Source organism: Pseudactinotalea sp. Z1732, assembly GCF_049724975.1.
Taxonomy (GTDB): Bacteria; Actinomycetota; Actinomycetes; order Actinomycetales; family Beutenbergiaceae; genus CALKWS01.
The window spans coordinates 56,152-112,426 of the sequence record NZ_JBMPQC010000006.1 but is presented as its reverse complement, the minus strand read 5'-3'; the positions used below and the strand labels follow the sequence as shown (position 1 = coordinate 112,426).

Here is a 56,275-nt window from a genome sequence, read left to right as displayed (position 1 = left end):
GATCCGGCCCACCGGGAACAAACAAGATGCGCCCGGGCGTTGAAGCAAGTAATGATCACACGTATGCACCCTCCGCGCTCCAGGCGCCCGGCCGGCCGTCCGTCCACTCCCCGGACGGTGCCACGGGCGATCTCGGGGTACGGTAATACTGCAACACCGGCACACACATCCAAGAGTTCGATGCAGGCGAGAGAGGAGGGACGCACCATGGTGGTTCTTCGCAGAGAAATCGGTGATGTCCTTCGCGACATCCGCCAGCGCCAGGGCCGCACCCTTCGCGAGGTCTCCTCGGCCGCCCAGGTGTCCCTCGGTTACCTCTCCGAGGTCGAGCGCGGACAGAAGGAAGCCTCCTCGGAGCTGCTCAACTCCATCGCCTCGGCATTGAGCGTGCCGTTGTCGGTGGTGCTGCGGGAAGTCTCCGACCGCATCGCGCTGGTCGAGGGGATCGCCGTTCCGGACACGGTCCCGGTCAGTTTCGCCGAGCAGATGGCCATGGCCGAGCAGTTCGGCCAGGAAGATCTCGCCGGCGTCTGAGCCCGGGCTCAGCCCTCGTCCCGGACCGGTTCCCCGCCCATCGCATGGGTGGGAAACCGCCGGGGCGCGAGGAGCAGAGCCACCACGGCCAGCACGCCTACCACCAGTAGCGCCACGAACACCGCATGGGTCGCCGCATGCATCGCGACGTCGGCGGCTGCTCCCTCCCGGCGCCGCAGCACCGTGTTCGCGACCGCACCGAACCCGGCCGCCCCGATGCTCTGTCCCAGGAAACGGGCGTACAGCAACCCCCCGGTGACGGTTCCGCGCTGGTCCCAGCCGACCGTGTTCTGCAGGCCCACCATCAACGGGGTGGACAACAGACCCATCCCGACGCCCATCAGGGCGCTGCACGCCACCGGCTGCCACACTCCGGCGTCCGGTCCGAGCAGGCTCAACCCCACCCCGGCCAGCACCGTGACCAGGGCGGTGTCCCGGAACCCGATTCGCAGGTAGGCCTTCGCGGACAGGCTTGAGGTGATCGGCCAGGTGATACTCATCGTGGCCAGCACGAACCCCGCGGCGATCGGTGACAGCCCGAGCACACTCTGCCCCCAGTTCGGCAGGTAGACCGATAGGCCGATCACCGCCATCCCCGCGGCCCCCGAGGCGATGTAGGCCGAGAGGGTGATGCGCTGCGCCCACAGGTGTGGTGGCAGGATCGGCTCGGCTGCACGACGTTCCACCAGCACCAGTGCGGCTGCGGCCATGACGGCCACGCTCACCATCACCACACTGGTGAGCGACCACCACGGGAAGGTGGCTCCGCCCTGAAGCAGCCAGAAGATGAGCAGCCCGGCCGAGATCAGGATCAGCGTTGCGCCGGGGTAATCGATCCTGTGGCGCCGCCGCGCGATGTCCTCGTGCAGGCCCCGCAGGATCAGCACCAGGGCGAAGATCCCGATCGGGATGTTCACCAGGAAGATCCATCGCCAGGACAGGTACTGGGCGAACAAGCCGCCCAGGGTAGGGGCGAGCACCGCCGAGATGCCCCACACGCTGGCCAGGTACCCCTGTACCCGGCCGCGTTCGCGCACGCTGTACAGATCCCCGGCTACGGTCTGCACGGTCCCCGCGATCGCCCCCGCGCCCAGTCCCTGCAGCGCGCGGAAGGCGATCAGCGCGACCATGTCCCAGGCTGCCGCGGACAGGGCCGAGGCCGCCAGGAATACCGACACCCCGAACACGAGCACCGGTCTGCGGCCGTGGACGTCGGTGAGTTTGCCGTAGATCGGGATCGTCACGGTCTGGGTGAGGAGGTACACCGAGAACACCCAGCCGACCTGATCGAACCCCCCGAGGTCACCGACCACCTGCGGTACGGCGGTGGCGATGATCGTGGTGTCCATCGCCACCATGGCCATCGTCAGGACCAGCGCGGACAGCACCGGTGTCCGTGGATCTCCCCGCAACCTCAATACCCGGCCCCCGCTCGCCTGCCTTCCTGACAACCCGGACAGTAGAACGCCGGCCGTGCCAACGGTGGCGCAGCAACCTCGGCAACGGCAATCATCTCACCACAGCGCCGGCAGGGCTTCCCGGCCCGGTCGTGCACGTGGGTGCGCAGCCCCGCTCCCAGGTGCCCGGTGGCGGTCAGTTCGGGTGCGTCGGCGCTGCGGCGCATGAGGAACGACGCCGTGGCGTACAGCGCGCGGGGATCTGGCACCCGGTCGGCGGGTAACCACGGGCTGAGCCGGTGTTCCCACAGTGTCTCGGCCATGTAGATGGTGCCCATCCCGGCCGCCACCCGTTGGTCCAGCAACGACTCACCGACCCCACGGGAGCCTTGGGCATGCAGATTCCGCGCGGCCCCATCCAGGTCCGGGTGCTTCGCCATCAGGTCCGGTCCCAGGTGCGCGATGAGCCGGCGCTCGTCACGAGCACGCACCAAGTCCATCATGCCCAGGTGTGAACCCACACAGGTCCATCGCGCAGTGGCGAGCACCGCACGGATCCAACGACCTCGGAGCGCTTCGGGCGGGGCGGCGGTGCGCCGCACCCGCCAGGTGCCATCCATGCGCAGGTGGGTGTGCAGGCTCCAGCCGTTCCCGGTGCGGATGAACAGGTGCTTGCCGTAGCCGAGGCACTCGCTCACCTGCTGACCCGTCAGGTCGGCATCGCCCAGGCCCGGCCAGCGCAGTTCGGCACGCACCAACGGTCCCGTCGTCAGTGCTCGGGTGAGGTGGCGCGCCACTCGGGCCACGACGTCACCCTCGGGCACCCGAGCTCCCCGACAGTCCCGAGCCCGCGCGCAGCCGGAGCCCACGTGGGGTGGCGATGAACCCCGCCTCGGTCAGGGCCGCGACCAGCGGGCTCCGTTCGGTGAGGGCGTCGGCGCCGTCTGCGCGCTGCACCGTGAACCTGCCCAGCGCTCCGTCGCCGGCCCATCGGGCCAGTTCAGTCGCCGCGGCCCGCAGCGCCGCCGGAGCGGAGGTGAAGGAGAGCAGGCTCCTGGCTCCGCGTTCCAGGTACAGCACCAACCGGCCGTCCACCAGCACCACGCTGGCCCCCACCTTCCGGCCCGGCCGGTGTCCGGTAGCCGTGGTGGTGACCGTCTCCGGCCACGCCAGCGCACCGCCGTAGGGCTGCGCAGGATCGGTGGCAGCCAGCAGCACTGCCTGCCCACGATCACGCTCCACCTCGGCCGCATCGGCACGCAGCCGCTCCACGCACTCAGCCAGGGCGAACTGGGCAGCCCCCAGGCCCTCCACGAAGTACCCCCGACGCACCTGACCGCCCTGCTCCGCCTCGGCTAGCACCCGGTAGGCCGCGGAGAACCCGCCCGGCACCCGGGTCCCGACCGAGCCACGGGTCAGTACGCCGTCCCGATCCACCAGCGACAGCACCGCGGCGACGGCCCGCTCGGGCGCTGGAGCCCGTTCCGGTACCGCCGACCACCGTCCGATCGCGGAAGGAGGCGTGGGCACCGCGCTGCCGGTGCGCCGGCCGCCTGCCCCGAAGCCTGCTGCACGCAACGCCCCGGCCCGCAGCGACCGCGGCCGGGCGGGCCGCCGGCCGGCCACATGGGTGCCGGGCCGGGCGCCGCCCGCCGACATCCACACGCGCAGCGGCGCCAGGGAGTCATTCGTCAGATGGCCGGCCCAGGCCAGGTCCCATAGGGCCCGTACCACCTCCTCGGTGCTGACCTGCGCGAGCTCCTGGTCGTCACCGTCCTCCTCCGGTGCGGGCGAGGCCGAACGCACACCGGCGACCAGATCCCGGAAGAACACTCCGCCCCCACCTGCCAGCGCCTCCAGGACGGCCCGATGCACCCGGCCGTGGGCGGCGTCGTCATCGGGCGGGGGCGCCAGTTCCGCAACAGCCTCGGCCGGCAGCAGGGCGAGCAGGCCATCGCTGCCCGGACCGGCGCCGGCCCCCACCCAGACCACCTCCCCGGAGGCGGTGAGTTCATCGAGCATCGCCGGGCGGTAGTCGCTCACCCGGGCCGGCAGCACCAGGGACTCCCATGCCGAGGCGGCGATCGGGCTGCCGGCCAGTTGCTCCACCGTGCTGAGCACCCCCTCCACCCCGCGCAACCGTCCGATCTGGTGCCAGCGCGGGGAGAAGATTCCCAGCGCCGCGGCGGGCACCGGCTCTACCTCGGCGCGCAGCGCCGCCAGCGACCGGCGCCGGATCCTGCGCAGCACCTGGGCGTCGCAATAGTCCGGCCCGGCCATCGCCGCACTGGCCGCGGTGTGGGCCTGCACCGGACGCAGCGTTCCGGCAGCGAGCACCCCCTGGTCGGTCAGTGCGGTCAACGCGGGGGTGAGCGTGGCCACGCCCAGGCCGAACCGCTGCGCCACCTCGCCGGCCCGGAACGGACCGTGGGTGCGAGCGTGCCGGCGCACCAGATCCAGGAGAGCATCGGGCGCCGGGGCGGTGAAGTCCTCGGGCAGCCCAGGGGGAAGCGCCACCCCCAACGCGTCGCGGACACGGCCGGCGTCCTCGGCGATCACCCACTGGTCCTGCCCGGCTACGCGCACCGGCAGCACCCGCCGGGCGGCGGCCAGGTCCGCCAGCCAGCCGGGTACGTCCTGCGGCGTGGCACTGCGCGCGGTGAGTTCGTGCTGCGGCACCGGCCCCAGTCGCCTGATCAGGTCCACCAGGGCCTCGAGGTCGCGGGCCCGGGTCGTCTCGGTGCGTAGACCCACCTCGGCCTCCACCGAACTCAGCGCGTCGACGTCGAGCAGTTCGGCCACCTCGGCACCCTCGCCGAGCAGTTCCGTCAGCAGCCGGGCATCGAGGGTCAGCGCGGCGGCACGGCGCTCAGCCAGTGGCGCGTCACCCTCGTACAGGAACTGCGCGATATACCCGAACACCAGGGACTGGGCGAAGGGGGAGGGCTGGGGGGTCTGCACCTCCACCAGGCGCACCTCCCGCCGGTCCAGGGCGCGCATCAGGTCCGTCAGGGCGGTGATATCGAAGTCGTCCTGCAAGCACTCCCGCACCGCTTCCAGGACCACCGGGAAATCGGTGAACCGGCCCGCCACCGAGAGCAACTGGGCACTGCGCTGACGCTGCTGCCACAACGGCTGGCGCCGGTCCGGGCGGCGGCGGGGCAGGAGCAGTGAGCGAGCCGCCGCCTCCCGGAACCGAGCGGCGAAGTGCGCCGAGGAGGTCAGGGCGCTGAGCACATCGGCGTGCACATCCTCCGGCGCCAACACCAGCTCGCCTACGTCCAGCGGACCGCGTGCCTCATCCTCGGCCCAGGTGGTCTCGGGCAATCGCAGCACGATCCCGTCATCGGCGTGCATCACCTGGGCGTCCAGGCCGAACCGCTCCCGCAGCCGGGCGCTGAGCACCAGCGCCCAGGGCGCGTGCACCGCCGCGCCGTAGGGGGAGTGGATCGCGATTCTCCAGTCACCCAACTCGTCGCGGAAGTGCTCGGCCACGATCGTGCGGTCGGTCGGTAACGCCCCGGTGGACTGCTCCTGCTCACCGATGTAGGTCAGCAGGTTCTGCCGCGCCCAGTCGTCCAGGCCGGCCAGCCCCGCCCGGGCGTGGGCGCCGTCGGGGTCGGTGGCGAGGTGGCGGATCATCTCGCCGTGGGCTCGGCCCAGCTCGGCCGGGCGGGGCGGGGCGTCACCCTTCCAGAAGGGCAGTCGGCCCGGCAGGCCCGGGGCGGGGGAGACCAGGACCCGGTCGGGCGTGATGTCCTCGATGCGCCAGGTGCTCGAGCCGAGGGTGAAGGTGTCCCCGACGCGGGACTCGAACACCATCTCCTCGTCCAGCTCTCCCACCCGCTTGCCGCCGCGGCGCGGGTCCTGTTCCCCCACGAGGTAGACCCCGTACAGCCCACGATCGGGAATGGTGCCCCCGGAGGTCGCCGCCAGGCGGAGCGCGCCCGGGCGGGCGCTCAGGGTCCGACCGCGACGGTCCCACACCAGGCGGGGCCGCAGTTCGGCGAAGTCCTCACTCGGATAGCGCCCGGAGAGCATGTCCAACACCGCACGCCATACCCCGTCGGTGAGACCGGTGAAGGGAGTCGCGCGGCGTACCAACGCCACAAGTTCGGCCTCGTCCCAGTCCTGCACCGCGGTGGCGGCCACCACCTGCTGGGCGAGCACGTCCAGTGGGTTGGCCGGGACGTGCACCTGCTCGATCTGTCCGGACCCGGCCCGCGCGGCCGTGGTCACCGCAGCCAGTAGGTCACCGCGGTGGGTCGGCATGACCACCCCGCGGGAGACCTCCCCGACCTGGTGTCCGGCCCGACCGATGCGCTGCAACGCCGAGGCCACCGACGGCGGGGCCCCGACCTGGACCACCAAGTCGACCGCGCCCATGTCGATCCCCAGTTCCAGTGAACTCGTAGCAACCACCGCCGGAAGCGTCCCGGATTTCAGGGCGGACTCGATCCGGACGCGCTCCTCCCGACTCATCGAGCCGTGGTGAGCCGCGGCGATCACCGCCTCGGGCGGTACGTCGGTGCGGGAGCCGGACTGGCCGGGTGCCTGCGCCGGCTGATCGGCACCGGGGTCGGGATCGTCCAGGCCGAGCCGCCGGGCCTGGCACTCGTTGATCCGGGCTGCCAACCGCTCCGCGCCCCGGCGGGAGTTGGTGAACACGATCGTGGCCCGGTGGGCGTTGATCAGGTCTGTGATCCGCTCGGTCACGTGCGGCCAGATCGAGTTGGCCTGCCCTGCGCCCGGGCGGGTCAGTTCCGGGAGCCGCCCGGCCGCGGACCCGGACAGGTCCAGTTCCTCGTCCCCGCCGGTGGCCGGTGGGTCGGCGCTGCTGGCTGCCCCGCCGATGTCGGACAGGTCCGGCACCGGGACGGTCACGTCGATGTCCAGGACCTTCGCGATGCGCGGAGCCACCACCCGCACCTCGCGCCCACCCTCGGCGATCGGGCGTGCCCCGGCCAGGTACCGCGCGACCACCTCGGGCGGACGGACCGTGGCCGACAGTCCGATCCGCTGCACCGGGCGCTCGGTGAGCACATCGAGCCGCTCCAACGACAACGCGAGGTGCGCACCGCGCTTGTTGCCGGCCAGGGCGTGCACCTCATCGAGGATCACCTGCTGCACACCCCGCAGCCCCTCCCGCGCCGCGGAGGTGAGGATGAGGAACAACGACTCCGGAGTGGTGATCAGGATGTCGGTGGGCCTGGTGGCGAAGGCCCGACGCTGCGCCGCCGGAGTGTCCCCGGTGCGCACGCCAACCTGGACTTCGCGTACCGAGCGGCCGTGGGCCTGGGCGGCCTGGGTGATTCCCACCAGCGGTGAGCGCAGGTTTCGCTCCACGTCGGCGGCCAGTGCCTTGAGCGGGGACACATAGAGCACTTTGCACCGCAGGCCCGGGTCGGCCGGGTCCGGGCCGGTGAGCAACCCGTCCAGCGCGGCCAGGAACGCCGCAAGCGTCTTCCCCGACCCGGTCGGGGCGACGACGAGGGCGTGATCGCCGGAGGCGATCGCCTCCCACGCCTGGGACTGGGCGGCGGTCGGCGCGGCGAATGCGGAGGAGAACCACGCCGTCGTCGGCTCGCTGAACCCGGTCAGGGGCGCCGTGGTCTCCCGCGGGAGGGTGCCCGGGTCCGGTCCGCGCTCAGTGGATCCACTCACCGCCCTATTGTGACGGTAGGTACCGACACCCCGCCCGGAGACCCCGGCCGAGGCTCAGGCGCTCGGCACCGCGAGGTCGGTGATCACCTGGGCCCCGGGCAACTGTTGCGCGAGCGGGCCGGGCATGCGCACTTTGGATCGGCGCACCCCCGAGCCGATCACGATCTGGTCCTGGGCCACCACCCGCTCATCGATCAGTAGCGGCCAGTCCTGCGGGAGTCCGATCGGAGTGATGCCGCCGTACTCCATCCCGGTGGCCTCCACCGCGGCGTCCATCGACATGAAGGAGCACTTGCGCGCCCCGAGCGTCTTGCGGATCGCGGTGTTGATGTCCGCCTTCGTGGTAGCCAGGACCAGGACGGCGGCCAGGGTCTCGGTGCCGGACCGCCGGGCCCGCACCACCAAGCAGTTGGCGCTGGATTCCAGAGTGATGTCGGTCGCGGCGACCAGGGCGGAGGTGTCGGCGATCGCAGGGTCGATCTCGGCCACCTGGACGGCCTCGGCGCCGGGCCAGCCGGCCAATGCAGCGCGGGTGGGTTCGGCGAGTAGGTCGGAGTGCTCGGTGGCGCGCAACCAGGTCAGTTCAGTTGTCATGACACATTCGATACCAGGGCCGGCGGGGCTTGCTCAACCCCGCCGGCAGTGCGCCTCGACGACGGATCAGGCCTCATTTGAAGCCAGCACTCTTGATGGACTCCACGATCTGGCGCTGGAAGAAGAAGAACACCAGCAAAGTCGGGGCCGCCGCCACCGTGGCGGCGGCCAGGATGTAGTTCCAGTCCGCGGTGTACTGCTGTTGGAAGGTTGCGATTCCGAGTTGGACCACCCGCAGGTTGGGATCCGAGGTGATCGTCAGCGGCCAGACGAAGGAGTTCCAGTTCGCCAGGAAGAAGAAGACAGCCAACGCCGCCAGTATCGGGCGTGACAGCGGCAGGATCACGTTCGCGTATATCCGCCAGTAACTGGCTCCGTCCACCAGGGCGGCCTCCTCGAGTTCCTTGGGAAGGGAGATGTAGAACTGGCGCAGCAGGAAGATGCCGAAGGCGTTGAAGATGGCCGGGATGATCAGCCCGGCGTAACTGTCCACCAGACCCAGCGTGCGCACCACCACGAATGTGGGAATCAGTACCACCGGCAGACTCACCAGCAGGGTGGAGAAGATGATCAGGAAGATCGTGTCCCGGCCCTTGAAGTTCAGACGGGCGAGGGCGTAGGCGGCCATCGAGTGGAACCACAGCGCCAGCACCGTGACCGTGCCCGCCACGAACAGGCTGTTGGCCATGTATCGCAGAAATGGCACCTCGGTGAAGACGTACGTGAAGTTCTCCAGGGTGGGACTGGCCGGGATCAGGTCCAGGCTGTAGACGTCGGCTGCGGTCTTGAAGGAGCCAGATACCATCCACACCAGCGGGAAGATGGTCAACGCCCCCAGTACCAGGCCGAGCGCCAGCATCATCGTGCGCCGCTTGGTCCACAAGCTGTCGACCCGCACCCGTCGTCGCGGGGTCGCGGTGTGGTCTTGGTGGTCTGGGTGGGCGACTGTGTCAGTCATTGTCGAACCGTCCTCCGCGGGTGAGGGCGAACATTAGGCCGGACCAGATCATCAGCACCAACACCAGTACCGAGCCGATCGCCGCCGCGTAGCCCAGTTCGCCGAACAGGAACGCCTGCTCGTAGACATAGAAGATCAACAGCGTGGTCGCTCCGGCTGGTCCGCCGCCGGTGAGCACGAAGATCAGGTCCAAGCCGCCGGTGAAGACCGCGACTGTTGCGGTAATGACGACGAAGAAACTGGTGGGGCGCAACAGCGGGGAAGTGATCAGCAGGAACCGCTGCCACGCATTCGCTCCGTCGATGCGGGCAGCCTCGTAGTACTCGCCCGGTATGTCCTGTAGCCCGGCGAGAAAGATCACCATGTAGTAGCCCATCTGGAACCAGACGGTCACCACGATCACCGCGGTCAGGGCCAGGCTGGGTTCACCGAGCAGGGAGACATCGGTGATGCCCAGTCCACTCAGGGCCCGGGAGATGATCCCGGTGCGCTCGGCGAGCATGAACTCCCAGACCATGGCGACGACGACGAGGCTGACCACGTAGGGCACGAACAGCGCACTCCGAACCAGGCCCACGAACGGGAACCGTTGCTGGACCAGCAGCGCCAGAGCCAGCCCGATCACGTAGATCGCCGGTACCACGGCTACGAGGTAGATCAGCGTGATGCGTACGCTGTTCCAGAACTGTGGGTCTCCGGCCATGCGTACGTAGTTGTCCACGCCCACGAACTCGAAGGTGCCGAAGCCGTCCATGTGGAAGAACCCCAGTACCACGGCCAGCACCATCGGGAGCGCCACGAAGACCAGCAGTCCCAGGGAGTCCGGAAGCAGGAACCAGAACGCTGCGCGGCGTTCCCAGCGGGCTTGTGCGGACTTCCCACCGGTCGCCGACGGGGTGGCCGGCGACTCACGGCCGGCCGTGCGCGAGAGCGTCAGTGAACTCATATCAGTGAGCCCCCTTCGTATGTTTCCAGGTAACTTTCGATCGCCGATTGAGTGATCTGCGCCTGCTCGTTCGCCTCGGCGCCGGCGAGCATGGTGTTCTGGATGGCGTTGGAGACGGCCTTGTAGATAACCGGTGGGTAGCGAGGCTCACCCCGGCCGGTGGGGACGATCTCGTCGCGGAACTGCTGCAGAATCGGGTTTTCGAACGATCCGGTGTCGCCGATCGCCCGGGTCACTGAGCGGCGTGCCGGGATATTGCCCTTGGCCAGCCCGTTCCATTCCACCGCTGCGCCGATGGACCTCTCACTCATCGTTCCCATCAACTCGACCGTGAAGCGGGCTGCGGCGTCGGGATCCACCCCACGGCTGTTCACTACGAATGCCCACCCGCCTAGCGCGGTGACCGACTGCCCACCGGGCGGGGACGGGAGTTGGAAGATGCCGTAAGGGTGGTCGGGGGCGTTCTGCCGCATCGCCTCGACCTGCCAGATGCCTGTCTGCCACATAGCCGCGTACCCGTTGGTGAAGGCGCTGACCAGGTCGCCCCCGGCCGGCAATGTGCGCGGTGAGGCACCGGATTGCACGGCCTCCTGGAACAGGCTCAGGGCCTGCACGGCGGCGTCGGAGTCGAAGTGCGGTGTGCCGCTTGCGGGATCGATCACGTCCCCGCCGCCCTGCCATATCCACGGGTAGAAGGTGAAGTTCTGGTAGTAACTCGGGGTGGTATCGAGGACCAGACCGGCACGCTGGCCACCGGTGAGTTCCCGGCCGAGGCCGAGCATGTCATCCCAGGTGCTCGGCAGGTCGCCCTCGGCCAACCCGGCCTCCTCGAACGCGGCGATGTCGTAGAAGATTGCGAGGGGTTCCTGCTCCATCGGTAGGCCGTACACGCGCCCGTCGACCATCCGGGTTGCCAGCGCGTCGGGGTAGAAGTCGTCGATAGCCTCTTGCGTCAGGTATGGCGTCAGGTCCGTGAGCACGCCGCCGTTGTAGTAGCGCAGGAAGTCGCCGGGGGAGATCAGGAAGATGTCCGGGCCCTCGTCGGCGGCAAAGGCGGTGGTGATCCGGGTGTTGGTGGGATCGGTGTACCCGGGGATGTGCACCATGTCCACCGGGCGCTCGCCCGCCTCCGCCCAGCGTCTGGTGGCGTTCAGGAACCAGTCGCTCTGGGCGATCACGTTCGGATCGCCCGCACGCTGGGGGGAATAGTTGTTCCAGAACTGCATCGGCCGTGAGGCCGAGGCGTCAGAGCAACTGCTCAGCGCCCAGGCTGCGCCGAGGCTGCCGAGTGCGCCGGCTCCCAGGCGGAGCGCGTTTCGTCGGCTCATTGTCGTCGTCATCGATCGACTCCAGAAGGAGGTTGCCAGTCGGTCAGTGACATCGCGGTGAAACCGATGCCGTCACACAGCGGCAGGTATCCAGACTGTGCGAGTAATCGATTACACGCTAGAAGCGAGACGTCCGACTGTCAACGCCTTGACCCGGCCTCATAAGGTTGCGCGGGTGAAGCATTCGGAATTCTGGTCCGCCATGACCGACACCTTCGGCAGTTATGCCGCATCGCTGGCCAAGGACATGGTGCTGGGGCCACTGGGTGGGCGGACGGCGCAGGAGGCCCTGGACCAGGGCACGTCCCCGCGCGAGGTCTGGGCGGCGATCTGCGTGGTCAACGACCTGCCCGAGCACGTGCGTTGGCACCACCGCCAACCTCAGGCGCGCAAGCGGTAATCTCACGCGGCGAATCCGCACATCCGGCTTCCGGCGCTGTCCTAGGGTGAACCGGTGTCCACCGTGCTCCCGCCGAATCTTCCCGACGACATCGACCTGGCTCCCGGCACCGAACTGGGTGGCTCTGCTCGCTCCCGGGTGAGCCGGCACCGGGTGAACCAGGCACCGGCGCAGTGGGGGAGCAGCGTGGTCGTCAAGACCTTCCTGGCCCCGGAGGGTGGCTCCCCGGACGAAGCCGATGCCGGCGCGGGCGCCCACACCGAGGGCTTCCTGCGCGAACGCGCCGGGCTGCGCTACCTGCCGGGTACCCCGGCCCTGCTCGCCGAGGACGCCCCGAACACCACCTTGGTGATGGAGGACATCGGCGCGGCCCCCACCCTGGCGGACCTGCTCGTGCGTGACGACCCGGGTGCGGCCTGGGCCGCCTGCCTGCGCTGGGCCCGGGCGCTGGGCGGCCACGTGGTGGCCGATCCCGACGTGCTGGCGCAGTTCCGCGCCGACCTGGGCCCGGCCGAGGAGACCAACCGCCGCCTGATTGCCGCGCTGCCGGGCGCTGGGCTCGATGCGATGGCGGACTGGGGCGTGCGCCACGCCGAGGCGGCGCGGGCCGAGATCTCCGAGGCGCTCACAGCGCTGCTCGGCGACTCCACCCGCGAGGTGATCTCAGCCGGAGACACCTGCCCGGACAACGCGGTGCTGACCGAACCTGCGGTGCGCTTCCTGGATACCGAGGGCACCGCGGTACATCCGGTAGCCATCGACGCCGCCTACGCACTGCAGCCGTTCAGCAGTTGCTGGTGCGTGTTCACTCCGCCGTCGGGGTTGCGCGAGGCGATGCTGGCCGAGTTCACCGCGGGCGCGTCGGGGCAGCTTCCCCAGCTCGCGACCGACCCGCACTGGCCCGCTCAGGTGCGCGGCGCCGTCGTCATCTTCACCGTGGTCTCGGCCGCGTGGCTGCTTCCTTCGGCCCGGACCAAGGTGGCCAGCATCGGACCCGCCGGTGCGCTGGCGCCGAATCATCGCCAACTGCTGGTGAGCCGGTGGCGCCAGGTGATCGCCGAGGCCGCCGATGACTTCCCCGATACCGCCGCGGCGGCCGATGAGGCGATCACCCGGGCACTGCGGGAGTGGGGTGGGAACGGTGCGCTGAACCTGCCCGGATACCCGGCATGGCGATGACGCCCAGGCAAGCAAGGTAGGTTGCTAGCAGTGCCGACGATGTCCTACAGTGCCAGGCATGCCCCTCATCGAAGCCCGCAACCTGGTCAAGACCTTCGGTGACTTCACCGCCGTGGATGGCATCGACGTCACGGTGGAGGCGGGGGAGTCCTTCGGCTTCCTGGGACCGAACGGGGCGGGCAAGACCTCGGCGATGCGGATGATCGGTTGCACCTCGCCGGTGAGCGGCGGCACCCTACGCGTGCTCGGGATGGACCCGGCCGGCGACGGCCCGGACATCCGCGCCCAACTGGGCGTGGTCCCGCAGCAGGACTGGCTGGACACCGAACTCAAGGTCGCCGAGAACCTCCTCGTGTACGGTCGCTACTTCGGGCTGTCCCGCGCCGAAGCCGCCCGCCGGGCCGGCCCGCTGCTGGAGTTCGCCGATCTGACCCACAAGGCCGACGCCGTCGTCGAGAGCCTGTCCGGCGGGATGAAGCGGCGCCTGACCATCGCTCGTGCCCTGATCAACGAACCGCGCCTGCTGCTGCTGGATGAGCCCACCACCGGGTTGGACCCGCAGGCCCGGCACAACCTGTGGCAGCGCCTGTTACAGCTCAAGCGCTCCGGGGTCACCCTGGTGCTGACCACTCACTACATGGACGAGGCCGAACAACTCTGCGACCGACTGGTGGTGATGGACGCCGGACGGATCGTGGCCGAGGGTTCACCGCGCTCCCTGATCGCCCAGCACGCCTCCCGGGAGGTGCTGGAACTGCGGTTCGCCGAACACGACGACGACGTCGTCGGCCAGGTGCGCGATCTCGCCGATCGCGTCGAGGTGCTCGCCGACCGGGTCCTGCTCTACGTCCGCGACGGCGACGCGGCCCTGGAGACGGTGACCGCACGCGGCATCCACCCGGCGGCCACGCTGGTGCGCCGGTCCAGCCTGGAGGACGTCTTCCTGCGGCTGACCGGGCGGAGCCTGATCGAATGACCAGCCCGGAAGACGGCCCCGGTGCCGGCGCGAGCCTCCCTGCCGATCCGACGCGCCCGGTCTCCTCGTCCTCGTTCTCCGGCTGGCGGGCGGTGCTGACGTACTGGTTGATGCGCTACCGGCGGATCTGGCCCTCCACCGTGGTCTCCTCCTTCCTGGCCCCGCTGATGTACCTGGCCGGCCTGGGCTACGGGCTCGGGTCGCTGGTGGACGGCCCCGGCGGTGGCGCGATCAACGGCGTGGCCTACGTCGCGTTCGTGGCCACCGGGCTGGTCGCGGCCCAGACGATGATGACCGGCTCCGGGGAGGCCACCTACAACGTGCTGGCGCCGATCAAGTGGACCTACAACTACTACGCGATGCTGGCCACCCCGATCAGGGTGGTGGACCTGGTGCGCGGGCAACTGGTCTACATCCTGATCCGGATGACGATGGTGGCCGGGGTCTTCACCGCGGTGGCCACGGCGCTGGGGGCGATGAACGGGGTATGGGTGCCCGCCGTCGTCGTGGTGGCCGTGCTGACCGGGATGGGCTTCGCGGCCTGCACCTTCGCCTACTCCGCCGGGATCACCGACTCCGGGCAGGGCTTCAATATCCTGCAGCGCTTCGTCATCATGCCGATGTTCCTGTTCTCCGGGACGTTCTTCCCCCTGGAGCAGTTGCCCACCGGGCTGCAGGCGGTGGCATGGGTGTCGCCGCTGACCCACGCGGTGGCGCTGAACCGGGCGTTCGGGCTGGGGCCGGACTCCCCGCTGTGGTTGGAACCGTGGCGGTTCGCGGTGCATCTGGCGGTGCTGGTGGCGATGATCGCCGTCGGCTATGCCCTCGCGGTGCGCCGACTGACAAAGCGGATGGTGGTGTGATGATCGCGCTGCTGCTGCGGCCGTGGGCACTGGTCGAACGCAACGCGCGGGCGGCCGGCCGGGCGGTGTTCACCTATGTCTCCGGCTTCCTCGAGCCGGTGTTCTACCTGTTCGCCCTGGGGGTGGGCATCGGGACGCTGGTGGGCACCATCGACGTCGACGGGGAGGCGATGTCCTACGCGGTCTTCGTTGCCCCGGCGATGATGGCCACCTCCGCGATGAACGGGGCGGTGATGGACTCCACGTTCAACGTGTTCGGCAAGATCAAGGACGCCAAGCTCTATCACTCGGTGCTCACCACCCCGCTGAGCCCGCGCGATGTCGCGGTGGGGGAGATCGGTTGGGCGCTGTTGCGGGGGTTGGTGTACTCCGTGGCGTTCCTGTTGGTGGCCACGCTGTCGGGGTTCGTGCTCTCGGCCTGGGCGGTACTGGCGATCCCGGTCGCCTCGCTGATCGGGCTGGCGTTCGGCTCGGTTGGCATGGCCGCCACCACCTACATGCGTTCATGGAATGACGCCGACTACGTGCAGCTGGCGATCCTGCCGCTGTTCCTGTTCTCCGCCACGTTCTTCCCGCTGAGTACCTATCCGCCGGCCCTGCAGTGGGTGGTCCAGGCGACCCCGCTCTACCACGGGGTAGAACTGATCCGGAGCCTGACCACCGGAGCAGTGCACGCCGGTATGTGGGCGCACGTGGCCTACCTGGCGGTGATGAGCGCGCTGGGTCTGTGGGCCGCGACCCGGCGGATCGAACGGCTGCTGCTGACCTGAGCGGGGCCCACGATCGTGCTCTGCGTCGTGGTCAATCCGCGCGTTCGGCGTGTCGGACTTACCTCGAACACGCGTTCGTCCTAGGCTGTCCACAGGACGCGGACGGTGCGGCCCTGGATCCACACGCTGGATCCGCAGCGCACCGGATGTCAGTGGTCGGACATAGCCTCGTTCCACGCCCCATCAAGCCACCCGGAGAGGGTGGTGGCGAACAGACCAGCCCTTGCACATCCGGCGGAGAGACCGCCCAGAACCGAAGGTGACACACCATGGCTGTTTCCGCAGCAGATCGCACGAACGCAGATCGCACGAAGGCCCTTGACGCCGCTCTCGGCCAGATCGACCGCGCCTACGGCAAGGGCTCGGTGATGCGGCTGGGTGATGACACCCGTCCGCCGGTAGAGGTCATCCCGACCGGTTCGATCGCCCTGGACGTGGCCCTGGGCATTGGTGGCCTCCCGCGGGGCCGGGTCGTCGAGGTCTACGGTCCGGAGTCCTCCGGTAAGACCACCGTGGCGCTGCACGCGGTGGCCAACGCCCAGAAGAACGGGGGGATCGCCGCATTCATCGACGCCGAGCACGCCCTGGACCCCGAGTACGCCAAGAGTCTGGGGGTGGATACCGATGCGCTGCTGGTCTCCCAGCCGGACACCGGCGAGCAGGCCCTGGAGATCATGGACATGCTGATCCGCTCCGGCGCCCTGGACATCGTGGTGATCGACTCCGTCGCAGCCCTGGTCCCCAAGGCCGAGATCGAGGGCGAGATGGGCGACTCCCACGTGGGCCTGCAGGCCCGGCTGATGTCCCAGGCGCTGCGCAAGATCACCGGCGCGCTGTCCTCCTCGGGGACCACCGCCATCTTCATCAACCAGCTCCGCGAGAAGATCGGGGTGTTCTTCGGCTCACCGGAGACCACCACCGGCGGTAAGGCGCTGAAGTTCTACTCCTCGGTACGCATCGACGTGCGCCGGATCGAGACCCTCAAGGAGGGCACCGATTCGGTGGGTAACCGCACCCGTGCCAAGGTGGTGAAGAACAAGATGGCCCCGCCGTTCAAGCAGGCCGAGTTCGACATCCTCTACGGCATGGGCATCTCCCGCGAGGGCGGGTTGATCGACCTCGGCGTGGAGCACGGGATCGTGCGCAAGTCCGGTGCCTGGTACACCTACGAGGGCGACCAACTGGGTCAGGGCAAGGAGAATGTGCGCCGCTTCATGAAGGACAACCCCGAGTTGGCCGACGAGATCGAGACCAAGATCAAGACCAAACTCGGGGTGGGCATCAAACTCGAGGTGGTGCCGGAGTCCGCCGAGGCGGTCGACTTCTGAGTATCGGATGCCTTCCTCCGAGCGAGCCGACGCCGGTGACCTGATGCGCCGTACGCGTACCTCCCGTGGCCGGGTGAGTGAAACCCCGGCCACGGGCGCGGCGGCGGTTGATTCCGAACCGGAAGCGGAGTCGGTGGCGCGCGCGATCGCGTTGCGCCTGCTGACCCACTCCCCGCGTTCCCGTTCGCAACTGGCCGAGGCGATGGCCAAGAAGGACGTCCCCGAGGCGGTGGCCACCAAGGTCCTGGACCGGTTCACCGAGGTGGGCCTGATCAACGACGCCGAGTACGCGCAGATGCTGGTGCGCAGCCGTCAGTCCGAGCGGGGGCTCGCCCGCAGGGCGCTGGCGCTCGAGCTGCGACGCAAGGGCATCGGCAGTGAGGATGCCGAGGCTGCGTTGAGTTCGATCGAGCCCGAGGACGAGGAGGCCGCGGCGCGGGCCCTGTTGCGCCGCAAGGCCCGGTCTTCCCAGGGCCTGGATCCGACTCGGCGCCGTCGGCGTCTGATGGGCATGCTCGCCCGCAAGGGCTACCCGGCGGGGTTGGCACACCGGCTGATCAGCGAACTGCTCTGGGATGAGCAGGCCGAGGACGGCGTCGACCAGGGCGACTCCGACCCGGACGGCACCGCCGAGAGTTTCCTGGAGAGCCCGTGATCTGCCTAGGGTGAGTCATGGCTGATCCGCAGATCTCACATTCATCCGACCAGCAGCAGTTCGTGGCGACCGCCGGTGGTGAACACCTCGGGCGCCTGGAGTACGAGCGCCGGGCAGACGTGGTGGCCCTTCGCCACACCCTCGTGGAGCCGGCCGCGGAGGGCCGCGGTGTGGGTTCGGCCCTGGCGCGCACGGCGCTGGACTGGATCCGCGCCGAGGGGCGCCGGGTGGACCCGGTGTGCCCGTTCGTGGCGGCCTGGATCGAGCGTCATACCGACTACGCCGACCTGGTGGTCTCCGAGGGCTAGGAGGCGGCAGCCGGTCAGGCGTCCCTGGGATTGAGGGTGGCGGCGATCCCACCGGGCAGCGTGGCGCGCTGGCCACGCTCGCGGAGCCGCTTCTCCACGAAGGTGGCGATGCGGGTGAGGGAGAAGTTCAGCACCAGGTAGATCGCCAGCACCGCCACGAAGAACGGCAGACGGGTTTCGTTGCCGAAGAAGTTCCAGTTGACCTGTCCGGTTCGCAGCAGTTCGGTGTAGCCCACGATGAAACCGATCGAGGTGTCCTTCAGCAACACCACCAGTTGCGCGATCAGGCTGGGCATCATGACCCGGACTGCCTGCGGCAGGGTGATGATGAAGAAGTTCTGGAACCAGCTCAGCCCGATGGCCATCCCGGCCTCGCCCTGACCCTTGGCGATCGAGGCCAGACCGGCCCGCAGGATCTCGGCGAGGATCGCGGCGTTATAGACGATCAGCCCGAATGCCACAGAGACGTAGGCGCTGAAGTTGAAGACGAACAGCCCGAAGAGCATCAGGACCAGCACCGGGAGTCCGCGGGAGACCTCGATGAGGACCTTGGCGGGGACGCTGACGGCCTTCTTGGTCGAGGTGCGTAGCACCACCAGGATCAGCGCGACGAGCCCGGCAATGGGCATGGCCAGCCCAGCCGCGGCCAGCGTCCCCTGGATCAGGCCGGTCATGATGAGTGAGTTCCACCACACATCTGCCGCGGTGCTGTTCAACCCCCGAACGTTCGGTGGATCGATCAGCACCATCCAGCGCTCATCGAAGACCCCGTTGCGGTACATCGCGAACAGGCCCGCACCGAGGACCGCGAAGATCGCCAGCCCGGCGACCACCGACCACCGCCGCTGACGGCGCTTGGTCACCGGTCCGGGAATGTCGTAGAGAACTGAACTGACGTTGCTCATCGCGCGAAGGCCACCTTCCGCTCGATGTAGTTGGCGAGTAGCCCCGAGGGCACGGTCAGCGCTAGGTAGAACACGGCGATCCCCACGAAGATCCACAGGGCCGCCGGACCGGGGTTACCCAGCGCCAGCGTGCGGGCGGTGGAGGTCAGTTCCACCGTGGCGAATCCGGCCGCGATGGAGGTGTTCTTGATCATCGCGATGAGCACGTTGATGATCGGTGGCACCACGGTCCGCAGCGCCTGGGGGAGCACGACCAGATTCAACGACTGCCCGCCGGTCAGGCCGATCGCACGGGCTGCCTCGGCCTGTCCGACGCCCACACTGTTGATCCCGGAGCGCACCGCCTCGCACACGAACGCGGAGGTGTAGACCGAAAGCGCCACGATCGCCTGGGTACGTCCGATCGGGATCAGAATGTCCATCGTCAACAGCACGGCGGAGATGAACACGAAGATCAGCGTCAGCGGGGTGTTCCGCATGACCTCGACCCACGCCGTCGAGACCCAGCGCAAGGTGGACAGGGGGGAGACCCGCATCGCGGCAAGCAGGACTCCCACGACCAGTGAGATGATCCCCGCCGTTACCGACAGGTACAGCGTGGTGAGGAATCCGTTCCAGAACGCCGGCAGGTTGTCCAGGACAACATTCATGCCTCGTCCTCCCGATCCGACCCTTGACGGTCCGGAGCGCAAGCGCGCCCCGGACCGTCAAGGTGTGTCAACGTGGGCAGCGATCAGTACCTGTCGACGGCCGGGGGCTCCGGGAGCTCCAGCACCGTGCCGGCGGTGTTCTCCCACGCGGCCTCCCAGTTGCCGTTCTCATACGATTCCTCGATCACGTCGTTGATGAAATCGCGGAACTCGTCGTCGCCCTTGGCCAGGCCGATGCCGTAGGGCTCTTCGGTGAACAGGTCCCCGACGATCTTGAAGTCGTCCGGGCTCTCGTCCACGTAGCCGGCCAGGATCACGTTGTCGGTGGTGACGGCGTCCACCTGCCCGCTTCGCAGTGGGTCCAGGCAGTCGGTGTAGGCGCCGTAGGTGACCAGCTCGGCCTCCGGGTAGTTCTCGGCGATGTTCTGCGCCGGGGTCGACCCGTCCGCGGAGCAGACGCGCTTGCCGTCGAGGTCGTCGTCGCCGGAGATCTCGTCGTTGTCCATCGTCACCATCAGGGACTGACCGGCGATGTAGTACGGGCCGGCGAAGTCGACGACCTCCTTGCGGGTGTCGTTGATGGTGTAGGTGGCCACGACGATGTCCACCGATCCGTTCTCGATGAGGTTCTCACGCTGCGGGGTCTGTGCCTCCACGAACTCGGCTTCCACGCCCAGGGCGTCGGCGACGAGTTGGCCGATGGAGACGTCGAAGCCCACCGGTGTGCCGTCCGGGCCCTGCAGCCCGAACAAGGGCTGGTCGAACTTGGTGCCGATGGTGATGGAGCCTTGGTCGTGCAGCTGCTGCATCGTGCTGCCTTCGGGGAACTCCGTCGGGTCGACCGGCTCGCCCTCGGGAGCGCCGTCGTCCCCGTTGCAGGCGGTGAGCATCAGCAGCCCGGCTGCCGCCAGGGCGATCAATGACTTACGGGTGTTCTTCATCGTGGGTTTCCTCCTGTGGGTCGCACATGTCTGTGAGTGGAATGGGTGTTCAGGTCGGCGGCGACTAGTGGGTGAGGATCTTGCTCAGGAAATCCTGGGCTCGATCGGTCTGCGGGTCGGCGAAGAAGGTGTCCGGATCGGCAACCTCCACGATCTGGCCCTCGGACATGAAGACGACGCGGTCGCCCGCCTTGTGCGCGAAGCCCATCTCGTGTGTCACGACCACCATCGTCATGCCCTCCTTCGCGAGGGAGACCATCACGTCGAGGACCTCGTTGACCATCTCCGGGTCCAGCGCTGAGGTGGGCTCATCGAACAGCATGACCTTGGGCCTCATCGCCAGGGCGCGGGCGATCGCCACACGCTGCTGCTGACCTCCGGAGAGTTGGGCCGGCATCTTGTCGGCCTGGTTGGCCACGCCGACCCGGTCGAGCAGATCCATCGCGACCTTGCGGGCCTCGGCGGTCTTCATCTTCTTGACCTTGATCGGCCCCAGCGTCACGTTCTCCAGCACCGTCTTGTGCGCGAACAGGTTGAAGGCCTGGAAGACCATGCCCACATCGGCGCGCAGCGCGGCCAGGGCCTTGCCCTCGGCGGGCAGTTCCTGGCCGTCCAGGGTGATCGAACCGGAATTGATCGGTTCCAACCGGTTGATGGTGCGGCACAGGGTGGACTTGCCCGAACCGGAGGGCCCGATCACCACCACCACCTCGCCGCGGTGCACGGTGAGGTCGATGTCCTTGAGCACGTGCAAGTCACCGAAGTACTTCTGCACGTCGCTGAGCACCACGAGCGGTTCACCGGCGGCTGCGGCCATATCCGAGGCCGGCGCCGTCAGGGCAGGCGGTTCCGGAGTCGCTTCTGACATATCTGCAACCTAATGCCTCGTACCCATCCGGGGGTCGGTACGCAGATCACGAATTGGACTCGATCCCCGCCCCCCGGGCTTCTCGCGCCCGGCCCGCAGCACCGTAGAATCGGGCCCTGTGAGTGTTGAAACCCCGCGCCGGTACATGGTGCGCACCCTGGGCTGCCAGATGAACGTGCACGACTCCGAGCGGATGTCGGGCATGTTGGAGCAGGCCGGCTACATCGATGCCGGCGGCCACAGCGGCTCGTTGCTGGAGCAGGCCGCCCGGGCCGACGTCGTCGTCATCAATACCTGTGCTGTACGGGAGAACGCCGCAGACCGCCTGTACGGGAACCTCGGCCAGCTCGCCTCCCTGAAGAAGGACCGCCCCGACTTCCAGATCGCCGTCGGAGGCTGCCTGGCCCAGCAGGACCGGGCCGGCATCGTCGAGCGCGCTCCGTGGGTGGACGTGGTCTTCGGCACCCACAACCTCGACGTGCTGCCAGTACTGCTGGAACGGGCCCGCCACAACGACGAGGCGCAGGTGGAGATCGAGGACTCGCTGAAGGTCTTCCCCTCCACGCTGCCCACCCGCCGGGAGAGTGCCTATGCGGCGTGGGTGTCGATCTCGGTGGGCTGCAACAACACCTGCACCTTCTGCATCGTGCCGAGCCTGCGGGGCAAGGAACGGGACCGGCGCCCTGGCGAGGTGCTCGCCGAGGTCGCCGCCGTGGTGGATCAGGGTGCCATCGAGGTGACCCTGCTGGGCCAGAACGTCAACTCCTACGGCGTGGGTTTCGGGGACCGGGGTGCGTTCGCGAAACTGCTGCGCGCCTGCGGTCACATCGAGGGCCTGGAACGGGTCCGGTTCACCTCCCCGCACCCGGCGGCGTTCACCGATGACGTGATCGATGCCATGGCGGCCACCCCGAACGTGATGCCCTCGCTGCACATGCCGCTGCAGTCCGGGTCGGATGTGATCCTGCGCGCGATGCGCCGGTCCTACCGGTCGGAGAAGTTCCTCGGGATCCTGGACCGGGTGCGGGGGCAACTGCCCGATGCCGCGATCACCACCGACATCATCGTGGGCTTCCCCGGGGAGACCGAGGAGGACTTCCAGGCCACCTTGGACGTGGTGGAGGCCTCCCGCTTCTCCAGCGCCTTCACCTTCCAGTACTCCCCGCGTCCGGGAACCCCGGCCGCGGACATTCCCGATCAGGTGCCGGCCGATGTGGTCGCCGAGCGGTACGCGCGATTGGTGAACCTGCAGCAGCGCATCTCCACCGAGGAGAACGCCAAGCAGGTCGAGACCGACGTCGAAGTGCTCATCGCGGAGAGCGAGGGGCGCAAGGACGCCGCCACAAAGCGGCTCTCGGGGCGGGCGGCGGACAACCGGCTGGTGCACCTCGGTCTGCCGGGGGGAATGCCCGACGACGACGCACCTCGCCCGGGCGACATGGTCACCGCGCGGGTGACGTCCTCGGCGCCGCACCACCTGATCGCCGACTCCGGTGTCCGGGGTGGCACGTTCGAGGTCCGGCGCACCTGCTCCGGTGATGCGTGGGAGGCGGCGCAGCGGGCCAGGGCCGCGGGCACCGTCCCGGCGGGCCCGGTCCCGGTGGGACTGGGGATGCCCAAGGTGCGCTCGCAGGCCTGAGCCGGGCGGGTACGCCGTGGTGCATCGGCACGGCTGCGTTAGAGCGGCACGGCTGCGCCGAGCACTTCACCGGCACGGCCTCGCACCACCACGTCGGCGAACCGGTCGAGCGGGGTCGGCTCGTCGTTGATGATCACCAGGCGGCCGCCGGCCTCGAGGGTCTCCAGCGGGAGGCCCGCAGCCGGCTGCACCTGCAACGAGGATCCCGCGGCGATGAGCAGATCCGCGGACCGGGCCAGGGCCAGGGCCGCCTCGATCACATCGGGGTCGAGCAACTGGCCGAACGAGATCGTCGCGGATTTCACCATCCCGGCACAGTCGGGGCAGCGCGGGTCGGGATGACCGGCGTCGACCTGCTCCATCGCCCATGCGTGCGGCGCCCGCCACCCGCAACCTTGCGGGCTGCCGGGAGCAGGATGGGTTCCGATGCACAGCACCTCCCGCGCGGTGCCGTGCAGTTCCAGGACGTTGACCGACCCCGCCTGCTGATGCAGGCCGTCGATGTTCTGCGTGATCACCCCGGCACAGCGGCCCTGATGTTCCAGGGCTGCCAGGGCGCGGTGGGCCGGGTTCGGTCGAGCATCGGCGTCGAAGAACTCCCGGCGCATCTGCCAGCTCTGCTCGCGCACCTGCGCATCGGTGATGAACCGGGCGAAGTCGAAGGTGGCCGGATCGTACGTGGTCCATACCCCACCGGCGGAGCGGAAATCCGGGATGCCCGACTCGGTGGAGACACCGGCGCCGGTGAAGCCGACGATCCGGTCGGCGGAGTCGAGCAGTGTCCGCAAATCGGCCTGCGCCGCGGGTTCCGGACGGTGGCTCATCATGAGCCCGTCAGCCCAGTTCGGGCTCGGTGGTGCCGTTCTGGAGCGCCTCGAGCGCCGAGTCCAGGCCCTTGGCGGTGGCGCTGAGACCCAGCCGGATCGCGGTGGTGAGTTGCTGGTCGGTGGCACCGGCGGTGAAGTCGACTGTGTAGACGCTGCGCAGCGCCAGGTTGCCCTCGGCGTTGGTGGTCCACAGCAACGTGGGCCAGACCTTCTCGCGGTGCCAGTTGTTGGCATAGGTGGCCAGGGCCGACTCGGCGTCCTTGGGCAGGGTGGTCGAGGCCAGTCCCAGGACCCGCAGCACGGTGGCCTTGCCCGCGGCCACCGAGATCTCCACGAGGTTGTCACCGAGCCGGGCGCGCAGGATCTGGTTCTCGGCCGGGGTCACGGTCACGCCGGCCGACTCGACCATTCGATGAAGACGGTCGACGGTTACCGGCGCGGGCCAGTCGCCGACGCCGGGTAGGTCAGTGGGGTCGATCATGCGGCACCTGTGGTCATCAAGGGGTCGGGGAACTGCTTATCCAACTGGGCGAAGAGGGACAGGCCGGCGCCGATACCCAGACGTATTGCCCGGGTGAGTTGCTGCTCGGACATCCCCGCCGAGATCGGCGTGGCCAGGTCGGCGGTGAACCGCATGGAGCCGTCGTCCATGACCTGGAGCAAGCACTTGGGCCAGGGGTTGCGGGTGTGGAAGTGGTTGATCAGCGCCATGAACTCCGCGCGGCGCTCGATGGTGATGGTGCGGCTCCATTGGCCCCGGATCTGCAGCACGTGCCGGGTCACGGTGAAAGTGAACAGGGAGCCGTTCCAGATCCCGGCCGGCTGGCCGTCGGGGCGGAGGAGGTGGTTGTGCCCCTTCTCCTTCAGCCAGGTCCGGATGCGCTCCGGGGTGACCGGATGGACCTCGGCGGCGGCGATGTCTTCCTCTGACAGTTCGAAGTCGGCCGCGTTGACGGGTTCCTCGGCGGGCGCCTGGTCTTCCTCGGAGGATCGGCCCTCGTCGGGGTCGTTGTCGGGGTTGCTCATCACCAATCAGCATAAGCCCGGGGGCGAGCGGTAGGTTGCCAGGGTGTCTGCGTCAGTGATCGCCATCGTGGGGCCCACCGCGACGGGGAAGTCTGATCTCGCCCTGGACCTGGCCGAGCAGCTGGGGGCTGAGATCGTCAACGCTGACGCGATGCAGTTCTACCGGGGCATGGATATCGGCACGGCGAAGGTGCCCGTCGCGGAGCGTAGGAGGATTCCGCATCACCAGTTGGATGTGCTCGAGGTGCACCAGGAAGCCTCGGTGGCTGCGTACCAGAAGTACGGCCGAGCGGACCTGGCCGCCATCGCCGCCCGGGGGCGCCGCGCCGTCGTCGTCGGGGGTTCGGGGCTGTATGTGCGGGCGTTGCTGGACGAGATGAGTTTCCCCGGCACCGACCCGCGGGTGCGTGCCGAACTGGAGGCCCGGGCCGAGGCCGAGGGCCCCGGCGTGCTGCACGCCGAGTTGGGCCGGGTGGATCCGGTGGCGGCCGAGCGGATCGATTCGCGCAACGCGCGCCGGATCGTGCGGGCGCTGGAGGTGATCCGCCTGACCGGGGAGCCGTTCAGTGCCAATCTGCCCGAGCACCGGTATGCGATCCCGGCGGTGCAGATCGGGTTGGAGATGCCAGCGGCCCGGCTCGACCAGCGGATCGATGCGCGGGCGGTGTCGATGTTCGAGGCGGGTCTGATCGAGGAGACCCGCGCACTGGTCGCCAACGGGCTGGAGCGTGGGCGAACCGCCAACCGCGCGGTGGGTTACGCCCAGGCCCTGGCCGTGCTGCGCGGGGAGTGTGATGTGGCACAGGCTGTGGCCGACACCGGCCTGGCCACGCGGCAGTTGGCCCGCCGGCAGATCAAGTGGTTCCGACGTGACCCGCGCGTGCACTGGCTCCGGGCCGGCGCCGGGGTGCTGCACCGGGCGCTGGGTCATCTCGAGACCCGTTCCGATGCACAGTAGGCTCCGGCGTATGGGTCCAGAACCACATCCGGTCTTCACCAAAGGTCATGGCACCGGCAACGACTTCCTCCTCTTCGCCGACCCGGATGACCAGCACACGCTGAGCGCCGAGTACGTCGTGGACCTGACGGACCGGCACACCGGGATCGGCGCGGACGGCGTGATTCGTGCGGTCTTGGTCAGTTCGGCCGGCGGGGCGCTCGCCGATGTGCCGGTCCGTGACGCCGAGTGGTTCATGGACTACCGCAATGCCGACGGCTCGGTGGCGGAGGTGTGCGGCAACGGCGTCCGGGTGTTCGTGGCGTACCTCATCGATGAGGGCCTGCTCGAATTTCCCGACGGTGCAGCCGTTCCGATCGCGACCCGTGCGGGGGAGTTGATTGTGCGTCGGGAGGGGGAGGAGTTCGCGGTTGACATGGGGACGTGGTCGGCGCCGGGCGGTTCTGAGGCGCTGCGAGCCGGGTCGGATGTGCAGGTGGAGGTCGCGGGACTCCGCGCTCCGCGGCCGGGGTTGCGGCTGTCCGTACCGAATCCGCATACCGTGATTGCTCTGACCGATCCGGAGGAGTTGGAACTGGCGGACCTGAGTAAGGTGCCGGTGGTCGATCCGGAACCGGCTGAGGGTACGAACGTTGAACTCGTGGTGCCGTTGGGCGAGCAGGATCTGGACATCGTCGACGAGGCCGGAAACGTGGTGGGGGCGGAGTCGGTCGGGGTGGTCAAGATGCGAGTGCACGAACGCGGGGTGGGGGAGACCCGGTCGTGCGGGACCGGCGCTTGCGCCGCAGCGCTCGCGGTCCGGACCTGGTTCGGGGAGGGGGCCCCGAACGTCTGGTACGTCTTGGTTCCTGGCGGGCGGTTGCGCGTGAGCGTGCTCGAGGACGGGCACGTGGAACTGGCCGGGCCGGCTGAACTGGTGGCGCAGGTTCACCCGTTCTGAGCCACTTCAGAAGGGTGGTGGGTCGTCCCGGCTGGGATAGGCGTGAGGTGGCCCAACTGACTCGGAGGACGACGGTGTCCTGACGGGACCGTTGCGCGTGCTCTGCCCATCGCCGTTGGCTCGCCCGGCACCGTTCGTCTCGTGCTTCCCCGGGGGTGGGAGCAGGTGAGTGCCGTCGTGGTCGGTGCGGTAGCGGTGCCCGGTAGGGGTGGTCCATTCGTGCACACCCGGGGTGGGGCTGTTATGGGTGAATCCGGCGTGGGTTTTCAACCGGTGGTGTTGGCGGCACAGGGGGTGCAGGTTCCACTCGGCGGTGGGGCCGTGAGGGAAGGGCACGCCGTGGTCGAGGTCGGCGTGCCGGGCTTGGACGTTGCAACCCGGGGCCACGCAGAAGGGCTGGTTGGTGATGACTTGTTCGCGCAGCCACGGTGGTGGTTCGTAACGTTTCGCGGTCACGTCCAGGGCCCGGTTGGTCAGGGGGTCGGTGACGAGGCGCTTCCAGGTGCCCCCGGCGGCGAAGGCGCGGGCCACTTCGGCCGGCACGGGGCCGTATCCTTCGAGGTCACCGGCGTCGTTGCTGGTGCCCATCAAGGTGGATAGGGGCACGGTGATGCGGATCTGGGCCCGGGCTCCACCCACGGTGCCCAGAGTGAACGGCGTCAGCACCTCACCAGGGTTCAGCGGACTGCCATCATGGCGGCCCCGCCCCCTGGCCGGTGCCTCCTCGGAGGTGCTGAACACCGATGGGCAGGTGCACCCGTCACCAGCGCTCGCGCTGTCGTCACCGGTCTGGGCGTGCCCGGGCGTGGTGGCGCTGGGGCAGGGGCCGATGCGTCCGGTGGCCAGGGCCGTGTGGGCCATGGTGGTCAGGGCATCGGCACGCAGTTGGTCGAGGGTGCGCTCATCGCCGTCGTTCTTGGCTGTCCGCGCGCCCGCTTCCAGGGCGGTGTGCAACGCCATGGCATCGGTGGCCGGCCAGTAAATGCTGGTTGTGGCCATCCCATCGGGACGCACCCGCGGTGCACCCACTCGCCGCTCGGCCCGCGCCCGGGCGTGACGGGCGGAGAGATCCTCCGGATCCACCTCAGCCACCGCCGTGGCCACGTCCCGCTCCACCCGGGGCAAAGTGTTCAAACCTGCACCGGGTAACACCTGGTCGTGGACCTGCATCGCCACCTCTTCGGGCAGGTATTTGGTGGCCTGGACCAGCAGGTCCGCCTTGTCCGCATCGATGTCCCCCTCGCGCAGCGCCTGACCGACACCGATCCCGGTACCGGCGCGCATGGCCGCCCCGACGGCCACCAGCTTGGTCGCGCCCTGACGGGTCAACCCCACCCGGGCCCCCAACTGTGCTGCCGCGACCGACACCCGTGAGGGCGCCTCGGCCCGGCCCTTACCCAGGGCCAGCACCGGACGCAAGGACAACTCATGGGCCAGGATCCGCTGGTGATACGCGGCCAGGGCTTCCACCCGTCGCCACGCCGCCACCGCCTCGATCAACGTGTAAGCGTCCATCCCACTGGCATCCAGGCGCTCCAAGTCATACACAGCCTGCCAATCCCCACGCCGGCGGGCATGAGCCCCCACATCGGCCAGGTGCCCATCAGTGCGCGGGGCCACCCCCACCGGCAACCGTTCACCCCATGCCGGCAAGGGGAACACCCCCGTTGGATCCGGGTCTGCACACACCTGGGTGAAAACACCGGCAGCGATCAGATTGGCATCGACCAGTTCGTCCTCATCCAAGTCCGGAGCCTGCTCGTCGAACTCGCTCTCAGCAGCGGGGAAATGTGGATCCTGTGCCCATGCCTGCAGCACATGCGCGGGTGGGTCGTTGAACGCTGCGACCACCTCATCGGGCGCATCGAATCCAGGTGCCACCACCTCACGCCAACCCCGGGCTTCCAGTTCCGGCCCGGACGAGACTTCATCATCAGCCGGTTGAGGGATCTTCCACAGCGGCAACCGCCCACCCGGCCCCAACCCCCGCGAACCTCCACACTCGCACCTCGACCCCGACCCCGACGCGGATCCGGGCGTGGGCGCCGGCGCTGGCCGAGCACGGGTTCGTCCGTCAGCCGCTGGCCGAGCACGGGTTCGTCCGTCAGCCGCTGGCCGAGCACGGGTTCGTCCGTCAGCCGCTGGCCGAGCACGGGTTCGTCCGTCAGCCTCTGGCCGAGCACCGGTCTGCGCGTGAACCTCAGTTGCCTGCGCGGCATCAGCACGCACAGCGCCCTCCGCCGGCTTCCCCTGCCGGCCGGGCCCCGCTTGCGGTACGTCGAACATGCGTACGAGTCTACCGTGGGCCACCGACAACCACCAGACCCAGACGCCAGAAATCGCAGAAATATGCGCTCTCGGTAGGTCGGTAGGAAGGTCGCAGCAGCCTCCGAACCGAGGGCGTCTGCGACTCAGGCGCCGTCGGTCGGGCCGCGACCGCGCACCGTCAGCACCCGGAATCCCTTCGAACTGGCCAGGCGTTCCACCTCGAAGCCGAGGTCGGCCGCGATCCAACGCTGGAGCGAGTCCGACCCCAGGTTCTTCTGCACCACCAGGTGCGCCTGCGCGCCGGACCGCAGCCGAGGCAGCCACGCGCGGAGCAACCCGTGCAGCACAGCCTTTCCCACGCGAATCGGCGGGTTGGACCACAACTCATCGATGACCGGATCGGGCTCGGCCGTCAGCAAGGCATCGGGTGTGAAAGTCTCCACGTTGCCCAGCCCGAGCGTCCTGGCGTTCGCGGCCGTCAGCTCCAACGCACGCTCGTTGACGTCCACGGCCAGCACCCGTGCCTGGGGCGCGGCGCGCGCCATCGAGAGCGCGATCGGCCCCCACCCGCACCCCAGGTCCACCAGGACCCCGGACGCCGGCGGCTCGGTGACCGTGCGCAGCAGCACAGCGGTACCAGGATCGAGCCGGTCCCCGGAGAACACCCCCCGGTCGGTGTGCACCTCAACCTGCTCACCGCGAAGATTCACCGAGATCGTGCGCCGGCGCGCGGGGCCGGCCGTCGGGGACTCGAAGTAGTGCGCCACCCCGCGAGGATAGCCGCGCGGGGGTGACCGCCCATACTGACATGCGCGGTCGTGGCCCCGAGCGTGCCTCATCCCATGCGGCTTCGTGGATCGGGCCGGGGCATGCGAGATCACAAAGGCCCCCCGGATTCCATAGCATTTCCGCTATTCACCTCTATTCCATGTCGGTGATCAGGGCGCAGGTGTCCGGGCCGAGGCGTCGTGGCTCAACGCGGACCACCACTCCGGACCACACGCGCTCAGCGAAATCGGTTGGAACCCCAGCATGAGCGTGGGAAAGTGGAAACGACAGATTCCCCGGCCCTGGCGCGACCCGATCTCCCCAGCCAACCGGGACCGCGACGACAGGACACGATGACCAACACCCCCTCGCAGGACCGCCCAGTGGCAGAAGGACGTACCCACGCCACGAACGGCTCGCCCACCGATGACGTCGAGGATCGCGCCCAAGCCGTGGTGAACCGCATCCTGGCCCGCCACGGCACCGCCATCCAGGCCGACGACGCCGCGCCCAGCGAATACGACGGCGACCAGTTCGACGCGGAGGAACGCGCCGCGCTGAACCGCGTAGCCGGGCTGTCCACCGAACTCGACGACGTCACCGAGGTGGAGTACCGCTCGCTGCGCCTGGAGCGGGTGATCCTGGTTGGCCTGTGGTCCGAGGGCACCGTGGAGCAGGCCGAGGTCTCGCTGCGGGAGTTGGCCGCCCTGGCAGAGACGGCCGGATCGCAGGTGCTCGATGGAGTGCTGCAGCGTCGTCGTCATCCTGAACCGGGCACCTACCTCGGCTCGGGCAAGGCGGCCGAACTCGCTGAACTGGTGCACGCCACCGGCGCCGACACCGTGATCGTGGACTCCGAACTGGGCCCGTCCCAGCGCCGTGGCCTGGAGGACGTGGTCAAGGTCAAGGTGATCGACCGCACGGCGCTGATCCTGGACATCTTCGCCCAGCACGCCAAGTCCCGGGAGGGCAAGGCGCAGGTGGAACTGGCCCAACTGGAGTACCTGCTGCCGCGCCTGCGCGGGTGGGGTGAGTCGATGTCCCGGCAGGCCGGTGGGCAGACGGCCGGGGGCGCCGGTATCGGCTCGCGCGGACCCGGGGAGACCCAGATCGAGTTGGACCGTCGGCGGATCCGCACCCGGATGGCCCGGCTTCGACGGCAGATCGCCCAGATGGCCCCGGCCCGGGCCGGGCGGCGCCGCTCCCGCCGTGCCGGTGCGGTGCCCTCGGTGGCGATCGTGGGGTACACCAACGCCGGCAAGTCCTCGTTGCTGAACCGGCTCACGGACGCGGGTGTGCTGGTGCAGAACCAGTTGTTCGCCACCCTGGACCCCACCGTGCGGCGCACCGAGACCCCGGACGGGCGCACCTACACCCTGGCCGACACCGTCGGGTTCGTGCGGAGCCTGCCCACCCAGCTCGTCGAGGCTTTCCGCTCCACGCTGGAGGAGGTTGCCGAGGCCGACGTGATCGTGCACGTCGTGGACGCTTCCCACCCCGATCCCGCTGGTCAGATCGCCGCGGTGCGCGATGTGCTGCGAGAGATCGAGGGCAGTTCGGAGATCCCCGAACTCGTGGTGCTGAACAAGGCCGACCTCGCCGATGCCGAGACCATCGCCGCGCTACGCACCCGCGAGCCCAGCGCCGTCGCCGTCTCCGCGCGCACCGGCGCGGGCATCGGGGAACTGCGCGAACACATCGCCTCCGAACTTCCCCGCCCGGCGGTGGAGGTGGATGTGCTGGTTCCCTATGAGCGCGGCGATCTGGTGCACCGGGCCCACGTGGCCGGAGAGGTGATCAGTACCGAACACACCGAGGACGGGACCCGGCTGCACGCACGGGTCGACGGGGCGCTGGCGGCAGACCTGGATGCTGCCGTCGGCGGATGAGCCCCGACGACGCCGGCAGCGACGCGGGCGGTACCGTTCCAACCGACGACGACGTGAGTCGCCCCGATCCGCCATCGCACCTGGATACCGTGCTCGATGAGGTCATCGCGGCGATGGGCGGCGCCCGCCGGGAGGGCCAGCACCAGATGGCCACCGAGGTGGCCGCCGCGCTGGCCGGCGCCGAGCACCTCCTCGTCCAGGCCGGCACCGGCACCGGTAAGTCGTTGGCGTACCTGATCCCGGCGCTGCTGCACGCGGTCGGCAACGAGGAACGGACCATCGTCTCCACCGCCACCCTGGCCCTGCAGCGCCAGGTGCTCGGACACGACCTGCCGCTTGCCGCGGAGTCCCTACGGCGGCACCTGCCCCGGGAGCCCCAGGTGGCGCTGCTGAAGGGATGGCACAACTACCTGTGCCTGCACAAGGTGGCCGGTGGCTACCCGGCCGACGACGAGGGCACCCTCTTCGATGCCGCAGCCGCGGCCCCCTCGGCCGCCGAGGAGCACCCCGAGGGCCAGGACGACTCCCTGGGCGGACAGGTGCTGCGGTTGCGCAGGTGGGCCGAGGAGACCAGCACCGGGGACCGCGACGATCTGGTGCCCGGGGTCAGCGACCGGGCCTGGCGGCAGGTTTCCCTCACCTCCCTGGAGTGCCTGGGGCAACGCTGCCCGCTGCTGAACGACTGCTTCCCCGAACACGCCCGCCGCGCCGCCCGTGAGGCGGACCTGGTGGTGACCAACCACGCGATGCTGGGGATCGCCGCCTCGGGTTCCCCGAAGGTGCTGCCCGAACACCAGGTGCTCATCGTGGACGAGGCGCATGAACTCGCCGACCGGGTCACCGCCCAGGCCACGGTGGAGTTGTCCGCCGCGTCCGTGGAACGCACCGCCCGGCTCGCCCGCCGTCACGCCGGGATCGCGCTCTCCGCCCTGGAGGATGCCGCCACCCATCTGCGCACCAACCTTGGTCTGGTGCCCGAGGGCCGCCTGCCCCAGGGCCTGCCGGCCGAACTGGTGCCCACGGTGCGCTCCATCGCCGAGGCGTGCCGTGAGGCGATGACGGCGGTGCGCACCGAGCAGACCCAGGGCCAGGGCAAGGCCGAGGAAGCCGGTGGCCGAGCCATGGCGACGTCGGCGCTGCTGGTGCTGTTCGAGATCGCCGAACGCCTGCTTTCCGACAGTGTGGCGGAGCGGATCGACGTGCTCTGGTGCGAGCGCGGGCGCGCACCGGGGGAGGGTTCGCGGCTGAAGATCGCACCGCTGGACGTGGCCGGCCCGATCGCCTCCGAGCTCTTCGCCGAGCGGGCCGCGGTGCTCACCTCGGCCACCCTCGCCCTCGGTGGTACCTTCGACCACGCCGTGCGCAGCGTCGGGATGGGCTTCGGGCCCCACCGGGCCGTGCAGGTGTCCTCCCCGTTCGACTACGGCAAGCAGGGCATCCTCTACGTGGCCTCGCACCTGCCGCCGCCGGGCCGCGACGGCACGGCCCAGGAGGCCCTGGACGAACTCGCCGGACTGATCGAGGCCGCCGGCGGGCGCACCCTCGGGCTGTTCTCCTCCCGACGCGGTGCGCAGGCTGCGGCCGAGGCGCTGCGGGAGCGGCTGGACACCGAGATCCTGTTACAGGGCGAGGACTCGATCCCGGCCCTGGTGCGCCGGTTCTCCGCCGAACCCGCCACCTCCCTGTTCGGCACATTGTCGCTGTGGCAGGGCGTGGACGTGCCGGGGGAGGCATGCCAGTTGGTGGTCATCGACCGGATCCCGTTCCCGCGCCCCGATGACCCGATCCGCCAGGCGCGCCAGGAGGTGGTGGCTGCCGGAGGTGGCAACGGCTTCATGGCGGTGGCTGCCAGCCACGCGGCTCTGCTACTGGCTCAGGGCGCGGGCCGGCTGGTGCGTGGGGTGGCCGATCGTGGCGTGGTGGCCGTGCTCGACCCCCGGCTGCGAACGGCGCGCTACGGCAGTTTCCTGGCCAAGTCGCTCCCGCCGCTGTGGCCCACCACCGACGGTGACCTGGTCCGGGCCGCGCTGCGCAGGCTGTCCGGTGGCGGGGACGCACCGGCATGACGTCCGGTTTCCGCGTCCGGCCCTACCTGCACGCACCGAGCAGCACCGGCATGACGATCATCTGGTTCTCCCACACCGATGAACCCGGAGAAGTCGTTGTGACCGGCCCGGGCGCGCCCGGGCCGGTCACGTCCCGACCCGAGGCCCTCGACGTGCTGAGCCCTACCGAGGCCGAGCGCACCGAGCACATCGAGGGTCTGGCGCCCGGCTCCTGGCTGTACCCGGACGGGAACGTCCGCCACGTCGTCGTCCTGACCGGCTTGCGGCCACACACGCGGTACACCTACGCGGTCGCCCAGGATGGCGAGCAGTACCGTGCCGCCTTCCGCACCGCTCCCACCGACGGGTCCTGGCAGCAGATCCACCTGGTGGCGCTGTCGGACTCCGAGACCGCTCCGGCCGGGCGGGTGACGCATCGCTCCTGGCCGGCCGGCCCCGGCGGGGAGTCCCGTCCCGACCCGCACGGCTTGTGGCGGGAGGCCTTCGGCGTGGCGGAGCACACCGCCGGCCGGCCCGTGCTGCGCTACCCGCTCACCAAGGCGGAGGGCTACCGGGCGGTGGTGAGCATGATCGCCCAGGAGGAGGCGGACCTCATCCTGCATCCCGGTGACCTGGTCGGCGGCGGGGGATACCAGCCCGCCTGGGATGAGTTCTTCACGATCAACGCCCCCTCGGGCCTGCTCTCGCGGGCACCGCTCCTGCCTGCGCTGGGAAACTGGGAGAACTTCGGCGCCCGCAACGGCCGGTACGGCACGCCGTCGGACCGTTCCCCGGTGGTGCGGGCCCGGGCCAAGTACCACGCCCACTTCCCGGGCCCGGACGGGTCGCGGGGCCGGGGCTACTACCGCCTCGACCACGGACCACTCACGATCCTGACGCTGGACTCCTCGAACGGGGAGCCCGACGACCATCGGTCCCGTTACGTCCGGCCCCTCACCGGGCGGGCCTACCGGGGCCCGGGCACCGATACCCAGGACCACTTCACCGCAACGGAGTACACCGCCGCCGGTGGCACGGACCTGAACGACATCGCCCCCGGCAGGCCGCAGTGGCGCTGGGCCGAAGAGAATCTGGCCGACGCCCGGGCGCAGGGCCGGATCATCCTGGTCCAGTTCCACCACGTGCCCTACTCCAGCGGTGCGCACGGCCTACCGATGGATCACGAGTTCTCTACCGGTCAGGGCGGAACCCCGATGCGCAGGTTCCATCGGATGTTCAGTGAATTCGGCGTGGCCGCGGTGCTCTGCGGGCACAGTGAACTGTTCGAGCGCTCGGTGGTGCCCGACGGCGACGAAGGCTCACCCGGGGTGCTCTACTACGACGTCGGTGTGGCCGGGGACAGCCTGGGTGGCGAACTGCGAGGGGGTGATGGGGAGCTCCTGCGGTACAACCCGCACCGGGCCTGGACGGCCGACCAGGACGCTCCGGAGCGCTGGGAGGTGGCCGGCGACGGCAACCCGGTGCTGCGTGAGGGTGGCAAGCACTACGGCTACCTGGACATCAACCTCGAGCGCACCGGGACCGGAGCGCGGTTGACGCTGCAACCGATCCACGCCTTCCCGGTCCTGGACTCGCAGTACCGGGTGCTCCGGATCGAGCGACGCACCTACGACGACGAGGTGTGCCTGCGGATCGGACCGGACGGGCGGGTCACACCGAGCGCAGGACGCTGACCACCCGGCCCAGGATCTGGGCGTCGGATCCCTCGATCGGGGAGTAGGCGGAGTTGGCCGGCATCAGCCAGACCTCGCCCTCGGTGCGCTTGAGCGTCTTGACCGTGGCCTCACCGTCGATCATCGCCGCGACGATCTCACCGTTCTCGGCCACCGGCTGCTGACGCACCACGACGAAGTCGCCGTCGCAGATCGCGGCGTCGATCATCGAGTCGCCGGTGACCTTGAGCAGGAACAGGTCGCCGTCGCCGACCAATTGGCGCGGCAGCGGGAAGACGTCCTCCACCGACTGCTCGGCCAGCACCGGGCCGCCCGCCGCGATCCGCCCGACCACCGGGACGTAACTGGGCGAGGCGTCCACCTGCTCATCGGAGTCGGTGCTGAAGAACTGTTTCGGGCCGCGGGCCGAAGCCGGTGCCGGGCTCTCTTGCGCCGGCGCCGTGCCGTGGGGATCCAGGATCTCGATCGCGCGGGTGGAGATCGGGTCCCGGCGCAGGTACCCCTTTTCCTCCAGGACCTGGAGCTGGTACTTCACCGATGACGGGCTGGCCAGGCCCACGGCGGTGCCGATCTCGCGCATCGTCGGCGGGTACCCCTTGGTCTCGATGTTGGTGCGGATCGAGTCCATGATCCGCTGTTGCCGGGCGGTCAGACCGGGGGAGTGGCCGGTCTGGTCCGGGTGCTGCCGGCTGGTGTCCTTGGGTCCCTCGGCCATCGTGTCCTCCTGCGGTTCGGTGCGGTTGCGAGCGGCTCTGCCATGGTCCCGTCACCGCGATGTCAGGGGTCGGTGGTGGGGTGTTCCCCATGACGTTCCTAAGCCTAGGCGTTACGGCGCCGAACAGGAAACATCTGTTCGACTGGCGTGTCGACGCTATCGAACGGCTGTGTTACTGTCCATACATGTGTTCGCAGAACATCAGTTCGAGGGTCGGTCGGTTGCCGGTCCCGGACGTGGCCCGAGGAGTAATCCGATGAGTGCACTGGCGATCCACCCCAGCCCCTCGACCCGGCGGGCCGCCCTGCGGCGGTCGCGGACGCGCCCCTGCTGGCACGCCGGCCCTGCACGTAACTCGACCTGTCACCTCCCGGTTCCCGCAGTCTTCTCGGCGCCCGGAGCGGCTCCGGCCCCGGAGGCCCCGAAGGCTACGCCGCAGAGCGACGTGCCGCGGGCCCTCGTACCCCAGCAGACCGAGGGCTCGGGCGGCCGGACCCGTCCCGTGACGCCCCTGGTGACGGCACCGGTTCGCCCGACGGCTCCGGTTCGCCCGGCGGTACCGGTTCGTCCGGCGGCGCCGGTGCGCCCGGCCAGGGCGCGCGAACACGCCCCCCTGCGGCTGACCACCCGCGGACGGCGGGTGCTGGTCGCGCTTGGCTTCGCGCTGGCGATCGCCGTGGGCGGCGGGCTCGGCACCCTGCTGGCGCCAGAGGCGCAGACGCCGGCAGAGGTCTCCACCGTGGTGGTCCAGCCGGGCGAGAGCCTGTGGGTGATCGCGAGTGAGATCGCCGATCCGGGGCAGGACGTGCGCCAGGTGGTGGAGACCATCCGCGGCATGAACGGGCTGGAGCGCTCCACCGTGCACGCCGGCCAGGAGTTGAGCGTCCCGCAGGGCTGAGGAACCCGCTGGAGGGCGACGTCCCACACCGGTAGCCAGATGTGGCATTGTGTGTGCACCGAGCACGCCGTCACCAAGCCGGGAAGGGACGCGCCGATGCATTGTCCGTACTGCCGTAACCCCGACTCGCGGGTGGTGGACTCCCGCACCGCCGACGACGGCGGCAGTATCCGCCGCCGCCGGCACTGTCCCGAGTGTTCGCGCCGCTTCACCACGGTGGAGAGCACCAGCCTCACGGTGATCAAGCGATCGGGGGCGATGGAGCCGTTCAGCCGGGAGAAGGTCGTGGCCGGTGTGAGCAAGGCGTGTCAGGGTCGCCCGGTCTCCGCCGATGACCTGGCGCTGCTGGCCCAGCAGGTGGAGGAGTCCATCCGCGCCACCGGCGTGGCCGAGATCGACTCCCACGAGGTCGGATTGGCGACCTTGGGGCCGCTGCGGGCGCTGGACGAGGTGGCGTACCTGCGCTTTGCCAGCGTCTACCAGAACTTCACCTCCCTCGAGGACTTCGAGGCCGCGATCACCGCGCTGAAGTTGGACCGCAATCCTGCCTCGGAGCAGTACGCCTGAGGGTGCATGGCCGGGGTTTATCCGCTGGCGTGTTCGCGCCGGACCCGGCAAGGTTGCGGATGAGCCACCCCGGTCCCGGTCCGTGGTGAGTTCAGGGAGGACTGTTGATGTCATCGAAGAAGAACGGATCCGAAGGCCCCGATCGGCTGATGGCCGATGCCAAGGCGAAGATGCGCGAGGCGCTCGATCGCAAGAACGCGGGTGACCACCCCACCGCAGATGGAGTCCGGAACACCGGTTCGGTGAACGGGCCGGAGGTGGTCGGCGAGCCCAAGCGGACATTCCGGCCGCGTAAGACCGGCTGAGTTCCTCGCTCGGCGCCCGGTCCGAAGCGTGCCTAGACCGACCCGTTGAGCTCGCGGACACTGATGGTGCCCTCGATCTCACGAAGGTGGTCCCTTGCCTGCCGCGGCAGGGTGCCGCTGATGTCGGTCACCGAGTAACCCACGTCACCGGTGGTGGCGAGCATCTGGGAATCGATGTTCGCACCACCGGAGGACAACGCCTGGTTCACCGCGGCCAGCACGCCGGGCACGTTCCGGTGCAAGTGGGCGATGCGCTGGCGACCCGGCCCGGGCGTGTCCAACGTGAGCCTGGGCAGGTTCACGCTCAGGGCCGTGGAGCCCGAGCGCATGTAGTCGCGGAGTTTTCCGGCCACGAACACCCCGATGTCCTGCTGCGCCTCCTCGGTGGATCCGCCCACGTGCGGGGTCAGGATCACGTTGGGCAGCCCACGCAGTTCGGATTCGAACGGGTCGCCGTTGCGCTTGGGCTCGTCGGGGAAGACATCCACCGCGGCGCCGGCCAGATCCCCGGCCCTGATCGCATCGCGCAGGTGGGCGTAGTCCACCAGGAACCCGCGGGAGAGGTTGAGGAAGATGGCACCGTGCTTCATCCTGGCGAACTGCGCCGGCCCGAACATCCCGGCGTTCCCGGCCCGGCCGTCGACATGCAGGGTGACCACATCGGAGACCTCCAGCAGGGAGTCCAGATCCGGCATGCGGCGGGCGTTGCCGAGGGCGAGTTTCTCGGCGTTGTCGTAGAAGACCACCCGCATCCCCAGGGCCTCGGCGACGACGGAGAGTTGGGTGCCGATGTTGCCGTACCCCACGATGCCCAGCGTGCGCCCACGCACCTCGTGCGCACCGTTGGCGGACTTGTCCCACAGGCCCGCGTGCAGTGACTTGTCCTTCTCGGTCAACCGCCTGGTGAGCGCGATGATCTCGGCCAGGGCCAGTTCCACGACCGAGCGGGTGTTGGAGAACGGGGCGTTGAAGGCGGCCACCCCGTGGTGGACGGCGGCATCCAGATCGATCTGGTTGGTGCCGATGCAGAAGGCGCCGATCGCCTGTAGGTCCGGACTCCGCGACAGGACGCGTTCGGTGACGTTGGTCTTGGACCGGATGCCCAGGACGGACACACCTGCCAGGGCCTCGATCAGTTCGTCCTCGTCCAGGGAACCGGGCACGGTGGAGACGTCCGCGCCGGATCCCTCGAGTAGATCGAGTGCCAGGGGATGGATGTTCTCCAGGAGCAGTGCCTTGACCACGGTGCTCATCGTCCTTCTTCTTCCTCGCCGGTAGCCAGGCGTCTCACCTGTCGGACATCGGCTGGTCCAGTGCGGCTGCGAAACCGGCCGGCAGTTCCTCGGCGTGCACCACGTGCAGACGCTGGGTGGGCCGCGTCATCGCCACGTAGAGATCCGCGGGCTCGCCCTCGGCCAGGATCGCCGCGGGCTCGGCCACGATCACTCGATCGAACTCCAGTCCCTTGGCCCCGGCCGGATCCAGCAGCACCACTTGGGCGGCCAGGTCCACCGGTCCGGCCGGGATGTCCAGCATCCTGCTCAGTTCATCCTGGCGGGCTGTCGCGGTGATGACGGCCACGGTGCCGTCGCCCACGGCGGCCACTTCGTCCTCCAGCACCGCCGCCACGGTCTCACCGAGGCTGTCCGCTGCGGTCAGGACCAGTGCGTCGGGGACCTCGCGGGCCGATTGCAGGGGTGCCGGCGGGTGCTTCGGATCGGCGGCGGTCACAGCAGCCCGGGCCGCCCGCATCACCGAGGCCGGCGTGCGGTAGTTCACAGTCAGTTCGGCGACCCGCCAGTCCCGGCGGAGCATCGTGTCCAGGCGCTGGGACCACTCGCGGGTACCGGCGGGGGAGGAGGTCTGTGCGACGTCGCCGACCACCGTCATTGACCGGCTGGGGCAGCGCCGCAGCAGCGCCCGCCAGGCCATCTCCGAGAGCTCCTGTGCCTCATCGATCACGATGTGCCCGTAGGTCCAGGACCGGTCCCGGTAGGCGCGCTCGGCGGTGGTCAACTGTGGCCCCGACTCAGCGAACCGTCCCGCGAAGGTCTCCGCCGACACCAGATCGCGGGCAGTGACGGGATCGTCACTGCTACCGACCGAGGCGAGAACCTCCCGGGCGTAGGCGACCTCCTGCTCCCGGCGCGCGGCCTCCATGCGCGCCTGGGCGCGCTCGGTCTCGTCATCGGAACCGATGAGCTCGGCGGCCTCGTCGATCAGGGGGATGTCCGCCGTCGTCCACTCCGACCCGACCGGCCGCACCAGGGCCTCGCGGTCGGCCGCCGGCATCCGTCCGGCCACGGCTTCGAGTTTGTGGGGTTTGGCGAACAACTCGGCCACCAGGCCGGTAGCCGTCAGTGGCAGCCAGCACAGGTTCAACGCCACCCGCACGTCCCGGGCACTGCGGATCTCCTCGACCACCTCGGCCGGATCCTCCCCGGCGCCGCCGATCTGCTCCAGGTACTGGGTAGCCAGTGCGGTCAGCATCGCGCGGACGAACGTGACCCGGGCCCGGTTGTGCGGGTGCCCGGACCGTCGGGCGCGGGCCTGAGCCTCCCGCACCTCATCCGGCCGCAACTGCAGCACCACCGATCCCACCTTGAGTTCCTGGGGCCCCAGCACCCGCTGCTTGGCCCTGACCGCCCGGGAGATGATCCCGGCCCATGCGCGGCGCCCCTTGATCCTGGCCACCCGCGGTTCCTCGGTGGCGGTGGCGCTGATCCCAGGAATCAGATCACCCAGCGTCGAGGAGACCACCCCGGTCTCGCCCAGGGCTGGCAGCACCTGTTCGATATAGCGCAGGAACACCCGGCTCGGGCCGATGAGCAGCACGCCGGAGCGTTCCAGGCGTTCCCGGTGGGAGTACAGCAGATAGGCCGCCCGGTGCAGGGCCACAGCGGTCTTGCCGGTGCCCGGGCCGCCCTGGACCACCAATACCCCGCCCAGGTCGGAGCGGATGATCGCATCCTGCTCGGCCTGGATCGTGGCGACGATGTCACCCATCCGTCCGGTGCGGGAGGCCTTCAGCGCGGCCATCAGCGCACCCTCGCCGGCCAGTTCCACCTGGGTGTCCGGGTCAAGTGCATCGAGGTCGAGAACGTCGTCCTCGATCGCCACCACCTGGCGATGCCTGGTTTGCAGGTGCCGGCGCAGCGTCACGTCCCCGGGAGCGTGCGCGGTGGCCTGGTAGAAGGCACGTGCCGCCGGTGCCCGCCAGTCGGTGAGCACGGGGGAGTGCTCGGCGTCGGAGATGCCGATCCGGCCCACGTAGCGCCGATCGCCGTCGCGCAGGTCCAGCCGTCCGAACACCAGGCGGTCCTCGACCGCGTCCAGCGCGGCCACCCGGTCCTCGTACATGGTCGCGAAGGCATCCCTTTCGGACCGGTTCTGCGGTGATCCGCTGGGTCCCTCACGGCGTATCTTGGCCAACCGCTTCCGGGCGCCCGCGCGTAGTTCGTCCAGGCGGGCGTAAACGAGGTCGACGTAGGACTGCTCGACCTCCAGGGCGTTGCGTGGGCCGACTTCAGGGCTGGTCACAATAGGTTGGTACTCCGCTGCGGTGATCGTGGCCGGTACGCCGGGGCTCCAGCGGCTCGGAAGGCTTGGGGAACCGGGCGACCGTTCATTATGCCTCTACCCTGGGGTGTGGTGCACCCCTGCTGCCGGTGCGGAGCCGGCTGGAATGTGACCACCGCAGGAAGCGTTGAGTATGGGGTGAACGAGGAAAGGACGTCCATGGCTGCTGATCCGCGCGATTTGTACACCCGCGAGACCGAGGTAACCGACCTGCCCGAGGGCGAGGTCGCGGTGCTGGTGCACGCCTTGCAGGGCTCGATCGACGCCGGACACGCCGGAGCGCTGCTCGCCGAGCACCTCACCGCCAAACTCAGCACCCGCCGGGTGGCGACCTTCGATGTCGATGCGCTGCTGGACTACCGCTCCCGCCGGCCGGTGATGACGTACGAGGACGGGGCCTGGACCACCTATGACGAGCCGGTCCTGACGCTGGACCTGCTGCGGGACGACGAGGGTCAGGCGATGCTGCTGCTGCACGGGCTGGAGCCGGACCTGAAGTGGGAACTGTTCATCGACGCGATCACCGGCCTGATCGAGGAGTTCGGTGTGCGCACCACCGTCGGAGTGCACGGGATCCCGATGGGGGTACCCCACACCCGCCCGATCACCGTGACCGCCCACGGGACGCGGCCCGAGTTGGTGGCCGATTACCCCAACTACATCAGTTCGGTGCGAGTACCGGGTTCGGCGTCGGCACTACTGGAGTTCCGCCTGGGTGGGCGCGGCCACGACGCCCTCGGGTTCGCCGCGCACGTCCCGCACTACCTCGCTCAGTCCGACTATCCGCAGGCCGCCGCCGAACTGGTGCGCCAGATCACCCGGGTGACCGGTCTCGGGCTCCCGATCGGTGACCTGGAAGCCGACGGCGTGCGGATCCAGACCGAAATCGACCGGCAGGTCGGTGCCTCCGAGGAGGTTGGCGCGGTGGTCCGGGCGCTGGAAGAACAGTTCGACTCCTTCGCCGAGGCCACCGGGGACGAGGCGTTGGGCACACCGGTGGTGGAGGCGGAGGAGGTCCCCAGCGCCGATGAGATCGCCGCCCGCTTCTCCCAGTACCTGGCCGGCCAGGACAACGACAAGGGCTGAGCGGGTCCGTCCAGCAACCCTGGATAGTCCACTAGCCGGACTCGGCGGGTGTTGCGGTAGCGCTTCTGCGGCAGAGCATGACATGCTGGCCTTGTTACAGTTTCACTTACGTTCGACCCGGGTGGGCACTCCTGTGCGCAATCCCAACATTCCGGGCCAGGTACCACTTGGTCGGGGATGAGATAGGCGTGGGGCGAAGCATGTGGCAAGACGGGGCCGGCACACGGCTTGCCCCACCAACGTCCCCGGAAGGACAAGCACAACATGGCACAGGGAACCGTCAAGTGGTTCAACGCTGAGAAGGGCTATGGATTCATTGCCCAGGACGGTGGCGGAGACGACGTCTTCGTTCACTACTCGGCCATCGAGTCGGACGGCTACCGCTCCCTCGAAGAGGCGCAGCGGGTTGAGTTCGAGATCACCCAGGGCCCCAAGGGTCCGCAGGCGGAGAGCGTCCGCATGGTCTGATTCCAGACCTCCCACGAGCCCGGTCGGCGCAGTTGCGCCGGCCGGGCTCGTGGCTTTTCCGGCACCTCGCTAGGGCAGGCTGATCAGCCCGTCCGGATCCTCGCGGGTGTCGGGCAGCATGCTCAGCATCCGCTGCTCGGCGGACTCGGAGGCTTGGGTCGGCTCCTCCCCGGCGCGCCACTGATCGGACTCGACAGGATCGCGGAACACCTGGGCGGTGCCGATGAAGTCCCGCAGGTCGCGGCCGTGCAGTACTCGCGCGGTGGGGGCGAGGGTGCGCAACGACCGGTTCAACTCAGCGGTGGGCCAGGGGCGGTTGGCGCCGAGGATGACGACGTTGCCGTAGCGACGCCCGCGCAGTACGCCGGGCTCGGCGATCACGGCGGTGTGGGCGAACACCTCGGCGAGGGTGGCCGCTTCGCGCCGAGCCACCGGCAGCGGGGGGTTGTCTGCCAGGTTCAGCAGGTAGCACCCGGCCTGGTTGAGCCGATCGGCCACCAGTTCGGTGAACTCCACGGTACGCAGGTGTGGTGGGACGGCGCCGGCGGCGAACGTGTCCCGGATCACGGCGTCGCCGCCGCCGCTGCGCAACGAGGCGATGGTCGCGCGAGCATCGGCCACGCGGATCCGCAGTCGCGGGGCGCGCGGCAGGTCGAACCACGTGCGCACGTACTCAGCGAGTTTGGCGTCGATCTCCGCGACCAGGTGACGCGAGTCGGGCCAGAGTGCGGCCATCGCCCGCGGGAGCGCACATCCGGCACCGCCCAGGTGCACCACGTTCAGCGGTTCCTCCGGGCCGAATCGATGGGTCAGCACCACCTGCATCTGCTGCATGTACTCGAACATCAGCCGGGTGGGGTCGTCCAGGTACAGGTGGGAACTCTGCACCCCGTCCAACAGCAGCAGCACACCGTTCGGATCCTCGGTGTCAGGGGTCAGTTCTACGGTGGCATACGTGGTGGGGATCGGACCCTGTGGAAGCGCCGCGACCGACGGCGCCACCGAGCGTGTCTTGCGCCGAGCCATGCAGGGAACGGTACCCCGCGACCCGGGTGGGACCGAACGCGGTAGGCCCTTGACAACTTCGAACGAGCGTTCGATAATGGTAGTGCGGGAAGGGAGTCGATGATGGGCGGTGCGGTACCTGAGCGGTTGCTTCGGCGAGCCCATGCCGAACTCGATCAACTCTCGGGGCGGGCCGAGGGGCAGGAGAATTTCCTGCACGCCCATATGGCGGCGCTGCGCGCCGGGGCGGCGTTGCTCGCCCTGCACCCGGCCTCGGCCGGCAGGCGGCGCGCGGTGCGCAGCGTCTGGGAACAGATCGCCGAGTTGGACGAGGTCTGGGTACCGTGGGCGGCGCTGTTCGCCTCCGGCGCGCCGATCCGGGCGGCGATCGAGACGGGGCGTGCGCCGGCCCTCGAGGCCGCGCAGGTGGCGCGCACCGAGCAGGCCGCAGTGGAGTTCGTCGCGATCGTGAGCGAGGCGGTGCGGACGGCGCGCGAGCCCACGCACCTTCCGGCGATGGCCTCGTGAGTCGTTCGGCGCGGTCGGCGGCGGCGGCCGGGAGGGACTGGGGCGACGACGACTCCGGAGCGCCCATCCTGCACGTGGACATGGATGCCTTCTTCGCCGCGGTGGAGTTGATCGAGCGGCCCGACCTGCGTGGCAAGGCGGTCATCGTCGGTGGCCGCCATCGTGGCGTGGTGGTGTCGGCGACCTACGAAGCGCGGGAATTCGGGGTGCACTCGGCGATGCCGATGGCGCGGGCGCGGGCAATCTGCCCGCACGCGGTGGTGCTGGAGCCCCGGCACGAGCGCTACCGGGAGGTCTCCCTCGCGGTCCTTCAGGTCCTGGGCGAGATCACCCCGGTGCTGGAACAGGTCAGCATCGATGAGGCGTTCCTGGACGTCTCCGGAGCGCGCCGGCGACTGGGCTCACCGACACAGATCGCGCAGCAGATCCGCGAGCGCATCCGCACCGAGCTGTTCGTGGATGCCTCCGTGGGAGTTGCGGGCACCAAGTTCGTGGCGAAACTGGCCTCCAGTCACGCCAAGCCGGACGGGATGCTGTTGATCCCTGCCGAGGCCACCGTCCCGTTCCTGCATGCGCTGCCCGTGGGGGCATTGTGGGGGGTGGGTGAGCGCACCGCGGAACGGCTGGCCTCGATGGCCATCCACACCGTCTCCGACCTTGCGCACACGCCCGCACCGACCCTGCACCGCCTGCTCGGAGTGGCAGCCGGACAGCGCCTGCTGGACCTGTCCTGGGGCCGCGACCCGCGCCCGGTGCAGCCACAGCGGCAGGAGAAGTCGATCGGACACGAGCAGACCTTTGCGGTCAACCTCTCCCGCACCGAGGAATTGAACGCGGTCCTGTTGGACCAGGCGCACCGTTGCGCGATGCGGTTACGGGCGGCGGGCACCGTCACCGCGTCGGTGTCGATCAAGGTACGGTTCGCCGACTTCACCACCCTGTCCCGTTCCCGGGCGCTGTCGGAGCCCACCGATGTGGCGCAGGCCGTTTACGCCACCGCCCGGGAACTGCTGGCCGGGGTCGCCCTGCCCGCCGGCGGCGTGCGGTTGCTGGGCGTGCGGTGTGAGGCCCTCAGTCCGGCGGCCACCACCGCCGTCCAGGGCACCCTGGCCGGGCCCGGACCGGGCCGCCGCGATGCCGAACGGGCAATGGATTCCATCACCGCTCGATACGGGCGCGGCGCGGTCCGAGCGGCCACTCTCGTGCGTCCGGGAGGCTCGCCGGACGTTAGAGATGCCACATCTGGGTAGCTTCGCTCCGCTTCGGCTACCACTATTGGCTCCGGGCACTTATCCTAGGTACCAGACCCCTCGTCGGGGTACCCGTCAACCGCCCTGGGAGGTACCGTGCCTCTCTCCGAGTACGAGCAGCGCGTACTGGAGGAGTTGGAGCAACAGTTGCGCTCCGACGATCCCAAACTCGCCGACACCATCTCCGGACGTGCCGGCCGCAAACCCCTGCAGATCGGCTTGGGGATCGTGGGCCTGCTCGGTGGTCTGGCCGCCCTGGTGGGTGGTCTGGCCGGCGGGCATCTCTGGCTGAGTGCCGTCGGCTTCCTTCTCATGTTCGCCGGTGTGCTGGTGGCGATGTCGCGCCCGAAGGGTCAGCCCGACGGTGACGCCTCGAACGTGCACCCGATCCGAGGGGGCGGCAGCGGCAAGACCGCGCCGCGTGATTCCGGGTTCATGGACAAACTCGAAGAGCGCTGGGACCGCCGCCGACGCGAACCCTGAAGTCCGGTCACACCCGGTCCCGGGTGTTCACCTCGTGCATGACCCTGCGGCGCCACTTGCTGCGCGGATGCTGTCGGCGGATCTCCTCCAGTACCTGTCTGCGCCACTGATGCACCTGCTTGCCGCTCGGCGCCTGCCGCCCGGGTGGTGCATAGCGGTGGCGCTCCACCGCCCCCACCAGTTCCGCCAGGGCCTGCCCGGGCTGGCCGGTCAGCCCCACCCGCGCCCGTAGCCCTCGGGGGGTCTCTCCGGGGTGAGCGGACTCCGGTGCGATACCGGTGGCGGCCCGGCGCACCCGTGCCCAGGAACGCTCCACGTCAGACCCGCGGCGCTGACGGTACTGCCACGCCAGCACGCCGCCGATCAAGCCGACCGGGATGGCCAGCGCGAGCCAGCGCCAGTGGGAGGGCTGATCGGAGGCACCGCCGATCGATTCCGGAGTCGTCTGCGGAGTTGCGGCGTCGGCCGGTTCCTCCGGGGTCTGTGGGGCCGCGGTACCGGTGGGGAACTCCTCCTCGGGCGATTCGGCGCCCTCGGGCACCCCGGTGGCCCACTCCGGCGGAGCGCCGGTGCGCCCCGGTGGGGTGGGCTCGAACCGGACCCAGCCCACGCCGTCGAAGTACACCTGCGGCCAGGTGTGCGCCCGGTGGCCGCTGACCTCGACGGTGTCGTCCTGATCGGACTCTTCCCCGGGCAGGAACCCCACCGCCATCCGGGCCGGGATGTCCAGCGTGCGGGCCATCACCACCATCGCGGTGGCGAACTGGACGCAGTAGCCACGGCCGCTGCCGAGGAAGTCCCAGACCGCATCGGAGGTCCGGGCCGGGTCCACCTCGACGTCGTAGGTGAACTGGCTGTCGAACCGCAGGAAGTCCTGGATGGCCACCGCCTGCTCATATTGGGTCCGGGCACCGGCAGTATCGACGACCCGTTGCGTCAGCGCTCGGATCTGATCGGCGTGACCGGTGTCGGGTACGTGCAGGGTGAGGGGGTCGACCTCGGGGTCCTCGACCAACTCCACGGCGTTGAGGTCCGCCGGATCCAGATCCACCTCGAAGATCTCCGCCTCGTACTCCAGCGGCGTCGAGCCGGAGCCGATCACCTCATCGGAGTCGCCGTCGTAGGCCCATTCGCCCTCGATCGAGAGCCGGCGCGGCTGGTCGGGCAGCAGCAGCCGGTCCTGGGCCAGGTCCAGCACGTTCATCTGCAGCCGCTGGTCGGGCCGGTCGGCCTCGATCGGGCTCGGCCACAGCACTTGATTCTGCACCGGCTCGGTCTCGCGGGGTTCGGTGCCGCGCAGCCAACGCTGCCCGGTGAACTCGGTGAGGGTGTAGGCATGCAGCGGTCCGAGGTTCTCGGGGTCGCTCGCCCGGTAGGAGTAGAGCAGCTCGTCGGCGCCCCGATCCAGATGGTCACTGACGTCAAGGCCCAGATCGAGCCGCGTGGCGCTGGTGCCCCCGGATTCGGACCACTGCCAGGTGGACGTGGGAATGAGCAGGACCGCAGGGGCGGCGATCAGAGCCACCACGACGGTGAGCGCGGCGGCACCGGCGGCTGATCTCCATGCGCCGTGACGCGCACGCTGTTCCGCTCCGGTTCCGGCGGAGTGCAGCACCAGCAGGCCCAGGTAGCCGGTGGCGGCGAGCACGAACACCGCTGCCGGCACCGGTTCACCCAGGGCCACGGCGGGCATCCACGGCGCCAGCAGGGCGATCCCGGACCACGCCGGTGCCCGGCAACCGACCGCGAGCAGCTCGGCCAGCAACAGGACCACCAGCAACGCCGAGACGATGCCCAGCGCCAGTCCCGCGCTGCCCACCACCGGGGCCTGGGTGGCGGTATCGGCCATGCCCTGCCGGAGCAATGCCAGGAACTCACCGGGCGCGGCCACTCCGGGCAGTGGCTCCAGCATGCCGTCGCCGGGAACGAACAACGCGGCGGTGAGGTAGGTCCCGATCGCGCCGCTGATCACCGTGGGCAACCAGATCGAGGCCAGCCAGGTGCGGATGAGCACCAGCGACGCGGCCGTCACGCTCAGGACGACCAGGGCGCTGGGGAACCAGGAGGCCGTCTCCACCAGGCGCTCCAGGCTCAATCCACCGCCCAGCGCGGCCAGCACCAGGAGCCCGGCGGCGAGGACCCGGCGCGGGTGCCCGTCCATCAGCGCACCACCAGGGGCGTGAGGAGGGTGTTCCAGGACTCGGCGATCCCGGAGGTGTCGGCGCGAGCGCGCGCGGTGTGCAGGGCCCAGCCGTGCTTGGCGAGTCCGGCCGCCGGTACCCGCTCGTCGTAACGGTCGGTGACGATCAGGGCGTAGGCACGGCGGTGACCGGCTAACGGGCTCAGGGTATGGAGCAGGCCGACGTCGGGGGAGTGCAGTACCGCGATCAGACTCGGGCCGGCCCCGTGCAGCCCCCGGCGTTGCTCAGCACGCAGCGCCGCGGGGGTGATGGTGGCCGGGGCGATCACGTCGAGGGCATCCGCTGCGGTGGTGCACGTGACCGAGTGCACGTCCGGATCGGCATCCAGGCCGGCCCTGGCGCACACGTGCAGCCGCACCGGGACCCCGGAGGAGACGAGGCCGACCGCAAGCGAGGCGAAGGCGCTCAACGCCCACTCCGCGCCACTCTTGCGGCCCAGATCCAGTAGCAGGTCCACCGCCGGAGGGTGGGAGGGCTCATCGGCGCGGACCATCAACTCGCCCCGGCGTGCCGAGGTGCGCCAGTGCACCCGGTGCACGTCGTCGCCTCGCACGTACTCGCGCAGCGTCAGGTCCTCCACCGAGCGCTCCGGAAGTCCGAAGGCCGAGTGCTCACTTCCACTCAGGTCTCGTAGCCGCAGCGACTCGTCCAGCACGGCGGTCCGGGGCCAGATGAGCAGCGGTTCCCCGCGGTCACCGCGGACCGGCCAGCGCAGCAGCCCCAACGGGTCGCCGTGGACCACGGTGCTGGGCCCGAGCCGGTGGTATCCACGCTCGCGTGGGCGGATCTGGTAGGTCCAGGCTCTGCGCTGCTGACCGGCAGCCCGGACGTGGGAGCGGTTCAGCAGCGCCGGCGTTCGCTCGCGGAGCCGGGACCAGGCGCCCAACTGGCCCGCGAGCAGTTCCAGGTGGACCGTGGCCACCTGAGCCACGACCGGCCGGGGTGGATCCACCCGGCGGCGCAGGCGCATCCGTGCGGCACGCCGGCGGCTGCCCAGCACCCAGACCAGAGCGACCGCGATCAGCCCCAGCAGCAGGGCGCTGATCCGCGCGAGGGCCAGGGCGTCCGTCGCCGCCGCTGCGACCGCCAGGAGGGCACCGGCGGCGAGCATCCCGATCCCGCGTAAGGTCAGGCGCATCTCAGGACGGGCCGGGGGCCGGGATGCCTCGGAGAATCTGGCCGATGAGTTCAGCGGGGCCGGCCGAGGCACCACGCCGAGCGACGACCCGGTGCGCCAGGACGGACACGCCGATCTCCTGGATGTCATCAGGCAGGACGAAGTCCCGGCCCTGCACGACCGCCAGCGCCTTGGCCATCGCCAGCAGTTGCAATCCCGCCCGCGGTGAGGCGCCCAACGCGATCTCCTCGTGACGACGGGTGGCCCGGACCAGGTCCAGGATGAAGCCGCGCACGGCATCGGAGACGTAGACGGCGCGCACCGCCAGCCGCGCGGCCTGAATCTCGTCGTCGGTGAGGGCTTGGTCGAGGTCAGCCAGCGGATCGGCGAAGCCGCCGGTGGCCAGCAACTCGAGCTCGTCCTGCTGGGCGGGATAGCCGATGCGCACCTGAGCCATGAAGCGGTCGCGCTGCGCTTCCGGGAGCGGGTAGGTCCCGGCCATCTCCACCGGGTTCTGGGTGGCGATCACCATGAATGGATCGGGCAGTGGATGAGTGGTCCCGTCGACCGTCACCTGGCGCTCCTGCATGCACTCCAGCAGCGCCGACTGCGTCTTGGGGGAAGCGCGGTTGATCTCATCGCCGATCACCACGGTGGCGAACAGGGGACCGGGGTGGAACTCGAAGTCTCCGGTCTGGGCCCGGTAGACGCTCACGCCGGTGAGGTCGCTGGGCAGCAGGTCCGGGGTGAACTGCACCCGCCCCATCGTGCCTCCGACCGAACGGGCCAGGGCCTTTGCCAGGGTCGTCTTCCCCACCCCGGGCACGTCCTCGATCAGCAGATGGCCCTGAGCGAGGAAGACGGCGACGACGGTGCGCACGACGGCGGGACGGCCGGACAGAACCTGGCTCAGGTTGTCCATCAGCCGAGCGATCGCAGCCGCTTCGGTGGTCGTCGTCGTCATGGTCCGAGGGTACGTCCTGCGCGGCTCCGGCGCCCACGGGTCTGCAGATTCTCCACTTCGCTCCACCGTGGTCCCGCGTGTGGCCGCACTCGGCGGGAAACAGCCTGCCGGGGTAGGGATCCACCACGCAATCACGGTCTGAAGGGCCCGCTGCTGAGGAATCTACTCCACATCGCACCACGGCCCTGACCTGCAGAAATAGTAGGAACTCCTGCGCAAAACGCGTGCGTTGCGATTGACGGTGGAGGAAAGTGGAGTAATGTGGGGGAATCCGGACTAGTAGGGAGGGTTGGGGGTGGCACATGTTCCTCGGGACTTACGAACCCAGGCTCGACGACAAGGGCCGCCTGATCCTGCCCGCGAAGTTCCGGGAGGCGCTGGCGCCGGGCATCGTGCTCACCCGGGGCCAGGAGCGCTGCCTGTACGGGTTCCCGCGCGCGGAGTTCGAGCGGGTGCACGCCCAGATGCAGTCGGCGTCCCTGACGTCCAAGCAGGCCCGGGACTTCCAGCGGATCCTGCTCTCCGGAGCCTCCGACGAGATCCCGGACAAGCAGGGCCGCCTGACCGTTCCGCCGGTGTTGCGCAAGTACGCCGGGCTCGGGCGCGAACTGGCGGTCATCGGCGCCGGATCGAAGATCGAGATCTGGGACTCAACCTCCTGGACCGAGTACCTGGCCGCCTCCGAGCAGGCATTCGCCGAACTCACCGAGGAGGTGGTCCCCGGCCTGTGATCGGGTCCGACTCCGTCCCACTTGGTCTCTCACCGCGACTCTGGCGCACTTCCCCGGCGCCAGATCGGGCGGCGGGAGTCCTGGTCGGACGGCGGAGGGGCCTCCGACCACCTCAGGATCAGTGCCAGCAGCGAGGACGTTCGATGATCAGCAAGCCGATCGGCGCACTGCACGCGCCCGTCCTTGCCGACCGCTGCGCCGAACTGCTGGCCCCAGCGCTGGACGCGCCCGGTGCGCTCGCTGTGGATGCCACCCTCGGGATGGGCGGCCACAGCGAGGTGCTGTTGCGTCGCCATCCGGGTCTGCGCCTGATCGGGATCGACCGCGACCAGCAGGCACTGGCGTTGGCAGGGCAGCGCCTGGCCGCCTTCGGCGACCGGTTCGAGCCGGTACACGCCGTGTATGACCAGATCCCGGCAGTCCTGGCCGAGCGGAGCCACGGACCGGTCCAGGGGCTGTTGTTCGATCTCGGCGTCTCCTCCTTGCAGTTGGACCGCGCCGAGCGAGGTTTCTCCTACGCCCAGGAAGCCCCACTGGACATGCGGATGGACCAGAGCGCCGGACGGACCGCCGCCCGGCTCCTCGCGGAGGAGGACGAGGCCGGCCTGCGCCGGATCCTCTCCGACTACGGCCAGGAGCGGTTCGCCGGCCGTATCGCTGCGGCGATCGTGCGCCGTCGTCGGACCGAGCCGCTGCAGCGCAGCGGCGAACTGGTCGACCTCGTCCGCGAGAACATTCCCCAGGCCGCCCGGCGCACCGGTGGCAACCCCGCAAAGCGGACCTTCCAGGCGTTGCGGATCGCGGTGAACGCCGAACTCGAGGTGCTGCGGGCCGCGCTGCCCGGTGCGCTGCAGACGCTGGCGGTGGGCGGTCGGATGGTGGTGCTGTCCTATCACTCCCTGGAGGATCGGATGGTCAAGAACGCCTTCCGGCCCGGGTTGACCTCCTCCACGCCCGTGGATCTGCCCACCGAACTGCCCGGGCATGAGCCCTATCTACGCTCTCTCACCCGCGGCTCCGAGGCGGCCGGCGACGCCGAACAGCGTGCCAACCCGCGCTCGGCCTCGGTACGACTGCGCGCCGTCGAACGGCTCCGCCCCACGCCGAAGCATCTGCAGGAGGGTCCAGCATGAGCGCAGTTCCGCAGCGGGCCCCGGTGGCCCGGCCGGCGGTGACCACCCGCCGCCCCCGGCTCCAGATCGTGCGGGCGCCCGCACACCAGCGCAGTCTCGTGCCGTTCGTGGCGCTGTGCCTGACTATCCTGGTTGGCGCGATGCTCGGGGCGCTGCTGCTCAACACCGCGATGGCTGCGACCGCGTACGAGATGCGGGAGCAGCGCATCGAACTGGCCCAGTTGTCCGAGCACCAGCAGTTCCTCACCCAGCAGGTGGAGCGGCGCGGAGCCCCGGCAGCGTTGGCCGCGGCGGCGGCCGAACTGGGGATGGAGCGGGGCGAAGGGACCAGTTACCTGCGGCTCGAGGATGGCGCGATCGCCGGCCCGGCGGCTGAGCTGGTCGGTTCGGACTGATGGCCGGGCCGACGCCGATGACCGGTGTCGGGGCACCGGTGCGCCGACAGAACATCATCCTCGCCGCGATCCTGATCGTGGTGCTGCTGTTCGGTGTCCGGCTGGTCTACATCCAGGTGATCGCCGGGCCCGCCCTGGCCCAGACCGCCCGGGAGGAGCGCACCCACACCCAGATCATTCCGGCACCGCGCGGAGACGTGGTCGATGCCCACGGCACGGTGCTGGCCACCAGCGCCGACACCTTCGACATCGTCGCCGATCTGCGCCAGATCCCGTCCTTCGTGCTCCGCGATGAGGACGGTGAGATCGTCAGCCGTGGTGCCGCGGCGGCGGCGAGGGTGCTGGCCCCGTTGCTGGATCGCGACCGTGCCGAACTCGGAGCGGAACTGGTCGGGGACAACGGCTACCACCGACTCCTGCGCAATGCCACACCGGAAACCTGGCAGGCGATCGCCAGCCTCGGGGTGAACGGCATTACCGCCGAGCGCACCAGCCAGCGCGTCTACCCGGCCGGGAACACGGCCGGGAACATTCTCGGCTGGGTCAACGACGAGGGCGATGGCGCCGCCGGGATCGAGTCGACCCTCAACTCCCGGCTGCTGGGCACCCCGGGTTCCAGCGAGGTGGAGATCGGGGCCCGCGGGCAGGTGATCCCCACCGGCGCGCAGTCCTCCACCCCGGCGGTCCCGGGCTGTGATGTCCACCTGACCATCGACACCGATCTGCAATGGCATGCCCAGCAGGTGATCGACGAATCGGTGGACACCTGGAGTGCCGCCTGGGGTGCGGTCGTGGTGGTCGAGGTGGGCACCGGGCGCATCCTGGCGCTGGCCGACTCCCACGCGGTGGACCCCAACTCCCCGATGGACACCCCCGAGGACAGCCGCGGTGCCCGTTCGGTGCAGAATGCCTACGACCCCGGTTCGACCGGCAAGGTCCTCACCGTGCTGTCGGCGCTGGAGGAAGGAGTGGTCACTCCGACCTCGCCGATCGAGAACCCCTACCGGCACACCATGCCCAACGGTCAGACCTTCACCGACCACACCGAGCACCCTGACCAGGTGCTGACCACCACCGGGGTGCTGGCGGAGTCGGCGAACACCTCCACGGTGCTGATCGGGTCGGAGATGTCGAACCAGACGCGGTTCGAGTACATGCGGAACATGGGATGGGGTGAGCGAACCGGGATGGGCCTTCCCGGTGAGACCGCCGGCATCCTGCACCACTACTCGGACTGGGACGGCCGCACCCAGTACGTGACGATGTTCGGCCAGAGCGTGAACGTGAACCTGGTGGCCAACACCCAGGTGTTCGCCACCATCGCCAATCAGGGGATGGCGATCCCGCCGCGGATCATCGAGGGCTACACGTGTGAGGGGGCGTACGAGGAACTCCAGGACGAGGAGCCGGTGCAGGTGGTCTCCCCGGAGAGCAGCGAGCAGATGATCCGGATGCTGGAGTCCACCGTGCACGAGGGCGGCACCGGGGTGCGGGCGGCCATCGACGGGTACCGGGTGGCGGGCAAGACCGGTACCGCCGAGACCTCCGATGGACGGGGCGGGCTGAGCCACCGGGTGGCCTCCTTCGTGGGCGTGGCACCGGCCGAGGCGCCGGAGATCGCCGTCGGTGTGGTGGTTGCCCAACCCTCCGGGATCTACGGTTCGCTCGTGGCAGCCCCGGTCTTCCACGACGTGACCGAGTTCAGCCTGCAGCACCTGGGCGTGGCGCCCTCCACCGAGGAGCCCGACCTGTACCCGTTGCGACCAGAAGACTCCTGAGGCATCGATACTAGGAGCATGAACGTTGCATCTGCTGAGCCGCCCCGGCGGACCCTCGCCGGACTAGCCGCGGCCTTCGGCCTGACCGCGCGCGGCCGGCCGGAGGATGGCTCCGGCCTCGAGGTCGCCGTCACCGGCGTCAGCCTGGACAACCGGCTCACCGGTCCGGGTGAGCTGTTCGCTGCGCTCCCGGGTGCGCGGGCTCACGGTGCGCGCTTCGCTGCCGCCGCGGTGGCCGGCGGCGCGGTGGGTGTGCTCACCGACGCCGCGGGAGCGGACCTGCTCACCGGGCAGGAGATCGCCGTGCCGGTGCTGGTGGCCCAGGATCCGCGCGCGGTCCTGGGCCAGGTGGCCTCATGGATCTACGGGCATCCCTCCCGGCGGTTGGGCACCTACGCGGTGACCGGGACCAACGGCAAGACCACCACCACCTACTTCCTCGAGCACATCCTGGCTGCGCTGGGTCGCAGCACCGGCCTGATCGGGACGGTGGAACTCAAGATCGGCGCCGAGCGCACTCCCGCCCGGTTGACCACCCCGGAGGCCCCCGCGCTGCACCAACTGCTGGCGCAGATGGTGCGTTCCCGGGTGGACGACGTGGTGATGGAGGTCTCCTCGCACGCCCTGGAACTGCACCGGGTGGACGGAGTCGTCTACGAGGTGGCCGGCTTCACCAACCTGACCCAGGACCACTTGGACTTCCATGGCGACATGGAGTCCTACTTCGCCGCGAAGGCTGCGCTGTTCACCCCGGGCCGTGCGCGGCGCGGCGTGGTGCTGGTCGACGACGAGTGGGGACGACGACTGGCCGCCCGGGCCGAGATCGATGTCGTCACGGTCTCGGCCACCCGGGCGCCGGCCCACTGGCAGGTCAGCGCCGGCGCGCCGGGACCCGCGGGCACTCCGATCACGCTGAGCAGCGCCGACGGTGTGGAACTGAGCACCACCGTGGCCCTACCGGGGACGTTCAACGTGGCCAATGCGGCCGTGGCGTTGGTGATGGCCCTGCAGGTGGGGGCGAGCCCGGAGCAGATCACCGCCGCGCTGCCGGAGGGGTTGACCGCCGTGGTCCCCGGTCGGATGGAACTGGTGGCCACCGCCCCCCGGGTGCTGGTGGACTTCGCGCACAATACCGAGGCGATCCAGCAGGCACTGGCCGCGGTGCGACAGGGGACGCAGGGGCGCCTCTTCGTGATCTTCGGTGCCACCGGAGACCGCGACCGCGGCAAGCGCGCGTCGATGGGCGCGGCGGCGGTGCAGGGTGCCGATGTGGTGGTGATCACCGATGATGATCCGCACGATGAGGACCCGGCGGGCATCCGGGCCGAGGTGATGGCCGGAGCGGTGCGCGCACTGGCCACGGAGCAGCAGGAGGGCCGGCAGGTGGACCTGTACGAGGTGGCGCCGCGACAGGCCGCGATCGCCCGTGTCATCAGATTCGCCGCCGATACGGATACGGTTCTGGTAGCCGGGCGCGGACATGAGACCTGGCAGGAGATCGCGGGCGTGGACCACCACCTCGATGACCGACAGGAGGTGCGCAAGGCGATGGCCGAACGAGTGCAGCACCCGACCGCCTCATGATCGACCTGACGATCGCCCAGATCGCTGCCGCCGTGGACGGCACCGTCCCGGGGCATGAGGGTGCCACGGTCAGCGGTGGGGTCGTCACCGACTCCCGGCGGGTGGGACCGGGGGACCTGTTCGTCGCGGTGGGCGGTGCCCGAGTGGACGGCCACGACTACCTGGGCGCC

At 69.6% G+C, this 56,275-nt stretch carries 53 protein-coding genes (2 of these 53 running past the window's edge); 30 read left to right on the top strand and 23 right to left on the bottom strand.

The genetic code is table 11. The annotated features are described in order from the left end of the window. On the top strand, positions 1-43 hold the end of the coding sequence (locus ACPL7H_RS12530; protein ID WP_424797227.1) for a CinA family protein. 473 nt of this gene lie to the left of the window's left edge; 43 of the gene's 516 nt are visible here — the last part of the coding sequence; the start codon falls outside the window, past its left edge; its stop codon occupies positions 41-43. 164 nt (positions 44-207) lie between these two features. Next, on the top strand, positions 208-534 hold the full coding sequence (locus tag ACPL7H_RS12525; protein ID WP_424787976.1) for a helix-turn-helix domain-containing protein: 327 nt from the start codon (positions 208-210) through the stop codon (positions 532-534). An 8-nt stretch (positions 535-542) separates the two neighbouring features. On the opposite strand, the gene ACPL7H_RS12520 is transcribed toward ACPL7H_RS12525, so the two are convergent. The 7 genes from ACPL7H_RS12520 to ACPL7H_RS12490 form a co-directional block, all read right to left on the bottom strand. Then, positions 543-1,922 (bottom strand): MFS transporter, encoded by a 1,380-nt coding sequence (locus ACPL7H_RS12520; protein ID WP_424797226.1) that lies wholly within the window; start codon positions 1,920-1,922, stop codon positions 543-545. Positions 1,923-1,948: 26 nt separating this feature from the next. Beyond that, a complete protein-coding gene (locus ACPL7H_RS12515) occupies positions 1,949-2,755 on the bottom strand; it encodes a DNA-formamidopyrimidine glycosylase family protein (protein ID WP_424797225.1) in 807 nt (268 codons plus the stop codon). Next, entirely contained in the window at positions 2,742-7,595 is a 4,854-nt protein-coding gene (locus tag ACPL7H_RS12510) for a DEAD/DEAH box helicase (RefSeq protein ID WP_424797224.1), read from the bottom strand. Before ACPL7H_RS12510 ends, ACPL7H_RS12515 begins: the two co-directional genes overlap by 14 nt. Before the next feature lie 54 nt (positions 7,596-7,649). Then, complete coding sequence (locus ACPL7H_RS12505) at positions 7,650-8,189, bottom strand: YbaK/EbsC family protein (protein ID WP_424797223.1); 540 nt, start codon at positions 8,187-8,189, stop codon at positions 7,650-7,652. Between the two features lie 73 nt (positions 8,190-8,262). Further along, a complete protein-coding gene (locus ACPL7H_RS12500; protein ID WP_424797222.1) occupies positions 8,263-9,147 on the bottom strand; it encodes a carbohydrate ABC transporter permease in 885 nt (294 codons plus the stop codon). Continuing rightward, positions 9,140-10,093: a carbohydrate ABC transporter permease gene (locus tag ACPL7H_RS12495; RefSeq protein ID WP_424797221.1), complete on the bottom strand. Its 954-nt coding sequence runs from the start codon at positions 10,091-10,093 to the stop codon at positions 9,140-9,142. The genes ACPL7H_RS12500 and ACPL7H_RS12495 overlap by 8 nt, the downstream gene beginning before the upstream one ends. Continuing rightward, entirely contained in the window at positions 10,090-11,433 is a 1,344-nt protein-coding gene (locus ACPL7H_RS12490) for an ABC transporter substrate-binding protein (protein ID WP_424797220.1), read from the bottom strand. Before ACPL7H_RS12490 ends, ACPL7H_RS12495 begins: the two co-directional genes overlap by 4 nt. A 163-nt stretch (positions 11,434-11,596) precedes the next feature. Here ACPL7H_RS12490 and ACPL7H_RS12485 point away from each other — a divergent pair, with 163 nt between their 5' ends. The 8 genes from ACPL7H_RS12485 (at position 11,597) to ACPL7H_RS12450 (ending at position 17,900) form a co-directional block, all read left to right on the top strand. Then, positions 11,597-11,821: a DUF3046 domain-containing protein gene (locus tag ACPL7H_RS12485; RefSeq protein ID WP_424787971.1), complete on the top strand. Its 225-nt coding sequence runs from the start codon at positions 11,597-11,599 to the stop codon at positions 11,819-11,821. A gap of 54 nt (positions 11,822-11,875) precedes the next feature. Beyond that, entirely contained in the window at positions 11,876-13,000 is a 1,125-nt protein-coding gene (locus ACPL7H_RS12480) for a hypothetical protein (protein ID WP_424797219.1), read from the top strand. Positions 13,001-13,058: 58 nt separating this feature from the next. After that, positions 13,059-13,976, top strand: coding sequence for an ABC transporter ATP-binding protein (locus tag ACPL7H_RS12475; protein ID WP_424797218.1), 918 nt, complete (start codon positions 13,059-13,061; stop codon positions 13,974-13,976). Then, entirely contained in the window at positions 13,973-14,839 is an 867-nt protein-coding gene (locus ACPL7H_RS12470; RefSeq protein WP_424797217.1) for an ABC transporter permease, read from the top strand. The genes ACPL7H_RS12475 and ACPL7H_RS12470 overlap by 4 nt, the downstream gene beginning before the upstream one ends. Continuing rightward, positions 14,839-15,609, top strand: coding sequence for an ABC transporter permease (locus ACPL7H_RS12465; RefSeq protein WP_424797216.1), 771 nt, complete (start codon positions 14,839-14,841; stop codon positions 15,607-15,609). The genes ACPL7H_RS12470 and ACPL7H_RS12465 overlap by 1 nt, the downstream gene beginning before the upstream one ends. A 269-nt stretch (positions 15,610-15,878) precedes the next feature. Next, complete coding sequence (gene recA / locus ACPL7H_RS12460; RefSeq protein ID WP_424787966.1) at positions 15,879-16,937, top strand: recombinase RecA; 1,059 nt, start codon at positions 15,879-15,881, stop codon at positions 16,935-16,937. 7 nt (positions 16,938-16,944) lie between these two features. Continuing rightward, positions 16,945-17,592 (top strand): regulatory protein RecX, encoded by a 648-nt coding sequence (locus tag ACPL7H_RS12455; protein WP_424797215.1) that lies wholly within the window; start codon positions 16,945-16,947, stop codon positions 17,590-17,592. Positions 17,593-17,609: 17 nt separating this feature from the next. Beyond that, positions 17,610-17,900 carry a GNAT family N-acetyltransferase gene (locus ACPL7H_RS12450; protein WP_424797214.1) on the top strand — a complete coding sequence of 97 codons (291 nt, stop codon included), beginning with the start codon at positions 17,610-17,612 and terminating at the stop codon, positions 17,898-17,900. 14 nt (positions 17,901-17,914) lie between these two features. On the opposite strand, the gene ACPL7H_RS12445 is transcribed toward ACPL7H_RS12450, so the two are convergent. The 4 genes from ACPL7H_RS12445 to ACPL7H_RS12430 all read right to left on the bottom strand — a co-directional run bounded on the left by ACPL7H_RS12445 (position 17,915) and on the right by ACPL7H_RS12430 (position 21,213). After that, a complete protein-coding gene (locus ACPL7H_RS12445) occupies positions 17,915-18,805 on the bottom strand; it encodes an amino acid ABC transporter permease (protein WP_424787963.1) in 891 nt (296 codons plus the stop codon). Next, complete coding sequence (locus tag ACPL7H_RS12440; RefSeq protein WP_424787962.1) at positions 18,802-19,455, bottom strand: amino acid ABC transporter permease; 654 nt, start codon at positions 19,453-19,455, stop codon at positions 18,802-18,804. The genes ACPL7H_RS12445 and ACPL7H_RS12440 overlap by 4 nt, the downstream gene beginning before the upstream one ends. Positions 19,456-19,538: 83 nt before the next feature. Beyond that, positions 19,539-20,396 (bottom strand): glutamate ABC transporter substrate-binding protein, encoded by an 858-nt coding sequence (locus ACPL7H_RS12435; protein ID WP_424797213.1) that lies wholly within the window; start codon positions 20,394-20,396, stop codon positions 19,539-19,541. Positions 20,397-20,460: 64 nt separating this feature from the next. After that, the gene (locus ACPL7H_RS12430) at positions 20,461-21,213 is read right to left on the bottom strand and encodes an amino acid ABC transporter ATP-binding protein (RefSeq protein ID WP_424797341.1); all 753 of its coding nucleotides are present in this window, start codon (positions 21,211-21,213) and stop codon (positions 20,461-20,463) included. Positions 21,214-21,409: 196 nt separating this feature from the next. Here ACPL7H_RS12430 and miaB point away from each other — a divergent pair, with 196 nt between their 5' ends. Continuing rightward, complete coding sequence (miaB, locus tag ACPL7H_RS12425) at positions 21,410-22,903, top strand: tRNA (N6-isopentenyl adenosine(37)-C2)-methylthiotransferase MiaB (RefSeq protein WP_424797340.1); 1,494 nt, start codon at positions 21,410-21,412, stop codon at positions 22,901-22,903. Between the two features lie 38 nt (positions 22,904-22,941). On the opposite strand, the gene ACPL7H_RS12420 is transcribed toward miaB, so the two are convergent. Genes ACPL7H_RS12420 through ACPL7H_RS12410 form a run of 3 tightly spaced genes read right to left on the bottom strand, consistent with a single transcriptional unit; the run spans position 22,942 to position 24,756 of the window. Continuing rightward, positions 22,942-23,727, bottom strand: coding sequence for an SIR2 family NAD-dependent protein deacylase (locus tag ACPL7H_RS12420; RefSeq protein WP_424797212.1), 786 nt, complete (start codon positions 23,725-23,727; stop codon positions 22,942-22,944). Between the two features lie 10 nt (positions 23,728-23,737). Next, positions 23,738-24,211 (bottom strand): YbjN domain-containing protein, encoded by a 474-nt coding sequence (locus ACPL7H_RS12415; RefSeq protein WP_424787959.1) that lies wholly within the window; start codon positions 24,209-24,211, stop codon positions 23,738-23,740. Beyond that, a complete protein-coding gene (locus ACPL7H_RS12410; RefSeq protein WP_424797211.1) occupies positions 24,208-24,756 on the bottom strand; it encodes a YbjN domain-containing protein in 549 nt (182 codons plus the stop codon). Before ACPL7H_RS12410 ends, ACPL7H_RS12415 begins: the two co-directional genes overlap by 4 nt. Positions 24,757-24,799: 43 nt before the next feature. Here ACPL7H_RS12410 and miaA point away from each other — a divergent pair, with 43 nt between their 5' ends. Both miaA and dapF read left to right on the top strand, forming a co-directional pair. Then, positions 24,800-25,714, top strand: a complete 915-nt coding sequence (gene miaA / locus ACPL7H_RS12405; protein ID WP_424797210.1) for a tRNA (adenosine(37)-N6)-dimethylallyltransferase MiaA — start codon at positions 24,800-24,802, stop codon at positions 25,712-25,714. Between the two features lie 10 nt (positions 25,715-25,724). Further along, the gene (gene dapF / locus ACPL7H_RS12400) at positions 25,725-26,654 is read left to right on the top strand and encodes a diaminopimelate epimerase (RefSeq protein WP_424787956.1); all 930 of its coding nucleotides are present in this window, start codon (positions 25,725-25,727) and stop codon (positions 26,652-26,654) included. Between the two features lie 6 nt (positions 26,655-26,660). Here dapF and ACPL7H_RS12395 read toward each other — a convergent pair whose 3' ends face one another. Both ACPL7H_RS12395 and ACPL7H_RS12390 read right to left on the bottom strand, forming a co-directional pair. Then, complete coding sequence (locus tag ACPL7H_RS12395) at positions 26,661-28,535, bottom strand: DUF222 domain-containing protein (RefSeq protein ID WP_424797209.1); 1,875 nt, start codon at positions 28,533-28,535, stop codon at positions 26,661-26,663. A gap of 530 nt (positions 28,536-29,065) precedes the next feature. Next, a complete protein-coding gene (locus ACPL7H_RS12390) occupies positions 29,066-29,689 on the bottom strand; it encodes a class I SAM-dependent methyltransferase (RefSeq protein WP_424797208.1) in 624 nt (207 codons plus the stop codon). 354 nt (positions 29,690-30,043) lie between these two features. On the opposite strand from ACPL7H_RS12390, the gene hflX reads away from it, so the two are divergent. Genes hflX through ACPL7H_RS12375 form a run of 3 tightly spaced genes read left to right on the top strand, consistent with a single transcriptional unit; the run spans position 30,044 to position 35,318 of the window. After that, positions 30,044-31,579, top strand: a complete 1,536-nt coding sequence (gene hflX, locus ACPL7H_RS12385) for a GTPase HflX (RefSeq protein ID WP_424797207.1) — start codon at positions 30,044-30,046, stop codon at positions 31,577-31,579. Then, complete coding sequence (locus tag ACPL7H_RS12380; RefSeq protein ID WP_424797206.1) at positions 31,576-33,645, top strand: ATP-dependent DNA helicase; 2,070 nt, start codon at positions 31,576-31,578, stop codon at positions 33,643-33,645. The genes hflX and ACPL7H_RS12380 overlap by 4 nt, the downstream gene beginning before the upstream one ends. Continuing rightward, positions 33,642-35,318, top strand: a complete 1,677-nt coding sequence (locus ACPL7H_RS12375) for a metallophosphoesterase family protein (RefSeq protein ID WP_424797205.1) — start codon at positions 33,642-33,644, stop codon at positions 35,316-35,318. Before ACPL7H_RS12380 ends, ACPL7H_RS12375 begins: the two co-directional genes overlap by 4 nt. On the opposite strand, the gene lexA is transcribed toward ACPL7H_RS12375, so the two are convergent. Then, a complete protein-coding gene (gene lexA, locus ACPL7H_RS12370) occupies positions 35,296-36,033 on the bottom strand; it encodes a transcriptional repressor LexA (RefSeq protein WP_424797204.1) in 738 nt (245 codons plus the stop codon). The genes ACPL7H_RS12375 and lexA overlap by 23 nt on opposite strands. 502 nt (positions 36,034-36,535) lie before the next feature. On the opposite strand from lexA, the gene ACPL7H_RS12365 reads away from it, so the two are divergent. From ACPL7H_RS12365 to ACPL7H_RS12355, 3 genes are all read left to right on the top strand, one after another. Continuing rightward, the gene (locus tag ACPL7H_RS12365) at positions 36,536-36,931 is read left to right on the top strand and encodes a LysM peptidoglycan-binding domain-containing protein (protein ID WP_424797203.1); all 396 of its coding nucleotides are present in this window, start codon (positions 36,536-36,538) and stop codon (positions 36,929-36,931) included. A 96-nt stretch (positions 36,932-37,027) separates the two neighbouring features. Further along, positions 37,028-37,498 (top strand): transcriptional regulator NrdR, encoded by a 471-nt coding sequence (gene nrdR, locus ACPL7H_RS12360; RefSeq protein ID WP_424787948.1) that lies wholly within the window; start codon positions 37,028-37,030, stop codon positions 37,496-37,498. A gap of 107 nt (positions 37,499-37,605) precedes the next feature. After that, positions 37,606-37,803 (top strand): DUF5302 domain-containing protein, encoded by a 198-nt coding sequence (locus ACPL7H_RS12355; RefSeq protein WP_424797202.1) that lies wholly within the window; start codon positions 37,606-37,608, stop codon positions 37,801-37,803. A gap of 32 nt (positions 37,804-37,835) precedes the next feature. On the opposite strand, the gene serA is transcribed toward ACPL7H_RS12355, so the two are convergent. Together serA and ACPL7H_RS12345 are read right to left on the bottom strand one after the other, a co-directional pair. Continuing rightward, positions 37,836-39,047 carry a phosphoglycerate dehydrogenase gene (gene serA / locus ACPL7H_RS12350; RefSeq protein WP_424788016.1) on the bottom strand — a complete coding sequence of 404 codons (1,212 nt, stop codon included), beginning with the start codon at positions 39,045-39,047 and terminating at the stop codon, positions 37,836-37,838. A gap of 43 nt (positions 39,048-39,090) precedes the next feature. Continuing rightward, positions 39,091-41,343 carry a HelD family protein gene (locus ACPL7H_RS12345; RefSeq protein ID WP_424797201.1) on the bottom strand — a complete coding sequence of 751 codons (2,253 nt, stop codon included), beginning with the start codon at positions 41,341-41,343 and terminating at the stop codon, positions 39,091-39,093. Between the two features lie 198 nt (positions 41,344-41,541). Here ACPL7H_RS12345 and ACPL7H_RS12340 point away from each other — a divergent pair, with 198 nt between their 5' ends. After that, on the top strand, positions 41,542-42,468 hold the full coding sequence (locus tag ACPL7H_RS12340; protein ID WP_424797200.1) for a proteasome assembly chaperone family protein: 927 nt from the start codon (positions 41,542-41,544) through the stop codon (positions 42,466-42,468). A 264-nt stretch (positions 42,469-42,732) separates the two neighbouring features. Beyond that, the gene (locus ACPL7H_RS12335; RefSeq protein ID WP_424787944.1) at positions 42,733-42,936 is read left to right on the top strand and encodes a cold-shock protein; all 204 of its coding nucleotides are present in this window, start codon (positions 42,733-42,735) and stop codon (positions 42,934-42,936) included. Positions 42,937-43,005: 69 nt separating this feature from the next. Here ACPL7H_RS12335 and ACPL7H_RS12330 read toward each other — a convergent pair whose 3' ends face one another. After that, positions 43,006-43,962, bottom strand: coding sequence for a spermidine synthase (locus tag ACPL7H_RS12330; protein ID WP_424797199.1), 957 nt, complete (start codon positions 43,960-43,962; stop codon positions 43,006-43,008). A gap of 102 nt (positions 43,963-44,064) precedes the next feature. Between ACPL7H_RS12330 and ACPL7H_RS12325 the strand changes: the two genes are divergently transcribed. From ACPL7H_RS12325 to ACPL7H_RS12315, 3 genes are all read left to right on the top strand, one after another. Further along, positions 44,065-44,469 (top strand): SAV_6107 family HEPN domain-containing protein, encoded by a 405-nt coding sequence (locus tag ACPL7H_RS12325; protein WP_424797198.1) that lies wholly within the window; start codon positions 44,065-44,067, stop codon positions 44,467-44,469. Beyond that, positions 44,466-45,719 carry a DNA polymerase IV gene (dinB, locus tag ACPL7H_RS12320; RefSeq protein WP_424797197.1) on the top strand — a complete coding sequence of 418 codons (1,254 nt, stop codon included), beginning with the start codon at positions 44,466-44,468 and terminating at the stop codon, positions 45,717-45,719. Before ACPL7H_RS12325 ends, dinB begins: the two co-directional genes overlap by 4 nt. 96 nt (positions 45,720-45,815) lie before the next feature. After that, complete coding sequence (locus ACPL7H_RS12315) at positions 45,816-46,202, top strand: DUF3040 domain-containing protein (protein WP_424797196.1); 387 nt, start codon at positions 45,816-45,818, stop codon at positions 46,200-46,202. A 7-nt stretch (positions 46,203-46,209) separates the two neighbouring features. On the opposite strand, the gene ACPL7H_RS12310 is transcribed toward ACPL7H_RS12315, so the two are convergent. Genes ACPL7H_RS12310 through ACPL7H_RS12300 form a run of 3 tightly spaced genes read right to left on the bottom strand, consistent with a single transcriptional unit; the run spans position 46,210 to position 50,484 of the window. Then, positions 46,210-48,363: a transglutaminaseTgpA domain-containing protein gene (locus ACPL7H_RS12310; RefSeq protein WP_424797195.1), complete on the bottom strand. Its 2,154-nt coding sequence runs from the start codon at positions 48,361-48,363 to the stop codon at positions 46,210-46,212. Continuing rightward, a complete protein-coding gene (locus ACPL7H_RS12305) occupies positions 48,363-49,541 on the bottom strand; it encodes a DUF58 domain-containing protein (protein ID WP_424797194.1) in 1,179 nt (392 codons plus the stop codon). The genes ACPL7H_RS12310 and ACPL7H_RS12305 overlap by 1 nt, the downstream gene beginning before the upstream one ends. A 1-nt stretch (position 49,542) precedes the next feature. Then, positions 49,543-50,484 (bottom strand): AAA family ATPase, encoded by a 942-nt coding sequence (locus ACPL7H_RS12300; protein WP_424787937.1) that lies wholly within the window; start codon positions 50,482-50,484, stop codon positions 49,543-49,545. Positions 50,485-50,786: 302 nt separating this feature from the next. On the opposite strand from ACPL7H_RS12300, the gene mraZ reads away from it, so the two are divergent. The 6 genes from mraZ to ACPL7H_RS12270 all read left to right on the top strand — a co-directional run. Next, on the top strand, positions 50,787-51,215 hold the full coding sequence (gene mraZ / locus ACPL7H_RS12295; protein WP_424787936.1) for a division/cell wall cluster transcriptional repressor MraZ: 429 nt from the start codon (positions 50,787-50,789) through the stop codon (positions 51,213-51,215). Positions 51,216-51,358: 143 nt separating this feature from the next. Next, on the top strand, positions 51,359-52,348 hold the full coding sequence (gene rsmH / locus ACPL7H_RS12290; RefSeq protein ID WP_424797193.1) for a 16S rRNA (cytosine(1402)-N(4))-methyltransferase RsmH: 990 nt from the start codon (positions 51,359-51,361) through the stop codon (positions 52,346-52,348). Beyond that, entirely contained in the window at positions 52,345-52,743 is a 399-nt protein-coding gene (locus tag ACPL7H_RS12285) for a hypothetical protein (protein ID WP_424787934.1), read from the top strand. The genes rsmH and ACPL7H_RS12285 overlap by 4 nt, the downstream gene beginning before the upstream one ends. After that, positions 52,743-54,521 (top strand): peptidoglycan D,D-transpeptidase FtsI family protein, encoded by a 1,779-nt coding sequence (locus ACPL7H_RS12280; protein ID WP_424797192.1) that lies wholly within the window; start codon positions 52,743-52,745, stop codon positions 54,519-54,521. The genes ACPL7H_RS12285 and ACPL7H_RS12280 overlap by 1 nt, the downstream gene beginning before the upstream one ends. Positions 54,522-54,539: 18 nt before the next feature. Beyond that, positions 54,540-56,105, top strand: coding sequence for a UDP-N-acetylmuramoyl-L-alanyl-D-glutamate--2,6-diaminopimelate ligase (locus tag ACPL7H_RS12275; protein WP_424797191.1), 1,566 nt, complete (start codon positions 54,540-54,542; stop codon positions 56,103-56,105). Further along, positions 56,102-56,275, top strand: partial view of a UDP-N-acetylmuramoyl-tripeptide--D-alanyl-D-alanine ligase gene (locus tag ACPL7H_RS12270; protein WP_424797190.1) — the beginning only. Its footprint extends 1,233 nt past the window's final position; 174 of the gene's 1,407 nt are visible here — the first part of the coding sequence; its start codon is at positions 56,102-56,104; its stop codon lies off the right edge, out of view. Before ACPL7H_RS12275 ends, ACPL7H_RS12270 begins: the two co-directional genes overlap by 4 nt.

Bases quoted from the DNA above. Each gene is read 5' to 3' on its own strand.
- ACPL7H_RS12525 (WP_424787976.1), top strand. From the start codon at position 208: ATGGTGGTTCTTCGCAGAGAAATCGGTGATGTCCTTCGCGACATCCGC.
- ACPL7H_RS12505 (WP_424797223.1), bottom strand. From the start codon at position 8,189: ATGACAACTGAACTGACCTGGTTGCGCGCCACCGAGCACTCCGACCTA.
- ACPL7H_RS12500 (WP_424797222.1), bottom strand. From the start codon at position 9,147: ATGACTGACACAGTCGCCCACCCAGACCACCAAGACCACACCGCGACC.
- ACPL7H_RS12495 (WP_424797221.1), bottom strand. From the start codon at position 10,093: ATGAGTTCACTGACGCTCTCGCGCACGGCCGGCCGTGAGTCGCCGGCC.
- ACPL7H_RS12490 (WP_424797220.1), bottom strand. From the start codon at position 11,433: ATGACGACGACAATGAGCCGACGAAACGCGCTCCGCCTGGGAGCCGGC.
- ACPL7H_RS12475 (WP_424797218.1), top strand. From the start codon at position 13,059: ATGCCCCTCATCGAAGCCCGCAACCTGGTCAAGACCTTCGGTGACTTC.
- ACPL7H_RS12470 (WP_424797217.1), top strand. From the start codon at position 13,973: ATGACCAGCCCGGAAGACGGCCCCGGTGCCGGCGCGAGCCTCCCTGCC.
- ACPL7H_RS12465 (WP_424797216.1), top strand. From the start codon at position 14,839: ATGATCGCGCTGCTGCTGCGGCCGTGGGCACTGGTCGAACGCAACGCG.
- recA (WP_424787966.1), top strand. From the start codon at position 15,879: ATGGCTGTTTCCGCAGCAGATCGCACGAACGCAGATCGCACGAAGGCC.
- ACPL7H_RS12455 (WP_424797215.1), top strand. From the start codon at position 16,945: ATGCCTTCCTCCGAGCGAGCCGACGCCGGTGACCTGATGCGCCGTACG.
- ACPL7H_RS12450 (WP_424797214.1), top strand. From the start codon at position 17,610: ATGGCTGATCCGCAGATCTCACATTCATCCGACCAGCAGCAGTTCGTG.
- ACPL7H_RS12445 (WP_424787963.1), bottom strand. From the start codon at position 18,805: ATGAGCAACGTCAGTTCAGTTCTCTACGACATTCCCGGACCGGTGACC.
- ACPL7H_RS12440 (WP_424787962.1), bottom strand. From the start codon at position 19,455: ATGAATGTTGTCCTGGACAACCTGCCGGCGTTCTGGAACGGATTCCTC.
- ACPL7H_RS12435 (WP_424797213.1), bottom strand. From the start codon at position 20,396: ATGAAGAACACCCGTAAGTCATTGATCGCCCTGGCGGCAGCCGGGCTG.
- ACPL7H_RS12430 (WP_424797341.1), bottom strand. From the start codon at position 21,213: ATGGCCGCAGCCGCCGGTGAACCGCTCGTGGTGCTCAGCGACGTGCAG.
- miaB (WP_424797340.1), top strand. From the start codon at position 21,410: ATGGTGCGCACCCTGGGCTGCCAGATGAACGTGCACGACTCCGAGCGG.
- ACPL7H_RS12420 (WP_424797212.1), bottom strand. From the start codon at position 23,727: ATGAGCCACCGTCCGGAACCCGCGGCGCAGGCCGATTTGCGGACACTG.
- ACPL7H_RS12415 (WP_424787959.1), bottom strand. From the start codon at position 24,211: ATGATCGACCCCACTGACCTACCCGGCGTCGGCGACTGGCCCGCGCCG.
- ACPL7H_RS12410 (WP_424797211.1), bottom strand. From the start codon at position 24,756: ATGAGCAACCCCGACAACGACCCCGACGAGGGCCGATCCTCCGAGGAA.
- dapF (WP_424787956.1), top strand. From the start codon at position 25,725: ATGGGTCCAGAACCACATCCGGTCTTCACCAAAGGTCATGGCACCGGC.
- hflX (WP_424797207.1), top strand. From the start codon at position 30,044: ATGACCAACACCCCCTCGCAGGACCGCCCAGTGGCAGAAGGACGTACC.
- ACPL7H_RS12380 (WP_424797206.1), top strand. From the start codon at position 31,576: ATGAGCCCCGACGACGCCGGCAGCGACGCGGGCGGTACCGTTCCAACC.
- ACPL7H_RS12375 (WP_424797205.1), top strand. From the start codon at position 33,642: ATGACGTCCGGTTTCCGCGTCCGGCCCTACCTGCACGCACCGAGCAGC.
- lexA (WP_424797204.1), bottom strand. From the start codon at position 36,033: ATGGCCGAGGGACCCAAGGACACCAGCCGGCAGCACCCGGACCAGACC.
- nrdR (WP_424787948.1), top strand. From the start codon at position 37,028: ATGCATTGTCCGTACTGCCGTAACCCCGACTCGCGGGTGGTGGACTCC.
- ACPL7H_RS12355 (WP_424797202.1), top strand. From the start codon at position 37,606: ATGTCATCGAAGAAGAACGGATCCGAAGGCCCCGATCGGCTGATGGCC.
- ACPL7H_RS12340 (WP_424797200.1), top strand. From the start codon at position 41,542: ATGGCTGCTGATCCGCGCGATTTGTACACCCGCGAGACCGAGGTAACC.
- ACPL7H_RS12335 (WP_424787944.1), top strand. From the start codon at position 42,733: ATGGCACAGGGAACCGTCAAGTGGTTCAACGCTGAGAAGGGCTATGGA.
- ACPL7H_RS12330 (WP_424797199.1), bottom strand. From the start codon at position 43,962: ATGGCTCGGCGCAAGACACGCTCGGTGGCGCCGTCGGTCGCGGCGCTT.
- ACPL7H_RS12325 (WP_424797198.1), top strand. From the start codon at position 44,065: ATGGGCGGTGCGGTACCTGAGCGGTTGCTTCGGCGAGCCCATGCCGAA.
- ACPL7H_RS12310 (WP_424797195.1), bottom strand. From the start codon at position 48,363: ATGGACGGGCACCCGCGCCGGGTCCTCGCCGCCGGGCTCCTGGTGCTG.
- ACPL7H_RS12305 (WP_424797194.1), bottom strand. From the start codon at position 49,541: ATGCGCCTGACCTTACGCGGGATCGGGATGCTCGCCGCCGGTGCCCTC.
- ACPL7H_RS12300 (WP_424787937.1), bottom strand. From the start codon at position 50,484: ATGACGACGACGACCACCGAAGCGGCTGCGATCGCTCGGCTGATGGAC.
- mraZ (WP_424787936.1), top strand. From the start codon at position 50,787: ATGTTCCTCGGGACTTACGAACCCAGGCTCGACGACAAGGGCCGCCTG.
- rsmH (WP_424797193.1), top strand. From the start codon at position 51,359: ATGATCAGCAAGCCGATCGGCGCACTGCACGCGCCCGTCCTTGCCGAC.
- ACPL7H_RS12285 (WP_424787934.1), top strand. From the start codon at position 52,345: ATGAGCGCAGTTCCGCAGCGGGCCCCGGTGGCCCGGCCGGCGGTGACC.
- ACPL7H_RS12280 (WP_424797192.1), top strand. From the start codon at position 52,743: ATGGCCGGGCCGACGCCGATGACCGGTGTCGGGGCACCGGTGCGCCGA.
- ACPL7H_RS12275 (WP_424797191.1), top strand. From the start codon at position 54,540: ATGAACGTTGCATCTGCTGAGCCGCCCCGGCGGACCCTCGCCGGACTA.